Source organism: Nocardia sp. NPDC059154 (genome assembly GCF_042755705.1).
Classification (GTDB): domain Bacteria; phylum Actinomycetota; class Actinomycetes; order Mycobacteriales; family Mycobacteriaceae; genus Nocardia.
The window spans coordinates 1-49,326 of record NZ_JBHZCS010000073.1; the positions used below are offsets into that span (position 1 = coordinate 1).

Annotated in this window: 39 protein-coding genes; 17 read left to right on the forward strand and 22 right to left on the reverse strand. The window is 70.7% G+C overall.

Annotation, left to right across the window (positions count from 1 at the left end):
• The 3 genes from ACFXN1_RS41575 to ACFXN1_RS41585 all read right to left on the reverse strand — a co-directional run.
• A partial coding sequence (locus tag ACFXN1_RS41575; protein WP_379463883.1) for an SAM-dependent methyltransferase occupies window positions 1-268 on the reverse strand: 268 nt, incomplete at its 3' end.
• The gene (locus ACFXN1_RS41580) at window positions 265-900 is read right to left on the reverse strand and encodes a precorrin-8X methylmutase (RefSeq protein WP_379445316.1); all 636 of its coding nucleotides are present in this window, start codon (window positions 898-900) and stop codon (window positions 265-267) included. The genes ACFXN1_RS41575 and ACFXN1_RS41580, both read right to left, overlap by 4 nt.
• A 129-nt stretch (window positions 901-1,029) precedes the next feature.
• Window positions 1,030-1,467 carry an Lrp/AsnC family transcriptional regulator gene (locus ACFXN1_RS41585; RefSeq protein WP_379400064.1) on the reverse strand — a complete coding sequence of 146 codons (438 nt, stop codon included), beginning with the start codon at window positions 1,465-1,467 and terminating at the stop codon, window positions 1,030-1,032.
• Window positions 1,468-1,621: 154 nt separating this feature from the next.
• Here ACFXN1_RS41585 and ddaH point away from each other — a divergent pair, with 154 nt between their 5' ends.
• On the forward strand, window positions 1,622-2,494 hold the full coding sequence (gene ddaH / locus ACFXN1_RS41590) for a dimethylargininase (RefSeq protein ID WP_379445317.1): 873 nt from the start codon (window positions 1,622-1,624) through the stop codon (window positions 2,492-2,494).
• On the opposite strand, the gene ACFXN1_RS41595 is transcribed toward ddaH, so the two are convergent.
• From ACFXN1_RS41595 to ACFXN1_RS41605, 3 genes are all read right to left on the reverse strand, one after another.
• Window positions 2,463-3,014 carry a hypothetical protein gene (locus ACFXN1_RS41595; protein ID WP_379400061.1) on the reverse strand — a complete coding sequence of 184 codons (552 nt, stop codon included), beginning with the start codon at window positions 3,012-3,014 and terminating at the stop codon, window positions 2,463-2,465. The genes ddaH and ACFXN1_RS41595 overlap by 32 nt on opposite strands.
• Before the next feature lie 251 nt (window positions 3,015-3,265).
• Window positions 3,266-4,465 (reverse strand): precorrin-3B synthase, encoded by a 1,200-nt coding sequence (gene cobG / locus ACFXN1_RS41600; protein WP_379445319.1) that lies wholly within the window; start codon window positions 4,463-4,465, stop codon window positions 3,266-3,268.
• A 284-nt stretch (window positions 4,466-4,749) separates the two neighbouring features.
• Window positions 4,750-5,004 (reverse strand): hypothetical protein, encoded by a 255-nt coding sequence (locus tag ACFXN1_RS41605; protein ID WP_379400059.1) that lies wholly within the window; start codon window positions 5,002-5,004, stop codon window positions 4,750-4,752.
• Between the two features lie 299 nt (window positions 5,005-5,303).
• Between ACFXN1_RS41605 and cobN the strand changes: the two genes are divergently transcribed.
• Window positions 5,304-8,939, forward strand: a complete 3,636-nt coding sequence (gene cobN / locus ACFXN1_RS41610; protein WP_379445321.1) for a cobaltochelatase subunit CobN — start codon at window positions 5,304-5,306, stop codon at window positions 8,937-8,939.
• Window positions 8,940-9,282: 343 nt separating this feature from the next.
• Window positions 9,283-9,822, forward strand: a complete 540-nt coding sequence (locus tag ACFXN1_RS41615) for a hypothetical protein (RefSeq protein WP_379400057.1) — start codon at window positions 9,283-9,285, stop codon at window positions 9,820-9,822.
• A 79-nt stretch (window positions 9,823-9,901) separates the two neighbouring features.
• Here the strand turns inward: ACFXN1_RS41615 and ACFXN1_RS41620 are convergent, their stop codons facing one another.
• Complete coding sequence (locus tag ACFXN1_RS41620) at window positions 9,902-10,282, reverse strand: PPOX class F420-dependent oxidoreductase (RefSeq protein ID WP_379445323.1); 381 nt, start codon at window positions 10,280-10,282, stop codon at window positions 9,902-9,904.
• 122 nt (window positions 10,283-10,404) lie between these two features.
• Window positions 10,405-11,136 carry an alpha/beta fold hydrolase gene (locus ACFXN1_RS41625; RefSeq protein WP_379445324.1) on the reverse strand — a complete coding sequence of 244 codons (732 nt, stop codon included), beginning with the start codon at window positions 11,134-11,136 and terminating at the stop codon, window positions 10,405-10,407.
• A gap of 93 nt (window positions 11,137-11,229) precedes the next feature.
• On the opposite strand from ACFXN1_RS41625, the gene ACFXN1_RS41630 reads away from it, so the two are divergent.
• The gene (locus tag ACFXN1_RS41630) at window positions 11,230-11,823 is read left to right on the forward strand and encodes a TetR/AcrR family transcriptional regulator (protein ID WP_379445326.1); all 594 of its coding nucleotides are present in this window, start codon (window positions 11,230-11,232) and stop codon (window positions 11,821-11,823) included.
• Here the strand turns inward: ACFXN1_RS41630 and ACFXN1_RS41635 are convergent.
• Both ACFXN1_RS41635 and map read right to left on the reverse strand, forming a co-directional pair.
• A complete protein-coding gene (locus ACFXN1_RS41635) occupies window positions 11,820-12,506 on the reverse strand; it encodes a TetR/AcrR family transcriptional regulator (RefSeq protein ID WP_379445328.1) in 687 nt (228 codons plus the stop codon). The genes ACFXN1_RS41630 and ACFXN1_RS41635 overlap by 4 nt on opposite strands.
• A 519-nt stretch (window positions 12,507-13,025) precedes the next feature.
• Window positions 13,026-13,793: a type I methionyl aminopeptidase gene (gene map, locus ACFXN1_RS41640; RefSeq protein ID WP_379444827.1), complete on the reverse strand. Its 768-nt coding sequence runs from the start codon at window positions 13,791-13,793 to the stop codon at window positions 13,026-13,028.
• Between the two features lie 79 nt (window positions 13,794-13,872).
• On the opposite strand from map, the gene ACFXN1_RS41645 reads away from it, so the two are divergent.
• A complete protein-coding gene (locus tag ACFXN1_RS41645) occupies window positions 13,873-14,142 on the forward strand; it encodes a helix-turn-helix domain-containing protein (RefSeq protein WP_379444828.1) in 270 nt (89 codons plus the stop codon).
• A gap of 66 nt (window positions 14,143-14,208) precedes the next feature.
• Here ACFXN1_RS41645 and ACFXN1_RS41650 read toward each other — a convergent pair whose 3' ends face one another.
• From ACFXN1_RS41650 to ACFXN1_RS41665, 4 genes are all read right to left on the reverse strand, one after another.
• Window positions 14,209-15,111 (reverse strand): S1C family serine protease, encoded by a 903-nt coding sequence (locus ACFXN1_RS41650; RefSeq protein ID WP_379444843.1) that lies wholly within the window; start codon window positions 15,109-15,111, stop codon window positions 14,209-14,211.
• A gap of 218 nt (window positions 15,112-15,329) precedes the next feature.
• Window positions 15,330-15,926, reverse strand: a complete 597-nt coding sequence (locus tag ACFXN1_RS41655) for a dihydrofolate reductase family protein (RefSeq protein ID WP_379444829.1) — start codon at window positions 15,924-15,926, stop codon at window positions 15,330-15,332.
• Between the two features lie 600 nt (window positions 15,927-16,526).
• Window positions 16,527-17,924, reverse strand: a complete 1,398-nt coding sequence (locus ACFXN1_RS41660; protein WP_379444845.1) for a metallopeptidase TldD-related protein — start codon at window positions 17,922-17,924, stop codon at window positions 16,527-16,529.
• Between the two features lie 21 nt (window positions 17,925-17,945).
• Complete coding sequence (locus ACFXN1_RS41665) at window positions 17,946-19,472, reverse strand: TldD/PmbA family protein (RefSeq protein ID WP_379444831.1); 1,527 nt, start codon at window positions 19,470-19,472, stop codon at window positions 17,946-17,948.
• 187 nt (window positions 19,473-19,659) lie between these two features.
• On the opposite strand from ACFXN1_RS41665, the gene ACFXN1_RS41670 reads away from it, so the two are divergent.
• Window positions 19,660-20,484: a TetR/AcrR family transcriptional regulator gene (locus tag ACFXN1_RS41670; protein ID WP_379396494.1), complete on the forward strand. Its 825-nt coding sequence runs from the start codon at window positions 19,660-19,662 to the stop codon at window positions 20,482-20,484.
• Between the two features lie 17 nt (window positions 20,485-20,501).
• Here ACFXN1_RS41670 and ACFXN1_RS41675 read toward each other — a convergent pair whose 3' ends face one another.
• A complete protein-coding gene (locus ACFXN1_RS41675; protein WP_379444832.1) occupies window positions 20,502-21,272 on the reverse strand; it encodes a TSUP family transporter in 771 nt (256 codons plus the stop codon).
• Between the two features lie 100 nt (window positions 21,273-21,372).
• On the opposite strand from ACFXN1_RS41675, the gene ACFXN1_RS41680 reads away from it, so the two are divergent.
• From ACFXN1_RS41680 to ACFXN1_RS41690, 3 genes are all read left to right on the forward strand, one after another.
• Window positions 21,373-22,605 carry a sensor histidine kinase gene (locus tag ACFXN1_RS41680; protein ID WP_379444833.1) on the forward strand — a complete coding sequence of 411 codons (1,233 nt, stop codon included), beginning with the start codon at window positions 21,373-21,375 and terminating at the stop codon, window positions 22,603-22,605.
• An 89-nt stretch (window positions 22,606-22,694) separates the two neighbouring features.
• Entirely contained in the window at window positions 22,695-23,357 is a 663-nt protein-coding gene (locus ACFXN1_RS41685; protein WP_354832289.1) for a response regulator transcription factor, read from the forward strand.
• An 81-nt stretch (window positions 23,358-23,438) separates the two neighbouring features.
• Window positions 23,439-23,933, forward strand: a complete 495-nt coding sequence (locus ACFXN1_RS41690; RefSeq protein WP_354832291.1) for an FxsA family protein — start codon at window positions 23,439-23,441, stop codon at window positions 23,931-23,933.
• On the opposite strand, the gene ACFXN1_RS41695 is transcribed toward ACFXN1_RS41690, so the two are convergent.
• From ACFXN1_RS41695 to ACFXN1_RS41705, 3 genes are all read right to left on the reverse strand, one after another.
• Complete coding sequence (locus tag ACFXN1_RS41695) at window positions 23,885-24,142, reverse strand: hypothetical protein (protein WP_379444835.1); 258 nt, start codon at window positions 24,140-24,142, stop codon at window positions 23,885-23,887. The two genes, ACFXN1_RS41690 and ACFXN1_RS41695, sit on opposite strands and share 49 nt — an antisense overlap.
• A gap of 119 nt (window positions 24,143-24,261) precedes the next feature.
• The gene (locus ACFXN1_RS41700; protein WP_379444836.1) at window positions 24,262-24,582 is read right to left on the reverse strand and encodes a hypothetical protein; all 321 of its coding nucleotides are present in this window, start codon (window positions 24,580-24,582) and stop codon (window positions 24,262-24,264) included.
• Window positions 24,575-24,772, reverse strand: a complete 198-nt coding sequence (locus ACFXN1_RS41705) for a hypothetical protein (protein WP_379444837.1) — start codon at window positions 24,770-24,772, stop codon at window positions 24,575-24,577. Before ACFXN1_RS41705 ends, ACFXN1_RS41700 begins: the two co-directional genes overlap by 8 nt.
• A gap of 96 nt (window positions 24,773-24,868) precedes the next feature.
• On the opposite strand from ACFXN1_RS41705, the gene ACFXN1_RS41710 reads away from it, so the two are divergent.
• The 5 genes from ACFXN1_RS41710 to ACFXN1_RS41730 all read left to right on the forward strand — a co-directional run bounded on the left by ACFXN1_RS41710 (window position 24,869) and on the right by ACFXN1_RS41730 (window position 44,322).
• Window positions 24,869-26,464 carry an amidohydrolase gene (locus tag ACFXN1_RS41710; RefSeq protein ID WP_379444838.1) on the forward strand — a complete coding sequence of 532 codons (1,596 nt, stop codon included), beginning with the start codon at window positions 24,869-24,871 and terminating at the stop codon, window positions 26,462-26,464.
• On the forward strand, window positions 26,454-28,400 hold the full coding sequence (gene lnt, locus ACFXN1_RS41715) for an apolipoprotein N-acyltransferase (RefSeq protein WP_379444840.1): 1,947 nt from the start codon (window positions 26,454-26,456) through the stop codon (window positions 28,398-28,400). The genes ACFXN1_RS41710 and lnt overlap by 11 nt, the downstream gene beginning before the upstream one ends.
• 405 nt (window positions 28,401-28,805) lie before the next feature.
• On the forward strand, window positions 28,806-42,458 hold the full coding sequence (locus tag ACFXN1_RS41720) for an amino acid adenylation domain-containing protein (RefSeq protein WP_379463885.1): 13,653 nt from the start codon (window positions 28,806-28,808) through the stop codon (window positions 42,456-42,458).
• Window positions 42,455-43,447 (forward strand): ATP-binding cassette domain-containing protein, encoded by a 993-nt coding sequence (locus ACFXN1_RS41725; RefSeq protein ID WP_379437446.1) that lies wholly within the window; start codon window positions 42,455-42,457, stop codon window positions 43,445-43,447. Before ACFXN1_RS41720 ends, ACFXN1_RS41725 begins: the two co-directional genes overlap by 4 nt.
• A 92-nt stretch (window positions 43,448-43,539) precedes the next feature.
• Window positions 43,540-44,322, forward strand: coding sequence for an ABC transporter permease (locus ACFXN1_RS41730; protein WP_379381389.1), 783 nt, complete (start codon window positions 43,540-43,542; stop codon window positions 44,320-44,322).
• 163 nt (window positions 44,323-44,485) lie between these two features.
• Here the strand turns inward: ACFXN1_RS41730 and ACFXN1_RS41735 are convergent, their stop codons facing one another.
• Window positions 44,486-44,821: an RNA polymerase-binding protein RbpA gene (locus ACFXN1_RS41735; protein ID WP_379396508.1), complete on the reverse strand. Its 336-nt coding sequence runs from the start codon at window positions 44,819-44,821 to the stop codon at window positions 44,486-44,488.
• Between the two features lie 195 nt (window positions 44,822-45,016).
• Here ACFXN1_RS41735 and ACFXN1_RS41740 point away from each other — a divergent pair, with 195 nt between their 5' ends.
• Window positions 45,017-45,343, forward strand: a complete 327-nt coding sequence (locus ACFXN1_RS41740; protein WP_040857932.1) for a hypothetical protein — start codon at window positions 45,017-45,019, stop codon at window positions 45,341-45,343.
• On the opposite strand, the gene ACFXN1_RS41745 is transcribed toward ACFXN1_RS41740, so the two are convergent.
• Both ACFXN1_RS41745 and ACFXN1_RS41750 read right to left on the reverse strand, forming a co-directional pair.
• Complete coding sequence (locus ACFXN1_RS41745; RefSeq protein ID WP_379437445.1) at window positions 45,294-46,352, reverse strand: hypothetical protein; 1,059 nt, start codon at window positions 46,350-46,352, stop codon at window positions 45,294-45,296. The genes ACFXN1_RS41740 and ACFXN1_RS41745 overlap by 50 nt on opposite strands.
• A gap of 184 nt (window positions 46,353-46,536) precedes the next feature.
• The gene (locus ACFXN1_RS41750) at window positions 46,537-47,220 is read right to left on the reverse strand and encodes a M23 family metallopeptidase (protein ID WP_379437443.1); all 684 of its coding nucleotides are present in this window, start codon (window positions 47,218-47,220) and stop codon (window positions 46,537-46,539) included.
• Between the two features lie 183 nt (window positions 47,221-47,403).
• Here ACFXN1_RS41750 and ACFXN1_RS41755 point away from each other — a divergent pair, with 183 nt between their 5' ends.
• Both ACFXN1_RS41755 and ACFXN1_RS41760 read left to right on the forward strand, forming a co-directional pair.
• Window positions 47,404-47,730 carry an ArsR/SmtB family transcription factor gene (locus ACFXN1_RS41755; RefSeq protein WP_379396513.1) on the forward strand — a complete coding sequence of 109 codons (327 nt, stop codon included), beginning with the start codon at window positions 47,404-47,406 and terminating at the stop codon, window positions 47,728-47,730.
• Window positions 47,731-47,875: 145 nt separating this feature from the next.
• A complete protein-coding gene (locus tag ACFXN1_RS41760; protein WP_379463887.1) occupies window positions 47,876-48,808 on the forward strand; it encodes a DMT family transporter in 933 nt (310 codons plus the stop codon).
• Between the two features lie 61 nt (window positions 48,809-48,869).
• Here the strand turns inward: ACFXN1_RS41760 and ACFXN1_RS41765 are convergent.
• Window positions 48,870-49,326: glycosyltransferase family 9 protein (locus tag ACFXN1_RS41765; RefSeq protein WP_379463889.1), on the reverse strand; the 457-nt coding region annotated here is incomplete at its 5' end.

The following is a 49,326-nucleotide window of genomic DNA, read 5'->3' on the forward strand; positions in this document are numbered from 1 at the left end:
GCACCCCGGCCGCACGCTCGTAGAACTCGTCGATCGCGCCGTGATAGCCGCCCGGGTGGTCGGTGGTCTCGGTGGTCACCGGGTAGACCAGGTGCTCCTCGAGCTGACCCGCACGCATGTAGGGGGCCGCGATGGCGCGGGAGATGCTGCGGCCGTGGCGGGCGCTGTGGAAGGCGATGACATCGGCCTCTCCGATGATCCGCGCGGCCTTGACCGTCACCAGTTCCGGATCGCCGGGTCCGAGCCCGACACCCCAGAGCTTGCTCATTCTTGTTCGCTCGCAATCGCATTGAGGGCGGCGGCGGTGATGGCGCTGCCGCCGCGCCGGCCCCGCACGGTCAGGAATTCGACACCGCCGTATTCGGCCAGGGCCTGCTTGGATTCCGCGGCCCCGATGAACCCGACCGGAATGCCGAGCACGGCGGCGGGCCGGGGCGCGCCCGCGTCCAGCATGTCCAGCAGGTGGAACAGCGCGGTCGGCGCATTGCCGACGGCCACCACCGCGCCGTCGAGCCGGTCGTTCCAGAGTTCCAGCGCCGCAGCCGATCTGGTGTTGTCCATGCGGGCGGCCAGTTCCGGCACCCGGGGATCGTCGAGCAGGCACAGCACGTCGTTGCCGGCGGGCAGCCGCTTGCGGGTCACGCCCGAGGCGACCATCTTGGCGTCGCACAGGATCGGCGCGCCGCCCTGCAGCGCGGCCCGAGCCTTGGCCACCACATCGGTGCTGAACTCGACGTCACCGGCCAGATCCACCTGCCCGCAGGCGTGGATCATGCGCACCACCACCTGCGACACATCCGCCGGGAACCGGGCCAGATCGGCCTCGGCCCGGATGGTCGCGAACGAGCGCCGATAGATCTCGGCCCCGTCTTTGAGGTAGCTGGCACGCACGTCGGACATGGAGTCCACCCTAGATTTCGCCGTCGAGGCCGCGCTGAGCGGGTCGTGCGCCGACACCTGGCGACCGGGTTCGGGCCGCCTCACGGCGGGGTTCAGCTGGCACAGTGGACCGTTCACGGCCGGGCCGCATCAGGTGCGGGGTCGTTCGAGCAGCCGGGACATGACGATATTGCTGCGGGTGCGCCCGACCCGCGCGTTCTCGCGAATACGCTCGACGGTCGCCTCGATCTCGGCCATATCGGTGGCCATCACGTGCACCAGGGCATCGGCCTCACCGGCGATCGTCCACACCCCGACCACCTGCGGAATGGGTTCGAGGCTGCGGCGTAGTTCGGCGGGGGAGATGTTGTCGCGGTAGAAGACTTCGACATACGCCTCGGTGCGCCACCCCAGCGCGGCAGGGTTCACCACCGCGGTGAAGCCGGTGATCTGCCCGCCCGCCACCATCTTGTCGACCCGCCGCTTGACCGCGGGCGCGGACAGGCCGATCTCGGAGCCGATGTCCTGGAAGGACGCGCGCGCGTGCTTGAGCAGGTGCGCCAGGATCCGCCGGTCCAGCTCGTCCATGCTCGCCCCTTTCGCAATGATGCGCACGCATGGGTGGCACGCAACGAATCGCCACTGATCCGGAGATCAGCGCAACGATTCGCTATTTCGAGCACAACGGTACGCCACCTACCTTCAGATCAGCCCCGTCCGCGCCGCTTCCGAGGGAGTCTCGTTGACGTCCGTAGCCACGCTGCCCGCCCGTGATCCCGCCGCCCGCCGGCCCGTTTCCCGCCGCTATCTCATGTGCCGCCCGGAACACTTCGACGTCACCTACGCCATCAATCCGTGGATGGACACCGCCGACCCGGTGAACCGCGCCCTGGCCCTGTCCCAGTGGGACGGGCTGCGCGCCGCCTACGAGGCGCACGGGCATCGGGTCGAGGTCATCGAACCGGTTGCCGGACTGCCCGATATGGTGTTCGCCGCCAATGGCGGACTCGTCATCGGGGACCGGGCGCTCTCGGCCCGTTTCGCCAATCCCGAACGCGCACAGGAAGGTCCGGCCTTCCACGCGTGGATGGCGGCCCGCGGATTCGCCACGGTGGCCGCCGCCCGCGAAACCAATGAGGGCGAAGGCGATTTCGCCATCGCCGCCGACCGGATCCTCGCCGGGACCGGATTCCGCAGCGCTCCCGGCGCGCACGAGGAGGTGGCGGAGTTCTTCGGACTACCGGTCGTCTCGCTGGATCTGGTGGATCCGCGGTTCTATCACCTCGACACCGCGCTCATGGTGCTCGGCGACACCATCGCGTACTACCCGGGCGCCTTCAGCGGGCCCAGCGCCCGGCTGCTGGCCGGCCTGTACCCGGACGCCCTCATCGCCGACGAGGAGGACGCGAATGTGCTGGGCCTCAACGGCGTCTGCGACGGCTACCACGTCTTCCTCAGCGAGAAGGCCGTCGGCCTGGCCGAGCAGCTGCGGGCCCGCGGCTACCAGCCGGTCGGGATCGACCTGTCGGAGTTGCTCAAGTCCGGCGGCAGCGTGAAGTGCTGCACGCTCGAATTGCACCGGGTCAGAACGGCAGCCGGGTCCGGAACGGACTGACCGCCGGATCGTTGAGCGGGTGCGCCAGGATGAGGAAGCGCAGCAGCATGATCGCGCCGGTGATCTGCAACAGCGCCAGCGGGATCTCACCGATCACCGCCGTGCCCGCCGACACCCACACATCCCCGGCCTCGGCGGTCACGATGTCGAACCAGGCGTCCACGAGCAGCAGGATCCCGGTGCCGAAGGCCGGGAGCAGCAGCACCACCCGATGCTTCCAACCCAGGTAGGCGGTGGCCGCCATCATCAGCACCAGCGCGATGTCGAACCCGATCCAGGCCAGCGACCAGTTCCGCGCGTGATACTCCGCCGGTAGCGAGAACCCCAGGTACACGATCCACGGGATCAGCGCGAGACAGCCGCCGACCATGAGCGCCAACCGGACCCGCCGATGCATCCGCACCACCTCCGGCCGCGGCAGCAACCGCTCGGGCGGCAGCCGCAAACGCCCGATCAGCTCCCGCCGCTCATCGTCCGACATCGCCGCGATCTCTTCATCGCTGAGCTCAGGCACAGCCATGACCGCCTCCCGTCTCCGATGCTCGCCGCTGCCTTGGACCCACTGTGCACCAGCATGCGCGACAACCCGCGGCGGCATGCCCAGCGGGGACTTCGTGGTGGTGCGGCCTGGGCAGCGTGCCCGCAGGGCGGTGCGAATGGCCTGGCACGGCAGGTGTGCGTTGCCGGGGCGGCAGACGGGGTTGACCGGTGGCGCGGGCGGGACTGGCGGGGGACAGACGCGGGTTCGTACTCGGTAACGACGACCTCGGCCTATGGGGACGGGACGATGCGGTAGCCGTCGGTCGTGGCGATGATGTCGGTGACCGCGCCCTTGGGGCGGCCGCAGCGGCGGTCGCAGCCCGACCAGTGCTGGCGGCCGGCGGCCACGATGTCGTCGGCGTCGAGGCCTTCGCGCGCGAATTGTGGTGCGCCGGTGGGGACTACGCGGCCGGTGTCCACGGCGTCGGTGGCGTCGGCGCGGACGTCGGTGAGCGACTTGGCGCAGCCGGGGCGGCCGGCACAGGCGCTGACCAGCAGCCAGGGAGAGTTGGCGTCGAAGATCAGGCCCATGGGGGCGAGGACGCGGACCACCTGCTCGGCCGTCCATTCGTCGAGATCAGTGAGGACCAGGCTGCGCCACGGGGTGAGGAACACGGGACGCTCGACGGCGGCGATGAACTCGGCGGTGCGGGCGGGCAGCGAGCCGAGCCGGACGCCCGCGCCGAGCGCGACCCGGTCGTCGTCCTGATTCAGCCAGCCGATCGGAATGTCTTGGCGCACCGGCAGTTCGACGGGGTCGCCGGACGCGTCGAGGCCGGGCCGGGCGGTCAGCAGGTGATCGGTCAGTCGGGCGCCGCCGTCCGGGATCTCGTGCAACCGCCACTGGCCGTCGCGCAGCTCCAGGAAACCGTGCGCTGCGGCGAGCATGAGATCCACGGCGTCGGCGGGGGATACGCGGATACCGGAGTCCTTGCCTGCCAACAGGAGTGCGTAGGTGTTCTCGTCGAGCGCGTACACACCGATATCCCCGCCCAGTCCGCTGACATCACCGCGACCGTCGTCGAGGGTGAACAGCACCCGGCCGGGCAGGTCGGCCAGTCGCGGATGCGCCTGCAAACCTTCGTCGAGCGCCGGCACCAGGGGATGCACATCGGTCCACCCGCCGACCCGCCCGGACAGGGGAGAGGCGACGACGTTCCGCACCCGCTCGTGCGTCGCGCTGGGTAACAGGCCCGCGTCGGTCAGCCGCTCGGTGAGCGCGGCCGCATCCCGCACCTGCCGGAACTGCACATTGCCGCGGGAGGTGAGCTCGATATTGCCGTCGCTCAGATCGACGGCCGCGGCGGCCAGGGCCTGCACCTGGCCGGGGGAGAGGTGTCCGCCCGGCACCCGGATGCGAGCGAGGGGACCATCCGCCGCTTGGTGCAGGCGCAGCACGCCCGGGCAGGAATCGGGATCGGTTCGCGTCATGACGCCCCCAGCCTACGGAGGATGCCGAGGTCGGGCACCTACGGGCCGGGAACGGGACGGATCAGCTCCCGCAAGTATCCGCATCTAGAGATATTGCGATCTGAGCATATGTTGCGCGCAGGTCGGTCCGTGACGAACCAGGAGCATGGATCACGGAGCCGCAGTCGGTCTTTCCGGGAGGGGATGAACGCGGTGCGGAGTAATGAACGCGGTGCGGAGTGGGGGCCCGGGACAGAAAGATTCCGGGGCGTGGGCCCCGGAATCGTGGTGGAAGATCCGGCGGGTCAGCGCATGCGGTGGGGTTCGATGGCCCTGGGGGCGCCGCGGCGGCGGGCGAAGGCGGGGGTGGTTTCCCAGGTGTCGTTGAGGAGGCTCGGGACGTTGTGGTGGTCGACGTGGTCGCGGTGGACGGTGGTGGTCATGACCGTGGTGCCGAACAGGACGGTCGCGGCGCAGACGATTCCGGCGAGCATCGCCCACTCGGTGTGACCGGTGCCGGCGGCCGTGAGGGTCATGGCCAGCGTTGCGAAGGCAACCAATGCGCAAAAGTATCCCGACCAGGCAGCAAAGCGGTTCCGCCTGACCCATCCTGGAGTGGTTGGCATACGGGCAGCGTACGTGGCGCCCAGTTGGGCTCGAAGGAGCTCGGAGGAGCCTTTGCCGCACTGTGATCCGGGCGCGATATCGGCCTCGCGGAGTCGGCGCGATAGCATCGGCGAGCTCGTCGAACGGAAGAATCCGGTGCAATTCCGGTGCGGTCGCGCCACTGTGACAGTCAGACCTTCCCGGCGGGCGCCGAACCGTGCTGGGCGCGTCACCCTAGGAAGGCCTGAAACCTGTGATCCTGCTGCTGTCCACCTCCGATACCGACCTGCTGAGCGCGCGTGCGAGCGGCGCCGCGTATCGGCTCGCCAATCCCGCGCGCCTGCTGCCGGCGGACCTGCCCGCCCTGCTCGACGGCGCCGAGCTGGTGATCGTGCGCATCCTCGGCGGCAAACGGGCCTGGGAGCCGGGGCTGGAGACGGTGCGTGCCAGCGGGATTCCGCTGGTCGCCCTCGGCGGTGAGATCGCGCCGGACGCCGAGCTCATGGAGTGCTCTACGGTGCCGGGCGGCGTGGCCGCCGATGCCCACAACTACCTGGCGGCGGGCGGCCCGCGAAACCTGCTGCAGCTGCACAACTTCCTGTCCGACACGGTGCTGCTCACCGGGCACGGCTTCGAGCCGCCGGTGGAGATGCCGAGCTGGGGTGCGCTGGAACGGGATTCGCGCCCGGTCGCGGCGGACGCCCCGACGGTGGCGGTGGTCTACTACCGCGCCCAGCATTTGGCCGGGAACACCGGCTACATCGACGCGCTGTGCTCGGCCATCGAGGACAAGGGCGCGCGGGCGCTGCCGGTGTACTGCGCCTCGCTGCGCACCGCGGAGCCGGAACTGCTGGCCGAACTGCGCACGGCCGACGCGCTCGTGGTGACGGTGCTGGCGGCCGGCGGCACCAAGCCCGCGACCGCGTCGGCGGGCGGCGACGACGAGGCGTGGGATGTGGGCGCGCTCGCGGATCTGGATGTGCCGATCCTGCAGGGCCTGTGCCTGACCAGTGGCCGCGAGCAGTGGGAGGCCAATGACGACGGCCTGTCTCCGCTGGATGTGGCCACGCAGGTGGCGGTGCCGGAGTTCGACGGGCGGATCATCACGGTGCCGTTCTCGTTCAAGGAGTTCGACGCCGACGGCCTGTCGACGTATGTGCCCGATCCCGAGCGCGCGGCACGGGTGGCGGGCATCGCGGTGCGGTATGCGCGGCTGCGGCACATTCCGGCGGACCGGAGGAAGGTCGCCCTGGTGCTGTCGGCGTATCCGACCAAGCATGCCCGGATCGGCAATGCGGTCGGCCTGGACACGCCTGCGAGCGCCATCCGGCTGCTCACCGAAATGCGGCTCGCCGGTTACGATCTCGGCGCGGCGGGGGAGATCCCGGGCTTGGAAGAGGCCGATGGTGACGCGCTGATCCACGCGCTCATTGCCGCGGGCGGGCAGGATCCGGACTGGCTGAGCGCCGAACAGCTGGAGGGCAACCCGATTCGGATCGGCGCGGACCTGTACACGCGGTGGTTCGAGACGCTGCCGGAGGATCTGCGTGCGGCCGTCATCGAGGCGTGGGGACCGCCGCCGGGTGAGCTCTATGTCGACCGGTCCGCGGACCCGAAGGGCGAGATCGTCATCGCCGCACTGCGTTTCGGCAATGTGGTGCTCATCGTGCAGCCGCCGCGCGGGTTCGGGGAGAACCCGGTGGCCATCTATCACGACCCGGATCTGCCGCCGAGCCACCACTATCTGGCCGCCTACCGCTGGCTGGCCGCGCCGGAGGGCTTCGCCGCCGACGCCGTGGTGCACCTGGGCAAGCACGGCAATCTGGAGTGGCTGCCGGGCAAGACCCTCGGCATGTCGGCCTCGTGCGGCACCGATGCCGCCCTCGGCGACCTGCCGCTGATCTACCCGTTCCTGGTGAACGACCCGGGCGAGGGCACCCAGGCCAAGCGCCGCGCTCACGCCACCCTGGTCGACCACCTGATCCCGCCCATGGCGCGCGCCGAAACCTATGGCGACATCTCGCGTCTGGAGCAGCTGCTCGACGAGCACGCCAATATCTCCGCGCTCGACCCGGCCAAGCTGCCCGCCATCCGCCAGCAGATCTGGACGCTCATGCGCGCGGCCAAGATGGACCACGATCTGGGTCTGACCGAGCGGCCGGACGAGGAATCCTTCGACGACATGCTGCTGCACGTCGACGGCTGGCTGTGCGAGATCAAGGACGTGCAGATCCGCGACGGCCTGCACATTCTCGGCCAGGCCCCGGCGGGGGAGGCCGAGGTCGACCTGGTGCTGGCCATGCTGCGCGCCCGCCAGCTGTGGGGCGGCGAGGTCAATGTCCCGGGGCTGCGAGAAGCGCTGGGGCTCAGCGAATCCGGGGACGAGGCCCGCGAACGGGTGGACGCGTTCGAGAAGCTGGCGCGCGAACTGGTGCTGACCATGCAGGAGGTCGACTGGGATGTCGACTCCATCGACGCGGTCAGCGAGACCCTGCTGGCCGGCGAGCTCGCCGAGGCGGCCGGGATCACCGAGGTCCCGGCCCGCCTGGCCGAGGTGCGCACGGTGCTGGGCTTCGCGGCGACCGAGGTGGTGCCGCGGCTGCGGCAGACCGGCGTCGAGATCTCGCGAATCCTGCACGCGCTCAACGGCGGCTTCATTCCGGCCGGGCCGAGCGGATCGCCGCTGCGCGGTCTGATCAATGTGCTGCCGACCGGCCGGAACTTCTATTCGGTCGACCCCAAGGCGGTGCCGTCGCGGCTGGCGTGGGAAACCGGTCAGGCCATGGCGGATTCGCTGCTCGCACGGTACCTGGCCGACCATGGCGAGTACCCGCGCTCGGTGGGCCTGTCGGTGTGGGGCACCTCGGCCATGCGCACCTCGGGCGACGATATCGCCGAGGTGTTCGCGCTGCTGGGCGTGCGGCCGGTGTGGGACGAGGCCAGCCGCCGCGTCACCCGGCTCGAGGCCGTCTCGCTCGAGGAACTGGGCCGGCCGCGCATCGACGTGACCGTGCGCATCAGCGGCTTCTTCCGTGACGCCTTCCCGCATGTGCTGGCGCTGCTGGACGACGCGGTGCGATTGGTCGCCGAGCTCGACGAGCCCGCCGAATCCAACTACGTCCGCGCCCACGCCCAGGCCGACCTGGCCGAGCACGGGGACGAACGCCGGGCCACCACAAGGATTTTCGGCTCCAAGCCGGGCACCTACGGTGCAGGCCTGCTGCAGCTCATCGACTCCAAGAGCTGGCGCACCGATGACGATCTGGCGCAGGTGTACACGGCCTGGGGCGGTTTCGCCTACGGCCGCGACCTGGACGGCGCGCCCGCCGCGGACGACATGCGCACCGCGTACCGGCGAATCGCGGTGGCGGCCAAGAACACCGACACCCGCGAGCACGACATCGCCGACTCCGACGACTATTTCCAGTACCACGGCGGCATGGTCGCGGCGGTGCGCGCGCTGACCGGCAAGAATCCCGAGGCCTACATCGGCGACAGCACCCGCCCGGACGCGGTGCGCACCCGCACCCTGTCCGAGGAGACCACCCGGGTGTTCCGGGCACGCGTGGTGAATCCGCGCTGGCTCGAGGCCATGCGCCGGCACGGTTACAAGGGCGCGTTCGAAATGGCCGCCACCGTCGACTATCTGTTCGGCTACGACGCCACCACGAATGTGGTCGCCGACTGGATGTACGAAAAGCTCGCGGAATCCTATGTTTTCGACGAGACCAATCGGAAGTTCATGGAGCAGTCGAATCCCTGGGCGCTGCACGGTATTGCGGAGCGCTTGCTGGAGGCCGCGGAGCGGAAACTCTGGGAACAGCCCGAAAGTGACACCCTGGATCGGCTGCGGCAGATCTATCTGGAAACCGAAGGCGAACTGGAGTAATCGAATTCGACCGGTCTGTTCGATCGGTCGCGGCATGCCGGGGTGACGCGCAGGACAAGGGCGGACAACCCCGGCACCTCGGTCTTCCCTGCCCTCCAGCCTGAGGGGATCATGAGAATCGTCCCGGTGTCACGTTCGGGGCGGACCTCGTATTCGTCACCAGGCACCGGGTCACCCGGTGACGTTCGAAAGGCGTTGCCGGGTCAGATAATTCGATGTGGGAATTTTCCCGATTCGCCGCGCCCTCGCGCATGCGTAATCGAGTTGCAGTGTTCCGGCGTATCCGATGGATGCGTCTGCTCGGCCCTGCGGTGAATCGGCTCTTCGATCGCAGGGAACCATCATGAGAATTGCCAGAATCGCCGCTACCACTTTGCTTTCCGTCGCCGCCCTGTGCGTCGCCACGGTGACCGCGCACGGTGAACCCGCCGTCGCCGCCCCCGGAATCAGCGGCGCCGACCGAGGTGTCGATTACTCCATCGCGCTGGCCCAGGACCGCAGCGCGGTCACCACCACGCTCACCGCGGGCCACTTCGAACTCACCGACGGCACGGTGAACATCGTCGCGCCCACCGGGGAGACCATCGCCGCACTGCCGCTGGTCTATCGGACCGCCGACCGCACCCTCGACGTGCTACCCGAGGTGAACGCGGCCGGGACCGAATTGACGGTGCGGCCGTCGGATCCGGCCGATATCGCCGCCCCGAACGCGGATGTCGCGGCGCTGCAGAATGTGGCGAGCGCCGGGTCGATCGTGGCCGGGGCGCTCATCGGCTGCGTGGTCGGCGCGGTGATCGGGGTGTGGTTCTTCGTGGTCGGCGCCATTGTCGGCTGCGGTGTCGGCGGACTCCTCGGCGCGATCATCGCCGGGGATCAACCGTAGCTCGAACCCGGGGGCGGAAACGCGCACGGCCGCCGGACCGGTCGAGCCGGTCCGGCGGCCGTGCCGTGCACGAATACCGTTACGCCGGAACGATTTCGATGCCGATGGTGCCCGCGCTGCCCCGACGCACCTTGCTCAGGGTGATGCCCAGCCAGCCCTGAATACCGTAGCGGCGCTTGATGAGATCGCGCACCCGCTCGGTGCCGGCCGCGTCGAGCACGGTCGCGCTGGCCTTCACGATCTCGCCGCGGGTCTTGCCGCGCAGATCGCACGCCTGCACCGTGACCTCGGGATTGCGGCGGACGCGCTTGACCTTCCAGCTGTCGGTGACGGTCCAGACATAGAGGCGGCCATTGTCGAGCGCAGCCCACACCGGCGTGCCGACCGGCGTGCCGTCCTTCTTGTAGGTGACGAGATTGACGTAGTTCGCGGTGCCCACGGGCCCGAACGGGTTGTCCACCTCCGCAGCCTATCCGGAACCGGCAGGCGGCGCGGATCACGCGCCGCGTCATAGGCGGGGACCCCGGCCGGGTCCGTACCGTGGGCCGCGAACTGACCGGCCAGGGCTGACCCGTTCGGCGCCTAGTGCGCGGAGACGGCTTCGCGGGCGGCGTCGCGCGCTGCCGCGAAGTCTGCGACCAGGTCGGCGAACGTCGCGGCATGCGTGAGCGGCAGATAGTGGCCCGCGCGCGGCACGATCAGAAGCCGGCCGTTCGCGCAGACACGCACGAAACGCTGTTCGCCCAGGCGGAAGTGGTCGTGACCGCCATTGATCAGGCGTACCGGGCCCGGGTAGGTCGCCAGCGCGGCAACCGGATCGAAACCGGATACGGCGGCGAGCACATCCGGAATCACCTCGGTGGCGATGCCGCCGTGGGCGATCGCCGCGGCCACCCGGGGTGGCACCGCACGGTCGAAGACCTTCTCGCTGAGGGCCTGTCCGCCGTCGGGCCGGGACGACAGGACGCGATGCATGACCCGGAACGGGGTCGCCAGCGCGGGCCCCGGGACCAGGGTGGCGCCGGCGAGCATCACGCCCGCTACCTGGTCCGGATGGGCCGCCGCGGCCGCGATGGTGGTGAGACCGCCCAAGGAATGACCGACGACCAGCGCGGATCCGCCGAGTCGATCGAGACCCGCGCGCACGGCCTCGACGGCGCCCGGCAGCGTGAAGCGCTCACCGCGGCGGGTGCCGTGGCCGGGTAGATCGATCGCCAGGACCGGGCGCTGCGGGGTGAGATGCTCGCCCACCTCCACCCAGCAGGTGCTGCTCAGCCGAATGCCGTGGACCAGCAGGACCGGCGTTCTCGTCATGACTACCTCCCGAATCGAAATGCAACGCTGCGTTGCGTTTCCATGAAAGCAGTGCCGGAAACACAACGCAACGTTGTGTTGTATTTTGGGGTAGTGACGACACCGGGACGGCGATCGGCGGGCAGGCCGCGACAGGCCGAGGCGATCTTCGGGGCGACCCTGGACCTGCTGGCGGCCAAGGGCTATGACGGGCTGACCATGGAGGCGGTGGCCGAACGGTCGGGGGTGAACAAGACGACGCTGTATCGGTGGTGGCCGGCCAAGGACGCGCTGCTGGCCGCGGCGCTCATCGACTCCGATGTACTGGCGTTCCCGGTGCCGGACACCGGCAGCCTGCGGGGCGATCTGCTGGCGCTCGCGCAGGCGATCGCGGGGCTGCTGACCGCCGAGGCGACCGCACCCATCGCGATCGCCGTGCTGGCGGCCGCCCCCGCGCGCCCGCACCTGGCGGCGGTCGGGGCGTCGTTCTTCGCCGACCGGCTCGGCCGCGAGCAGCCGGTGTTCCAGCGCGCGATGGCCCGGGGTGAACTGGGCGCGACCTGCGATCCGGCGGCGATCATGGACCTGCTCGCCGGCGCGATCTGGTTCCGGCTGCTGCTGCGCGGCGAGCCCCTGACGCCCGAATATCTCAGCGGCGCAGTCGATCTGGTGATGGATGGCCTGCCCGCGGCCGGCCGGGCGGGCTAGGCGGGATTCGCCCCGACCATCCGCAGCGCGAGCGCCGCGTAGTCGGCGCCGATCTCCTCGGGGGAGCGGCGGTAGTCCTTCTGGTACCAGCGCGCGGTGTCCACGCACAGCGACATCAGCGCCAGCGTGACGGCATTGGTGTCGGAGACGTCGAAGACGCCGTCGGCGAGGCCCCGGCTCACGAGATCGCGGACCAGGCGGTGAATGGCGACCTGGAGGTCGACGACCTCGGAGCGGTGCTCGGGGGTCAGATCGGTCATGTGGTGCAGGACCACGCGCACCGAGGCGGCGTGCTCGGCATGCCAGACGGTCAGATCGCGCACCACGGCGCTGAGATGGTCGGCGGCGCTGCCGGAGCCGGCGGACGCGGCCACCGCGACCTGATGGGTCAGGCGCATGGACGACAGCGAGATGCGGTAGAGCACTTCCTCTTTGGAGCCGAAGTGCACATACAGGCCCGCGGGGCTCAGCCCGGCGCGGGCGGCGATGTCGCGGGTGGTGGTGGCGTGGAAACCGCGTTCGGCGAAGGCGTCGACGGCGGCCAGGAAGATCCGGCGCTGGCCCTCGGGGAAGCGGCGCTGGGTGAGCTCCAGATGCGCCACCGCGGCGGTGTCACGAGAGCCGTCGGCGGCGGTGTCGCGGATGCCGTCCCCGGTGATCGGCGCGATGTCGTCGTTACCCATCGAATGAGTATCTCCCAGAGAGTGTTTCACTCGATCACCGGCCGGGCGCGAGGGACACCCGGCCGGTGGGGAGCGCCGGGCCCGTAATGACGGGGCGGACCCGGTGCGGGCTCGGGTCAGCTCGCCGGTTTGGGGGCGGGCGGGGTGAAGGGGGCGTCGATGGTGGTGAAGTACTGCACCGCGGCGGCGAGGACCAGGTGTTCGGCCAACCGAGACCGGATTGTCAGCGCGGAGTGCCGTGGCTCCGGTCACATGTAGACTAAGCGGGCGCTTAGTTCGGCGAGACGGCAGCTTGATCACAACGACGTGGTCAAGCGCACAATGCGCAGCCCGCAGTCATGGAAGGGATCTGTGTCGATCAGTAGATGGACATCCGTGATGGGTGGCGCCCTTGCGGCCCCGAGACCGTGACGCTGGGATCCGCCGGGCATCCGCGTAGCCCGGACGTCGATCCCCGTCACGCGGCCGGGCGCGGAAACCCGACGTGCCGTCCGGGTTTCCGTGCCCAGGCCGGACCGGTCACGCCACGCGGGTGAGGACCTGCGGGCCCGCGTCGGTGATGGCGATCGTGTGCTCGGAGTGCGCGGTGCGCGAACCGTCGGCCGAGCGCAGGGTCCAGCCGTCCGGATCGGTGACGATGCGGTCGGTGCCGCGCGCGAACCAGGGCTCGATGGCGAGGGTGAGGCCGGGGCGCAGCCGGAAGCCGCGCCCGGCGCGGCCGTCGTTGGGTACGTGGGGGTCCTCGTGCATGGTGCGGCCCAGGCCGTGGCCGCCGAATTCGGTGTTGATCGGGTAGCCGCCGGCGCGGGCGACCTGTGCGATGGCCGCGGACAGGTCGCCGATGGTGTTGCCGGGCCGCGCCGCCGCGATGGCCGCGTCGAGCGCCTGCTCGGTGGCGCGGACCAGGCGCGCGTCCTCGGGATCGGGGGTGCCGACGATGGTGGTGACCGCGGAGTCGGCGACCCAGCCGTCGATGCTCACCGCCAGATCCATGCTCAGCACGTCGCCGTCGCGCAGCGTGTAGTCGAACGGAAGTCCGTGCAGCACCGCATCATTGACCGAGAGGCAGACGGTGTTGCGGAACGGGCCGCGCCCGAACGAGGGGGAGTAGTCCCAGTAGCAGGAGACCGCGCCGCGCTCGCGGATGCGGTCGCGCACCACGGCCTCCAGTTCCAGCAGATTCACCCCGATCTGCGCCTTCTCTCGCAGTTCGTTCAGCACTCCGGCCACGAACTGCCCGGTCACCCGCATGCGTTCGATCTCGGCCGGGCTCTTGAGCTCCACCATGACAACCTCCTCGTTTCGGTATTTTTATACCGACCATAGCGGGTTGCGGTATTTAAATACCAACCGTAGGGTGGCGGGCATGGTCCGACTGCCCCTCACCCCCGCCCAGCTGGAAGCCGGCCGGCGCCTGGGCGCCGCGCTGCGTGCCGCCCGCGGCGGCCGGGAGCTGCTGGAGGTGGCCGCAAGCGCGGGTATTTCGCCGGAGACGCTGCGGAAGATCGAATCGGGCAGGCTGCCCACCCCGGCGTTCGGGACCGTGGTGGCTCTGAGCCGCGCACTGGACATCCCGCTCGACGAGCTCGCCGAGATCTGGCAGCCGGGCCCCGCGGACCAGCGCTCGGCATCCTGACACAGGCCAGCGCCCGGCCTTCTGGCACCGGGCAGCGCCCGGGCATTCTGGCACCGGGCCGCCGATTCAGTCGGCGGTCAATTCCGCCGGCACCGCGATGACATCCACCATCGCGCCGTTGCGCAGCACCGTCACCGGCAGCGAGCGGCCGATGGCGTCGGCGAACAGCTGCCGCTGAATCCCCTGTGCGTCACGGATTTCGGTGCGCGCGATGCTGAGCATCAGATCCCCGCGCCGCAGCCCGGCGCGTTCGGCCGGGCCGCCGCGCACCACCTCGACGATGCGCAGCCCGGCGTCCTGCCCGGTGCGGGCGGCCACGGCGGTGGGCAGTGGTGCGGGCACCCCGACCACGCCCAGGTAGGCGCGCCGGACCCGGCCCTCGGTGAGCAGGGTGCTGATGATGCGGCGGGTGGTGGCATTGATCGGAATGGCCAGGCCCAGGCCGATGCCGGCGACCGCGGTATTGATCCCCACCACCCGGCCCGCCGAATCCGACAGCGCCCCACCGGAATTGCCGGGGTTGAGGGCGGCGTCGGTCTGGATCACGTCCTCGATCACGCGGGCGGCGCGGCGATTGCCCACCGGCACCGACCGGCCCAGCGCGCTCACCACGCCCGCCGTCACCGATCCGGCCAGCCCGAGCGGGCTGCCGACGGCGACCACCAGCTGGCCCACCACCAGGGTGTCGGCGTCGCCGAGCCGCACCGCGGTCGGCGCGCCGCCGCGAGCGCGCAGCACCGCCAGGTCCGAGAGCGGATCCACGCCCACCACATCGAATCTCGATTCCAGCCCGTCGGCGAACACCACGGTTCCCTCGCTCGCCTCGCCCACCACGTGCGCGTTGGTGAGCAGGAAGCCGTCGTCGGTGAAGACCACCGCCGAGCCCCCGCCGCGGCGGGTCTGCACGCTGGCGACGTGCGGTGTCACCGATTTGGCGACCGCGATCACCGTGCGCGAGTAGGCGTCCATCGCCGCGGCGTCGGGGGTTCCGAAGCCGGGCTGCGGGGTCGATGCCGCTGAGTTCGCGTTCTCGTCCATCGACGAGAGGGCAGCTTCGTCGTCCACGACGACCACCATCCCGATTACATGATTACGTTGCCTCAACCCAGGATGCGCGCGAAACCACCGTCACGACAACCGGTTCGCCGACAGCGCAACCACGCCCCGTGCAGGCCGAGGTCAGCGCCTCAGCGGAGGTGGTACTTCAGGTGGGTGACGCGGGTGCCGGCGACGATCTCGGGATCCTCCAACAGGACCGGCGCGTTCGAGAGTTCACCCAGCAGCGGGACGCCGCCGCCGAGCAGCACCGGCACGATATCGACCCAGATCTCGTCAAGCAGGCCCTGTTCCAGGCATTGGCGGGCCACATTGCCGCCGCTGACGCCCACCATCTTCGCGCCGGCGATGCCGCGCGCGACCTCCACGGCCTCCTTCACGCCGCCGGTGACGAAGGTGAAGGGCGCATCGGGATGGTCGGCGACCCACTCGTCGGGCACGGTGTGGGTGACCACCACGATGGGTTTGTCCGCCGGGTGCACGCCGCCCCAGCCGTCGGTCAGGGTGAACAGGCGCTTGCCGACGATGTAGACGCCGACCCCGTCGAGCCAGGCCCGCAGATACCCGGCATCTTCGGGGGTCAGGTTGAACGGGATCTCGGGGTGGGTGCTGGGGATCGGGACATCACCGCTCTGGTACCAGGCGAACAGGTGCTCGAATCCGGTTTCGCCCGGGCCCGCGATGTATCCGTCGAGGGACATGCTCGCGCCGGTGACTACCTTGCTCATTGCGGTACTCCTTCACGGGTGGAACGAAGCGGCGGGGGATTGCCGTCTCTGCGATGAAGTCGGAGCCGATATCGGCAAATCATCGTTCACGGCCCGAGAAGTTGTCGGGAAACCATGGCGCGGAACCGAACCGGTGCACACGCCGACCGCGCGCGGACTGATCCGCGCGCGATCGGGCCACCGCCAGGGTGTTCAGCCGTGGCGGGTGGCGTGCCGGGGCAGCAGCACGCACAGCGCCGCGCACCCGAGCATGGCGGTGGACGCGGGAACACCGGCAGCGGCAGCAGCGGCGCGGTCGCATGACGCCGGGACTCGGCCAGCGCCAGCCCCGCCAATGCGACCATACCCGCGGCCAGGCACAGCCAGCCCCACACCGGCCAGCCATTGGCCTCTCCCTGGCGCGGAGTAGCACGGCGACCGACGGTCTCGGCGCACCGTGCCTCGCGGTGGCGCGCGATGATCCGCGCGCTCACACGCAGGCAATCGCCACCGGAGTCGTCATGATCGAGGTGCGAGGCGGCTGGAGGGCGCCCGGCGCGCCGCGGATCGGGATGGGCGGCAATCGGATTCAGGTGTTCGGTGCGCGGCTGCCGGGATGGACTAGGTCGCCTGGCTCACCGAGGACATGTGGAAGTCGGGAATCCGCAAGGGCGGCATGGCCGTCCGGGTGAACCAGTCCTTCCACTCGCGCGGCAGGGTGATCTCGGTGCGGCCCGCCTCGCTGACCCGGCGCAGCAGATCCAGGGGGCTCTCGTTGAAGCGGAAGTTGTTGACCGCCGCGGTGACCTCACCGTTCTCGACCAGGTAGACGCCGTCGCGGGTGAGACCGGTGAGCAGCAGCGTGGCCGGATCGACCTCGCGGATGTACCACAGACAGGTCAGCAGCAGCCCGCGTTCGGTGCGTGCGATCATGTCCGGCAGGGTGGCCTCGCCGCCGCCGGTCATGAGCAGGTTCTCACCCGGCACCGTGACCGGCGCGTCGAATTCGGCGGCCGTGGCACGCGGGTAGACCAGCGACTCGATCGCACCCTCGCGGACCCAGTCGGTGCGCTGCGCGGTCAGGCCGTTGTCGAACACCGACAGCGACTCCGACGACGATGGTGTCGCCACGAACGGCCGGTACTCGAGCCCGGCCGCGCCCGGATCCGAGTACAGGGTGAGCGGAATCCCGGTCAGCCGCTCCCCGATTCGGGTGCCGCCCGCCCGCGAGAACGCGGTGTGCCCCTCGTGCGCGCCCCGGCCCTCCATGGTCCAGGCCATGTAGATCATCAGATCGGCGACGGCCGAGGGCGGCAGCAGCGTCTCGTAGCGGCCCGCGGGCAGGTCGACGCGGCGCTTGCTCCAGTCCAGGCGGCGCGCCAGTTCGGCCAGCAGGCCGCGGGTGTCGACATCGGCGAAATCGGTGGTGCCGGTGCCGACCCAGGCGCTGGCCAGCTCCGCGCCCGCGCCCCGCTTGCCATTGATCTCCACCGAGCCGGTGGGCTGCACCCAGCGCCGGCGCAGACCGGTGGAGGTGCCCAGCCAGGTGGAGTGCATCTGGTGGTGGGCGAAACCGTAGAGGCGGTCGGCGCCGTCGAAGCCGGCGGCGAGATCGGTTGCCAGCGTGGTGAAGACGCCGATGTCGGTGGTAGCCGGGTCGCCGTCCCAGTCGAGCAGCTTGTCGAGGGTGTCGGCGTCGACGGCGTCCGGGTGCAGCAGCGGCATGGCGTCGCGCGCGGGTTCGGCGGTGCGGGCGGCGGTTTCGCTGGCGCGCACCACGGCTTCGATATCGGCGGGATCCACGCTGGTGGAGCTGACGCTGCCGACGCGGGCGGTGTTGGGGCCGTCACGGAACACCGACACGACCGCCCAGTCCCGCGAGACCGAGGAACCGTTGGTGGTCATGGAATTTCCGGCCCAGCGCAGCGACGCCTCGTGGGCGTCGGTGACGATCACCATGGCCTCGTCCGCGCGGGAGGCCCGCAGCGCGTGGTCGACGACCTCGGGGGCGGGGAGCACACTCACCGTGTCGGTCCTTTCCTACTGTCCGGCTTCGGCGCGGGTATTGAGAATATTGATGCCGCGCACCAGGACCGAGGGGCAGCCGTGCGAGACCGCCGCCACCTGACCGGGTTGCGCCTTACCGCAGTTGAACGCCCCGCCCAGCGTCCAGGTCGAGGGCCCGCCGACCGCCTCCATCGAACCCCAGAAGTCGGTGGTGGTGGCCTGGTAGGCGACATCGCGCAGCTGCCCGGCCAGTTCGCCGTTGCGGATGCGGAAGAAGCGCTGACCGGTGAACTGGAAGTTGTAGCGCTGCATATCGATCGACCACGACTTGTCGCCGACGATGTAGATGCCGTTCTCCACGCGGGAGATGAGCTCGGCGGTGCTGGTGTCGCGGTCGGGATCGGGTTGCAGCGACACATTGGCCATGCGCTGGATCGGCACGTGGTGTGCGGAATCGGCGTAGGAGCAGCCGTTGGAGCGCTCGAGACCCAGGCGGGGCGCGAACACGCGATCGAGCTGGTAGCCGACGAGCACGCCGTCGCGCACCAGGTCCCAGCGATGCCCGGCCACGCCCTCGTCGTCCCAGCCGACCGTGGCGAGGCCGTGCTGCTGGGTGCGGTCGCCGGTCACGTGCATGATCGGGGTGCCGTACTGCAGGGTGCCCAGCAGATCAGGAGTGGCGAAAGAGGTACCCGCGTAGGCGGATTCGTAGCCGATGGCGCGGTCGTACTCGGTGGCGTGGCCGATGGACTCGTGAATGGTCAGCCACAGGTTGGTCGGGTCGATGACCAGATCGGCCGGCCCGGCCTGCACGGTCGGGGCCTTCACCTTCTCGGCCAGCCACTCCGGCATCCGCGCGAGTTCGCCCGCCCAGTCCCAGGTTCCGTCCGCGCCGGTCACGTACTCCCAGCCGCGCCCGGCCGGGGCGGCGAGGGTCCGCATGGTCTCGAACACCCCCGCCGACGGATCGACGGTGATGGCCTCGAACTGCGGGTGCAGCCGGACCCGCTGCTGGGTGATGCGGGAGCCGAAGCTGTCGGCGTAGAAGGTCTGCTCCTTGACCTGCAGCACCGATGCCGTCACGTGATCCACGCCGTCGGCGGCCTGCAGCCGGCCCGAATAGTCCAGCAGCAGCGCCACTTTCTCCGGCGTCGGCACCTCGAAGGGGTCCACCTCGTAGGCGGAGACGTACTCCGCGCCGTCGTAGCGCGGCTCCGGGGCCAGCTCGACGCGCTCGCGATTGAGCGCGCGCAGGGTCTGCGCCACGGTGACCGCGCGGCGCGCCACCTCGGCGGCGGTGCCGGTGGTGAGGTCGGCGTGCGAGGCGAAACCCCAGGTGCCGTCGACGATCACGCGCACGGCGAACCCGAGATCGGTGCTGTCGGACACCGATTCGACGCGTCCGTCGCGCAATCGGATGGACTGCTGCACGAGTCGATGCACGCGCAGGTCGGCGTACTCGGCCCCGGCCGCGCGGGCGGCGCCGAGCGCGGCGTCGGCCAGCGCGGACAGCGGCAGCGCGCGGAACTGCTCGTCCACGACCTTGGTAGCGATGCTCACCCGCACCACGCTAGAGGCCGACACGCCGGGCGTTCAAGAAACGACTCACCTCGAACCGAATTCACTCCACGCAAAAGTGCATACGCTGCAACGATGCACGAAGTGTGAAGCAGCACAGCCTGAAACGGCGCGCACGACAGCTGGACATGCCACGTTTTGCTGACCGGATGCCGTACTGTCTGCCCGCGTGCCGCCATCCGCACTCCGCGATCGCAAACGGGAACGCACCCGCCGAGCCCTGCTCGAAGCCGCCGTCGAACAGTTCGAGAGCCGAGGTTATGAGGCGACCACCGTCGCCGATATCGCGGCCGCCGCCGAAGTCGGCACCCGGACATTCTTCAACTACTTCGCCAGCAAAGAGGAACTATTGTTCCCCGAGCCGGACGAACGTGTGCAGGCCGCCGTGCGCGCCATCGCCACCCGCCGTGCCGGGGAACGCCCCGTCGAGGTGCTGCTGCGCGCCCTGCGCGCCGCCGGTGACAATCCCGGCGACCACCTCGGCGACACCCTCGCCGCCCGCATCGCCGTGCTGCGCGCGCAGGTTTCGCGCACCGTGCCCGCCGTCTCGGGTCGCGCCGCCTACGCCCAGCTCGCCTCCCAGCAGGAGATCGCGCGCCAGCTGCGCGCCGCCTTCCCCGACGAACTCGACGACGTCGGCGCGGCCGCGCTGGTGGGCGCGGTGGTCGGGGCTGTCTCGGGCGCGCTCACCGTGCTGTTCCAGCGGCCCGGCCTCGAGGACGGCGAAGCGCTGCAACGCAAGATCCAGGAGACCACCTCGAAGGTGCTGGCGCCGTGGCTGACCCAGCCCGAGACCGCCGCGCCGCGCGAATTGCCCGGGGAGCAGACCGCATTGCTGTCCGACGGGCCACTACGCCAGGAGCCCGACGCCTTCCGGCCGATGCCCACCGTGCACCGGCTCGGCCCGGAGTCCTTGCAGCGCTCTGCCTTCGACGGCGGCAGCCCGCGCTCGCTGCCGGGCGGTCACCGGCCCGCCGAGGACGCCCGCGTCTGACCGCCGCGGGTCCGGGGTCAGCCGCCGAACTGCTGCCAGCCCAGGCGGATCACCATGGCGACGACCACCACCAGCAGGACGGCGCGGACGAAACCCGCGCCCTTCGCCAGCGCCATGCGTGAACCGACCACGGACCCGGCCACATTCGCCACCGCCATGGACAGGCCCAGTGCCCACAGCACGTGGCCGGTGCTCGCCAGGAAGATCAGCGAGCCCAGGTTGGAGCCGCAGTTGATGACCTTCGCCATGGCGGCGGCGCGCACGAACTCGGTGCCGAGCAGGGTGGCGAAGGTGATGATCAGGAAGGTCCCGGTGCCGGGGCCGAGAACGCCGTCGTAGAGCCCGATCAGGCCCGCGGCCAGGGCGACCACCAGGATCGTCTTGCGGCGGGTCGGCGGATGGGTGGCCATGGTGACGCCGACCGAGGGGCGCAGGGTCACGAAGATCGCCACACCCACCAGCACGACCATCACGATCGGGACGAAGTATTTCTTGTCGATCAGCGCCACCGCCGCGGAACCGCAGGCGGCCGCGAACGCGGCGATGACCGCGCCCGGGATCAGCACCTTCCAGCGCATCGGGACCCGGCGGGCGAAGGTGAGGACCGCGGCGCTGGTGCCGGAGAACGCGGCGATCTTGTTGGTGCCCAGGGCCGTCTGCGGGGCCAGGCCGGGCAGCACCACGAACAGGGTGGGCAGCACGATCAGGCCCCCACCGCCGACCACCGCATCGACCCATCCGGCCGCCGTCGCCGCGGTCAGCAAGACCGCCCAGTCCGCAAGACTCACAGGGCGACCCAACCAGAAACCCCGGAGCAAGATCAAACGGTTGAGTGCCCGGGGCACGCCGACCCGAGGCCACCCGCGGGCACGACCGTAGGGTGGACGGGTGCGCCGGTTCAGTTTGTGGCTGCGCGGCAAGCCGCTGATCACCGATTCCGTGGTGGCGCTGCTGCTGCTCACCATCGATGTGCTCGCCCTGAGCAACAGTCAGTACAAGCCGACCTACCTGGTCTTCAGTGTGCTGCTGCCGCTGCCGATCGTGTTCCGCCGCACCCACACTCGTGCCGCGGCGCTCGCGGTGGTGCTGCTGTCCATCGCGGCGTCACTGGTGCACGGGGCGGTCGGCGACACCTCCGTGCATCCGGCGCTGCTCGGGCTGGGCATCATGCTCTACACCCTGGTCGCGTATGTCGGACGCCGCCAAGGTCTGCTCTACCTGGGCATCCTGCTGCTCGACAGCCTCATCTCGGCGGCCGCCATCGGCAAACCGTCGGGCACCGACATCGCCTTCACCGCCCTCTATTACGCACTGTGCTGGACGCTGGCCGAATTCGTCGGTGCCCGCCACGCCTACGACGCCGAGGTCGCCGCCCGCCTCGCCGTCGCCGACTACGACCGCGAACGCCGCGCCCACGACGCCGTCGCCGCCGAGCGCACCCGGATCGCCCGCGAACTGCACGACGTGGTCGCGCACGCGGTCAGCGTCATCATCGTGCAGGCCGACGGCGCCCGCTACGCCCTGCGCCACGACCCGGACACCGCCGAACAGGCACTCACCACCATCGCCGGCACCGGCCGCGACGCCCTGCGCGAACTGCGCCGCACCGTCGAACTGCTGCGCACCGAGCATGCGCCCGAACAACTTCCGCAACACGGCACCGCCGGCATCGCCAAGGTCGTCGACATGATGCGCAGCGCGGGCCTGGACGTCTCCCTCGAACTCAGCGGCGAACTCGACACCGTCACTCCCGAGGTCAGCCTCGGCATCCACCGCATCGTCCAGGAATCGCTCACCAACACCCTCCGCCACGCCGGCCCCGACCCGCACGCCGGCGTCCGCGTCACCCGCCGCGACGCCGACGTCCTGCTCGACATCACCGACTCCGGCGGCGCCCCCGTCGAGCCCGCGACCACCCCCGGCGGCTGCGGATCCCCCAGCGCCCCAACCACACTCACCCGCCTCCCGTCCCCGGCCCGCATCCCCGGCAGCGGCCTCGGCCTCGTCGGCATGCGCGAACGCATCGCCGTCCTCGGCGGCACCCTCACCGCGGGCCGAAATCCCCACGGCGGCTGGACCGTCCGCGCCACCATCCCCCTGGACCGTGACGCCCCCGACTGACCGGCTCCCACCTGCGACAACCGGAGCGTCCCGCGATCGGCCGCGGCCCGCGCACACCACCGCACCGGGCGGCCGGATAGGTTGTGGGGGTGCCGATCACCGTTCTCGTTGTCGATGACCAGGAGCTCATGCGGGCCGGACTGCGGATGGTGCTCGGTGCGCACCCCGACCTCGAGGTGGTGGGGGAGGCCGACAACGGGGCCACCGCCATCGCGCGGGCGGGGGAGCTGCGGCCCGATGTGGTGCTGATGGATGTGCGGATGCCGGTGACCGACGGGGTGACCGCGACGGCGCGGATCATCGAATCCGGGTGCGGGAGCCGGGTTCTGGTGATGACCACCTTCGATCTCGACGAGCACGCGCTGGGCGCGCTGCGCGCCGGGGCCAGCGGATTCCTGCTCAAGGACACGCCGCCGGAGGATCTGATCTCCGCGATTCGCAGTGTCGCCGCGGGGGATGCGGTGGTCTCGCCCAAGGTGACCAAGCGACTGCTGGACCGCCTCATCGCCGAGGACCCGGCCGCCGGGCGCGATCCCCGCGTCCTCGACGTGCTCACCGCCCGCGAACGCGAGGTCCTCGAACACATCGCCGCCGGACGCTCCAACGCCGAGATCGCCGGCGCGCTGTTCCTGTCCGAGGCCACGGTGAAGACCCACGTCGGCCGGGTGCTCACCAAACTCGGCCTGCGCGACCGGGTTCAGGCCGTGGTACTGGCCTACGAGACCGGGCTGGTGCGGCCGGGCAGCGCCTAGCGGGTGTGACCGGCGACGCATCCGGGAGAAAAACCGCGCCGTCGCGCGTTGCACGGGTAGATCGATCGAAAGGATCGCCCGATGCCTGCCCTGTTGTTCCTCGCCTGGTTTGTCGCCGAGATCGCCACCCTCGTCGTGGTCGGCCACTTCATCGGCGTGTTCCCGACCATCCTGCTGCTGCTGGCGGGCTCGGCCGTGGGTCTGGTGCTGGTGCGCTCGCAGGGCCGGCGCGTGTTCCAGAGCTTCCGCCGCGCGGCCCGCGGTGAACTCGAACCCAGCACCGCCGTCGCCGACGGCGCCCTGGTCGCGGTCGGCGCGGTCCTCATGTTCGTGCCCGGCCTGCTCACCACCGCGCTGGGTCTGCTGGCCCTGCTGCCCTTCACCCGCTTCCTGTTCCGCCCGGTCGTGGCCGCCTTCGCCGCCCGCCGTCTGAGCCGCGTCGCCACCGCGGTCGGCCCCTACGGCTACCGCAATGTCGTCATCGACCCCGACGGCGAAGTCATCGACGCCACCGTCGTGACCGAGTACTACGACGACGGCCAGGGCAACGGGTACAAGATGATCGACCCCCGCTGACCCACAGCGCTGCCCCTCACCCCGGTGTGTCCCGGCCTCAGAGCCGGGTCACGCACCGGGGTGATGACGTTCTCGACCGGCCAGGTGGCCACCTTGTGTGGATAGGGCGCCCGCAGGCTGAGCACGATGTGGGTGAAACCCATGCCGATCAGATCCAGCACCGTGCCGCGGGTACCCGCCGGGTCGTCGTAGTCGACGATGTACTGCACCGACCGGGTGGGCTGCGCCGGATCCCGACGAGGATCGGACCGTCTGCGGGCCCGGCCACGGGCAGCAGGTGATCCCGCAGCCAGGCGTGCTCGATCTCCGGCAGTTCGTCGCCGAACGGCTAGAGATCGAACCGAGCTCGCAGCGCCATTCGCACATTCTCGAGGGTCGCAGAGTCGAGCATCCCGATCTTTTCGAGGAACAAGGACGCGCTGAACGTGCCGAGCCGGAAAACAGCTACCGCCTGATCGGTGCCTGCGATCGGAACGGTCAGAAGCGCACGGGGATTGGGAGCCTCGCGCGTGGGTATCACCATCGCCACCGCGATGAGGCCGCCCCGGACGACATGTGGCACCGAGTCGAGGACGACGACCGTATGCACGATGTCGCGGACGCCCCTCAATTTCCAGATCTCACCCTGGATGCCGGGGACGTCACTCACCGGCGGCCCACGCCTCGAGTGACGCCGCTTCGGACGCCTCGGCGAATGCGTCGGTATCGGGCGTGAGCGCCGCCAGTTCCTCGGCCACGAGCATGCGGCGAGCCGCGCGATAGAGGAAATCGGAGACGTTCGGCTGTTCCTTGATCAGCTCGGTGACGCGATCATCGGGAAGCGAGACGGAGATCTTCATGCGACCACGGTAGCACTAGGGTATTACCAGAGTGGCGGTCTTTGGTGCGCAGTGCGGTTGTGAGTGTGGCAGCCGCGTCGGGCAGACTGGAGACCCGTGAGTACCCAGTTGCTTGTCGGCGGTCGTATCTACAGTTCGAGCAATCCTGACGCGACGGCCATGGCCGTCAGTGACGGGACCGTGGTGTGGGTGGGGCTGGACAAGCCGGGGCGGGCATTGCATCCGGACGCCGAGATCATCGAGCTGGACGGGGCGTTCGTGGCGCCCGGGTTCGTGGATCCGCACGTGCACGTGACCGGGCTGGGGCTGACGCTGACGGGACTCGATCTGGCACAGGCCCGTTCGTTGGAGGAATGCCTGCAGCTGGTGCGGGAGTTCGCCGCCGTGCACCCGGACGGGGTGATCCTCGGCGAGGGCTGGGACGAGACCACCTGGGCCGGCGGACGGCCGCCCACACGCGAGGAGATCGACGCCGCCGCGCCGGGACGCCAGGTGTATCTGGCTCGCGTGGACGCGCATTCGGCGGTGGCCTCCACCGCACTGCTGGACGCGGTACCCGGAATCACCGAGGCGACCGGGTTCACCCGCGGTGAGCCGCTGCGCGCGGACGCCCACCATCGCGTGCGCGGGGCCGCGCTGGGCGCACTGAACCGGGCACAGCGGGATGCCGCCCGGCAGGTCGCGCTGGACGCGGCGGCCGCCAATGGCGTTGTGGCCGTGCACGAATGCGCGGGAACCGAGATCTCCGGCGCCGACGACGTGCGGGAACTCCTCGAGTTCGGGCACGGTGTCGAGGTGCGCGCCTACTGGGGACAGGCCGTGCGCACCGCCGACGAAGCCCGCACCCTGGTCAAGGAACTCGGCGTGCACGCCCTCGGCGGCGACCTGTTCGTGGACGGGGCGCTCGGCTCGCACACCGCGTGGCTGCGCGAACCCTATGCCGACCGCGACACCACCGGCACCTCCTACCTCGACACCGAGGCCATCGCCGCGCACGTGCTCGCGTGCACCGAGGCCGGCCTCCAGACCGGCTTCCACGTCATCGGCGACGCCGCCATGGACGCGGTCGTCGCCGGATTCGAGCGGGTCGTGGGCGAACTCGGCGGCCCGGCCGTCGCCTCCCGCGGGCACCGCCTGGAACACGCCGAGATGATGACCGCCGACCAGATCGGGAAACTCGCCGCCTGGGGCGTGATCGCCAGTGTCCAACCGGGATTCGACGCCGCCTGGGGCGGCCCGGACGGCATGTACGCCACCCGCCTCGGCGCCGGACGCGCCGCCACCCTCAACCCGTTCGCCGCCATGGCCGCCGCGGGTATCTCCCTCGCCATCGGCTCCGACGCGCCGGTCACCGCCCTGAACCCGTGGGAGGCCATCCGCGCCGCGGTCAACCACCGCACTCCGGGCCATCAGATCTCGCCACGGGCCGCCTTCGCCGCGGCCACTCGCGGCGCCTGGCGCGCGGGCGGCGTCCGCGACGGTGTCGCCGGCACCCTCGTCCCGGGCGCCCCTGCCTCCTATGCCATCTGGGACGCCCGCGAGCTCGTCGTCGCGGCCGCCGCGGATACCGTGCAGCGCTGGTCCACCGACCCCCGCTCCCGCGTCCCCGGCCTCCCGCCCCTCACCCCGGCCGCCACCCTGCCGCGCTGCCTGCGCACCGTGCACCGCGGAGTCGCCATTCATGAAGCCTGAGCCCGACTCCGAGAACCGCACCGCCGCACAGGGTTCCACCGGAGCGGCCATGCCGGATCCCGGACCTCCCGAGACCAACGATCCCGGCGCCGAAGCACGGACCGGATCGGGATCATCGGCCGGCGATATGGACACTGCCTCTGGGACCGCCGACGAGGGCCCCGATCCCGTGGCGACCGCAGGGGCCGAGTATGACGAGGATCGCGCCGTCGGCGCGGCATCGAAAGCCGATGAGGGCGGCAGCATTTCGACGGTCGCGCGGGCCGGGGTCGGGTCTGCGCCGGAGTCCCGGCCAGGGGTGGCGGCCCGAGCCATCGCGGTAGCGACGGCACGCCCGCGGCTGACGCGGTTGCCGGCCGCGGCGGTGGCCGGGCTGCTGCTGTACGCGAGCTTCCCGCCCCGGACGCTGTGGTACCTGGCTCCGGTCGGGATCGCCGTGCTGACCCTCGCCGTGCGCGGAACCTGCCGGGCACGTGGAGGATTCGGATTCGGGTTCGTGGCCGGGCTGGCGTTCTTCCTGCCGCTGCTGCCGTGGACCGGGATCTATGTCGGTCCCGTGCCGTGGCTCGCCCTGTCGACCGTGTGCGCCCTGTATGTCGGTTTGTTCGGGCTGCTGACGCGGTGGGTGGCGACGCTGCCCGGATGGCCGCTGTGGGTGGCGACGGTGTGGTCACTGACCGAGTGGGCGCGGGCCAGCTTCCCCTTCGGCGGGTTCCCTTGGGGGAAACTGGCTTTCGGTCAGGCCGACGGGTGGTATCTGCCCTTCGCGATGGTGGGTGGCGCGCCGCTGGTGAGCTTCGCGGTGGCGCTCACCGGCACCGGGCTGGCGTGGTTCGCGGTGAGTTTGCTGCGCTTTTTCGCATCGGCTGCGGAGGATAGCGGTGAGCCGGTCGCGGCCACCTCGGATTCTCCCAGATCGGGGGCTATCCGTCCCACATCCTGGAACCGGATTGTTGCTGCGGCAATGCTTGTGGCTATAGTTCCCCTCACCGGAGTGATCCTCCGGACCGCGCTGCCCGGCCCGGAGGACGGCAACCGGCCGATCACGGTCGCCGCCATCCAGGGCAGCGTGCCGCGCCTGGGCCTGGACTTCAATGCCCAGCGCCGCGCGGTTCTCGACAATCACGTCAAGCGCACCGAGGAACTGGCCCGCGACATCGCGGCCGGCCGGGCCTCGCAACCGGACGTGGTGATCTGGCCGGAGAACTCCTCCGATATCGATCCGCTGCGCAATGCCGATGCGGCCCAGGAGATCTCGCAGGTGTCCAAGGATGTGAAGGCCCCCATCCTGGTCGGCGCGGTGCTCGTCAACGACGACCGCACCACCACCAACTCGGTCATCGTCTGGAACGGCGACGCCGGACCGGGGGAGCGGCACGACAAGAAGATCATCCAGCCCTTCGGCGAATACCTCCCGTACCGCAACTTCTTCCGGCACTTCTCCGAATACGCGGACCGCGCAGGCTATTTCGTCCCCGGTACGGGCGACGGCGTCGTGCACGCCCAGCCGTTCACCGGTGGCGCACCGGTCGCCATCGGCGTGGCCACCTGCTACGAGGTGGTCTTCGACCGCGCCTTCGAGGAGTCCGTGCGCGCGGGCGCGCAGCTGCTCGCGGTCCCGTCCAACAACGCCACCTTCGGCCGCAGCGAGATGACCTATCAGCAGCTCGCCATGTCGCGGGTGCGCGCGGTGGAACACGGGCGCGCGGTGGTGGTCTCGGTAACCACCGGTGTCAGCGCCATGATCACCGCCGACGGCGTGATCCGGCAGCAGACACCGCAATTCGAACCTGCGGCGCTGGTAGCGACGTTGCCGTTGCGGAACAATACGACATTTGCCACTCGTTTCGGGCCCGCGCCCGAGGCGATCGTGTGTATCCTGGCCGCTGCTGCCACTGCGGCAGCGCTGATCCGGCGTCGGGCACTGCGCGCGTGACTCCGATCGACCGGATCTGATCCCGGAGGCTTTTCCGGCGTATTACCCGCGGGCACGTGTGAGAGGGCCGTCCCGCGTCGGCGAGACATTTTCGCCAGTTCGTTGCCATGGCTTGTTGGAGTCTCCGGTCTGTCTGTGGTCGTGCGGTTTCCTTAGGCGAGTTAAGCGATCCTAGCGAGGTTTGCTATGGGGTAACTGAACTTAATCTTCGCGCCGTCAACGCCCGTTCGTTGCGGACAACTCGAGATCACCACCGATCCGCTCGGCGGGATGCTCCGAATCATAGGACGTGGATCACGTCCTACGGCTCGCGCATGCGCGCGATCGCCGGGCCATCGGGGCGGACCGTGATCGATTTTCGGGGCTCGGGGAGTTGCGTCTACAGCGGCAGAACGGAGTTTTTTGATGAGTTCATTGGCCACCGACCGTGTCGACCAATGTTCTTCGGGTGAATTCTCGGCTCAACCTTTCACGCTCTCTCCCGCGCAGTCGGCTCTCTGGTACGCCCAGCGCATCCGGCCCGATATCCCCCTCACCATCGCGCAATACGTCGAGATTCACGGCGACCTTGACGTCGGCCGCCTGCTGTACGCCATCGAGCGCTACGGCGCCGAGAGCCAAGTCGGCCACGTGCGCCTGCTCGAGATCGACGGGGTGCCGCACCAGCTGGTGGACTACCACCGGCGGCCCGGCTGGGCCCGCTACGACCTGCGGGCCGAGACCGACCCGCGCACCGCGGCCCTCGCCTGGATGAACGAGCACGCCAGCTCGCCCATCGACATCGAACGCGATCCGCTCACCACCAATGTGGTGCTACGGGTCGGCGACTCGGACTGGATCTGGTACAGCCGCGGCCACCACATCGTCATCGACGGCTACGGCGCCATGAACGCCACCACCCGCGCCGCAGAGATCTATACGGCCCTCGAAGCCCACGACGAGCCGGCGGACTCCCGGGCCACCCCGCTGGCCAGCATCTACTCCGACGAGAACCGCTACCGGGAGACCAGCCGCTTCGTCACCGACAGCGACTACTGGCGCCAGCAGCTCGACGGCGCCGGCGAGCCGATCACCCTGTCCAGCAACGGAATGCTGCCCGCGGTGTCCGACGCCGGCCGCCGCAGCGCGACCGGGGTGCTCGCCGATGACGCCCAGGCCGCCGTCGAGGCCGCCGCGACCGCGTTCGGCTCCAACAGCTCCGCGCTGTTCGTGGCCGCCCTGGCCGGTTACGTGCGGGCCGTCACCGGCACCCAGGACGTGGTGCTGAGCCTGCCGGTGTCCGCGCGCACCACCGTGGCGCTGCGCCGCTCCAGCGGTGTGGTCTCGAACGTGGTGCCCATCCGCGTGCAGTTCACCGACACCCACACCGTCGCCGACACCGTGCGCGCGGTCGAGCTGCAGATCACCGGCGCCCTGCGCCACCAGCGCTATCGCAGCGACGACATCCGCCGGGACTGTGGCTATTCGCGCGACGCCCGCGGCTTCTTCGGCCCCATGGTCAACCTCATGCTCTTCCACAGCGAGCTGAAGTTCGGCAGCCTGATGGGTGCCATCAACGTGCTGTCCACCGGCCCGGTCGAGGACCTGTCGATCAACCTGTACAACGGTCTCGGCGATCGCATCCACATCGACTTCGAGGCCAACCCGCGCCTCTACAGCGATGCCGAACTCGCCGCGCACCACGCCCGGCTGCTGGATTACCTGGCCCGCTTCGTGTCCGCCGACCCGGAGACACCCGTCGCCGACATGGCGGTACTCACCGATCCGGAACGCGAACGCGTGCTGCACGAATGGAATTCGACCCAGGTGGCCCGCCAGGAGGGCACCCTGGCCGGGCTGTTCGCCGACCGGGCCGCCGCCTCCGCCGATCAGGTCGCGCTCGAGTTCGAGGGCGAGACCCTCACCTACGCCGCCTTCGACGAGCGCACCAACCGGCTGGCCCGCGAACTCATCGCGCGCGGCGCGGGACCCGACACCCTGGTCGGCCTGGCCGTCCGGCGCAGCCTCGACCTGCTGGTCGGCATGTACGCCATCGTCAAGGCGGGCGCCGCCTACCTGCCCATCGACCCGGACCACCCGGCCGACCGCATCGGGGCCATCCTCGACCAGGCCCGGCCGCTGTGCGTGCTCACCGCGTCGCGCGACAGGCTCGACCTGCCCGGCACCGCACCGCGATTCGACATCGACACCGCGGATGTGTGGCGGCACCCGGGCCGCCCGGTCACCGATACCGATCGGACCGCGCCGCTGCGTTCCGACCACCTCGCGTACGTCATCTTCACCTCCGGTTCCACCGGCACGCCCAAGGGCGTCGGCGTCACCCACGCCGCCATCGTGAACCGGCTGCGCTGGATGCAGGATGCCTACCCGCTCGACTCCTCCGACGTGGTGCTGCAGAAGACCCCCGCCACCTTCGACGTCTCGGTGTGGGAGTTCTTCTGGCCCTTGCAGATCGGGGCCCGCCTGGTCATCGCCGCCCCCGACGGGCACCGCGATCCCGCGTATCTGGCCCGCATCATCGCCGAGAAGGGCGTCACCACAGCGCATTTCGTGCCGTCCATGCTGTCGGTGTTCCTCACCGACACCGATGTGCGGGGCTGCACCGGACTGTCGCGGGTCTTCTGCTCGGGTGAGGCGCTGCCCGCCGCCACCGTCGCCGATTTCCACGCCGCCCTCGGCAGCGGCCCCGACGCGCCGCAGCTACACAACCTGTACGGCCCCACCGAGGCCGCCGTCGACGTCACCGCCTGGCACTGCACTCCGGGCAGCACCGACGTCCCGATCGGCTCGCCCATCTGGAACACCCGCACCTATGTGCTCGACGCCCGGCTCCAACCGGTCGCCCCGGGCGTCGTGGGCGAGCTGTACCTGGCCGGCGTGCAGCTGGCCCGGGGCTATGTGGGCCGTGGCGCCCTCACGGCCGACCGTTTCGTGGCCAACCCGTTCACCCCCGGCGCCCGCATGTACCGCACCGGTGACCTGGTGCGCTGGCGTGGCACCGGCACCGCCGGCGTCCTGGAATACCTGGGGCGCAGCGACTTCCAGATCAAGGTGCGCGGCCTGCGCATCGAACTCGGCGAGATCGAGGCCGTCCTGCTGGCCGACGCCCGCGTCGCGCGCGCCGTGTGCGTGGCCCGCCGCGGCCGTAGCGGGGACGAGCTCATCGCCTACGTCGTGGCCGCCCCCGGCGTCGGCGACCTCGACGCGTCCGACCTCACCGCCACGTTGCGCCGGACCCTGCCCAGCTACATGGTGCCGTCGTACCTCATGGTGCTGGACGAACTACCGCTCAGCGCCAACGGCAAGGTGGACCGCAAGGCGCTGCCCGCACCCGATGCGGGCGCCCGCCGCCCGGCCCGGCCCGTCGCCGCCCCGCGCACCGCCATGGAACACCAGCTCACCGGCATCTTCGCCGAGGTGCTCGGCACCGACGAATTCGACGTCGAGGACAGCTTCTTCGACCTGGGCGGCAACTCGCTGACCGCCGCCCGGGCGGTCGCGCGCGTGAACGCGGCCCTCGGCGCGTCGCTCACCATCCGCGATCTGTTCGAGACGTCCACCGTCACCGCGCTGGCCACCCGGCTCTCGGCCGAGGAGCCGGAGAACACCTCCCCGAAACTGGTGGCCGGGCAACGGCCGCAACAGCTTCCGCTGTCGCTGGCCCAGCAGCGGCTGTGGATCCTCAACCGGTTCGCCGAGCACGCGGCGGCCTACAACATGGCCTTCGCGGTGAAACTGACCGGGCCCCTGGATATTCCGGCGCTGCGGGCCGGCCTGGTGGATGTGCTGGAACGGCACGAGAGCCTGCGCACCACCTTCCCCGACACCCCCGACGGGCCCTGCCAGCTGGTGCACCCGGCCTCGGAGATCCCGCTCACCCTCGATCCCATCGACGCCACCGGCGAGGACGCGGTCGCGCTGGCGAGCGAATTCGCCGGGTACGGCTTCGATCTGCGCAGCCAGGCCCCGGTCCGGGTGGCGCTGTACGCCATCGGGCCCGACACCCACCTGTTCCTGGTGGTGCTGCACCACATCAGCGGCGACGGCTGGTCCACCGCCCCGCTGAGCCGCGACATCATCACCGCGGTCGCGGCCCGCGCCCGGGGCGCGGCGCCGCGATGGACGCCGCTGCCGGTGCAGTACGCGGATTTTGCACTGTGGCAACGGGAACTGCTCGGCGACGAGGCCGACCCGGCCAGCGCCCTCGCCCGGCAGCTCGCCTTCTGGCGCGCCGCGCTCGCCGACCTGCCCGACCAGCTGGACCTGCCGCTGGACCGCCCCCGCCCGCGGCACCGCAGCACCGCCGGCGGCACCGTCGAGTTCGACATCTCCGCGCAGACGCGCCGGGCCCTCGCCAGCGTTGCCGCCGCACGCGGGGTCAGCACCTTCATGGTCCTGCACGCCGCGCTGGCCGCGGTGCTCGCACGCCTGTGCAACACCACCGACATCGTGATCGGCACGCCGATCGCCGGGCGCAGCGATCCGGCGCTCGACGATCTGGTCGGCATGTTCGTCAACACCCTCGTGCTGCGCACCCGGGTGGACCCGGCCGCCGGCTTCGACCGCATGCTCGCCGAGGTCCGCGAAACCGACCTCAATGCCTTCGCCAATGCCGACGTACCGTTCGAGCGGCTCGTCGAGGTGGTCAATCCCGAGCGCTCCGCCGCCCGCCACCCGCTGTTCCAGGTGATGCTGTCCTACGACAGCAACCCCGAGTTGGATGTCGACCTGCCCGGCGTGGAGACCGAGGTGGTGCCCCTGGCCACCGACATCGCCAAGTTCGATCTGCAGCTGACCGTCCAGGAACCCGCCGGCATCCCCGCCGAGGACGCCGGATTCACCGCCGAATTCGGTTATGCCGCCGACGTTTTCGACCGGGTCACGGTGGAGGCCATCGCGCGGCGCTTCGGCGCGCTCCTGGCCGCCGCGGTCGCCGACCCGTCCACCCCGGTCGGCGACCTGCCGCTGCTGGACGTCCGGGAGATCGCGAAGCTGGTGCCCATCGTCGGTTCCCCCGCCGTGCCCAGCATCACCCTGGCCCGGCTGCTCAGCGACACCGCCGAGCGGGTGCCGGACGCGGTCGCGGTCCGCTACCTCGGCGTCGACACCACCTACCGGGAGCTCGACGAACGCTCGAACCGCCTGGCGCGGGTGCTGATCGAGCACGGCGCGGGCCCGGAGGTGGTGGTGGCGATCGCGCTGCCGCGCAGCCTGGAGAGCATCCTCGCGGTGTGGGCGGTGGCCAAGACCGGTGCCGCGTACGTGCCCGTCGACCCCGACTATCCGGCCGACCGCATCGCCCACATGCTCGCCGACTCCGGCGCCATGCTCGGCCTCACCAATGCCGAACGGCGCGAGAACATGCCGACCACCTGGCCCGGCAATCGGGGCCGCCACCGCAAGAGCTACGTCGACTGGCTGCTGCTCGGCTCCGAGCAGCTCACGCAGGAGTGCGCGCAGTTCCCCGACACCCCGGTCACCGACGCGGACCGGCACCACCCGCTGCGCATCGGCGGCCCGGCCTACCTGATCTACACCTCCGGTTCCACCGGCAAGCCCAAGGCCGTGGTGGTCACCAATGCGGGCATCGCCTCGCTGGCGCACGAGCAGATGCACCTGTTCAAGGTCACCGATTCGGCTCGCACCCTGCACTTCTCGTCGCCCAGCTTCGATGCGTCGGTGCTGGAGCTGCTGCTCGGTTTCGCGGCCGGGGCCACCATCGTGGTGGTGCCCGCGGGCGTCTTCGGCGGCGCCGAGCTGGCGGGCATCCTGCGCGAGGAGCACGTGACGCACGCCTTCGTCACGCCCGCCGCCCTGGCCACCGTGCCCGCCGCCGACCTACCGGAGCTGGAGGCCGTCATCGTCGGCGGCGAGGCCTGCCCCGAGGACCTCGTCGAGGTCTGGACCGCACCGGATTCCCGGCCCGGCCGCCCGCCGCGGCGCATGCACAACATGTACGGCCCCTCCGAGGCCACCGTCGCCGCCACCGCCACCGGGCCCATGCTCGCGGGGCAACCGGTGCCGATCGGCGGGCCCGTGCGCGGTATGCGGCTGTTCGTGCTCGACGGCCGCCTGCACCCGGTGCCGCCGGGCGTGGCGGGCGAGCTGTACCTGTCCGGTCCGGGCCTGGCCCGCGGCTACCTGGGCCGGCACGGCCTGACCGCGCAGCAATTCCCGGCCAACCCGCACGGGCGGCGCGGCGAACGCATGTACCGCACCGGCGATCTCGTGGTCGCCGACCGGGCGGGACAGCTGCGCTTCCTGGGCCGGGCCGACGACCAGATCAAGATCCGCGGCTTCCGCATCGAACTGCGCGAGATCGACCACGTGCTGGCCGCGCATCCCGGAGTCACCTTCGCGCTCACCGTCGTTCACCACGACGAGCGCGGAATCCCGCGTCTGGTGGCCTATCTCACCGCCGACACCGACATCGACCCGGCCGCGGTGCTCGAGACCGCGCGCGGACGGCTGCCGGGTTACATGGTGCCCGCCGCGCTCACCGTGCTCGATGCCGTACCGGTCTCCCCGACCGGCAAGCTGGACCGCAAGGCGCTACCCGCACCGGAGTTCGTGGCCGCCGCGCCCACCCGCGCCCCGGAAACCGAACTGGAGCAACAGGTCGCGCTGGTCTTCGGCAGTGTGCTGGGCGGCCTCACGCCGGGCGCGGACGACAACTTCTTCGAGATCGGCGGCAACTCGCTGCTGGCCACCCGCCTGACCTCGGCCCTGCACAGCGAGTTCGGGGTGGAGCTGCCGGTGCGCGACATCTTCGAGCTGCCGACGGTGGCCGGGGTGGCCGCACGGCTGGCGGAAGCGCCCCGGGCCGAGCGTGTAGCGCTGGCTGTGCATACGCCGCGCCCGGAGCGCGTGCCACTGTCGTTGCCGCAGCAGCGACTGTGGTTCCTCAACAGATATTCCCCCGAATCCAGCGCTTACAACATCGCATTCGTGCTGCGGATCGATGGCGATCCGGACATCGACGCGTTGCGGGCGGCGCTGGCCGACGTGGCGGAGCGGCACGAGGTGCTGCGCACCGTCTTCCCGGAGGACGCCCAGGGCGCCTACCAGGTCGTGCTGGACACCGCACGGTGCCTGCCGGTGCTGGACGTGGTCGAGACCGACGAGGTCGGCGCGCGCCACGCCCTGCGCTCGCTGGCGCGCCGCGGCTTCGACCTGACCCGCGAGATCCCGCTGCGAATGACCTTGCTGCGCACCGGAACCCGCCGGCACCTGCTCGGCATCGCGCTGCACCACATCGCCGCCGACGGCTGGTCGCTGGGCCCGCTGACCCGGGACCTGGCCATCGCCTACACCGCCCGCCACGGCGGCGCGGCGCCCACCTGGACGCCGCTGCCGGTGCAGTACGCCGACTTCAGCCTGTGGCAGCGCGAGATTCTCGGCACGGAGGACGACGCCGAGAGCGCCGCCGCCACCCAGCTGGACTACTGGCGTACCGCGCTGGCCGAGCTGCCCGGGGAACTACCGCTGCCCTACGACCGGCCCCGCCCGGCCGAACCCACCCAGCGGGCCGGATCGGTGCGGTTCGAGGTGCCCGAAGCCGTGCAGCGCAGGCTCGCCGAGGTCGCCCGGGCACACGGCGTCAGCCTGTTCATGGTGCTGCGCTCCACGCTGGCCGTGCTGCTGCGCGTGGTCACCGGCGGCCGCGACGTGATCGTCGGCACGCCGGTGGCGGGGCGCACCGACACCCGTCTCGACGATCTGGTCGGCATGTTCGTCAACACGCTGATCCTGCGCTCGGATGTGGACCCCGACCGCAGCTTCGCCGAACTGCTGCAGGCCGACCGCGACACCGAACTGGCCGCCATGGCGCACGCCGAGGTGCCCTACGAGCGGGTCGTGGAGGAACTGCAGTCCGCGGACGCGGGGCAGCGCCGCTACGGCGCGAGCCCGCTGCTGCAGGTCGCGCTGACGGTGCAGGACACCCCGGTGCCCGCGCTGCGGCTGCCCGGATTGTCGCTGCAGGCCGAGGAACTCGATATCGCGCTGGCCAAGTTCGATCTGGAGCTGCGGGTGCTGCCCGGCGCGGGCGAGGACCAGCGGGCCTTCGAATTCGTCTACGCCGCCGAGCTTTTCGACCAGTCGACGGTCGGTGTCCTGGCCGAGCGCCTGGTCAAGGTATTCGGCGCCGTCACCACCGACGCGCACATGCGCGTGCGTGACATCGACGCGCGCACCGAACTCGAGCACGACATGCTCACCCCGGCCTGGGGCCCCGCGCCGGAGCCGCAGTGCAGCCTGGCCGCCTACTTCACGGCCACCGCGCACCTCCATGCCGACCGGGTGTTCCTGCGACTCGACGACACCGAGCTCACCTACCTGGAATCCGACGTGTATTCGAACCGCTTGGCGCGGGCCCTGATCCACCGCGGCCTGGGTCCGGGTGACCGGGTCGCGCTGGGCCTGACCCGGTCGGTGGAGTCGGTGCTGACCGCGCTGGCCGTCACCAAGTGCGGTGCGGCGTTCGTGCCGGTGGACCCCAACTATCCGGCGGACCGGGTGCAGCACATGCTCGCCGACGCCGGCTGCCGGGTGGGCGTCAGCATGACCGAGCACGCCGACCGGCTGCACGCCGCCGGCGGCGCCGACAGCGTGGAGTGGCTGCTGCTCGACGACGCCGTACTGCTCGACGAACTCGAGATCCTCGACGACGGGCCGATCACCGATGCCGAGCGCACCGGCACCCTGTGGACCACGGATCTGGCGTACCTCATCTACACCTCCGGCTCGACCGGAAAACCCAAGGGCGTGGCCGTCACCCACGGCGGCCTGTCCAATTTCGCCGACGAGGTCCGTGAGCGCGGGCGGGTCGACCGGGACTCGCGGATCATGCACTTCTCGTCCCCGAGCTTCGACGCCTCCGTCTACGACCTGCTGTTCGCGATCTGCGCGGGCGCGACCATGGTCATCGTCCCGCCCGACGTGTACGGCGGCGACGAACTGGCCGAGCTCATGGAACGCGAACAGGTCAGCCACACCTTCATGACCCCGGCCGCGCTGGCGACCATCGACCGGGACCGCTGGCCGCTGCCGCACCTGCGCGCGATCATGGTCGGCGGCGAGGCCGTGGGACCGGAACTGGTGGCGCGCTGGGCCCCCGGCCGCCTGATGTTCAACGTGTACGGCCCGACGGAGACCACCATCGTGGTCACCATCTCCTCGCCGCTGCGGGTCGGCGAGCCCATCACCATCGGCAACCTGGTCCGTGGCGCCCGCGCCGTGGTCCTGGACGAGCGCCTGCGCCCGGTCCCGGTCGGCGTGCCCGGCGAGCTGTACATCGGCGGACAGGGTTGTGCGCGCGGCTATTTCGAGCGGTTCGATCTCACCGCCGCCCGGTTCGTCGCGGACCCGTACGGCCCGGAGGGCTCGCGCCTCTACCGCACCGGCGATGTGGTGCGCTGGACCGGCGACGGTGACATCGTCTACCTGGGCCGCAGCGACCACCAGGTGAAGCTGCGCGGTTTCCGTATCGAGCTGGGCGAGATCGACGGCGTGCTCACCGCCCACCGCGCAATCCGCTTCTCCCACACCGAGGTTCGCGAGATCGCGGGCGCACGCCGCATCGTGTCGTTCGTGCTGCCCATGGACCACGCCGCCGCGCCCGATCTCGAGGAGCTGCGCGCGCACTGCGCCGAGCACCTGCCGGCGCACATGGTGCCCAGCGCCCTCGCCCTGCTCGACCACATTCCGCTCACCCCGGTCGGCAAGCTCGACCGCGACGCGCTGCCGCAACCCACGGCCGTCGTCGCCGGGGTCTCGCGGGTACCGGAGACCGACACCGAGCGCCTGGTCGCCGAGGTGATGGGGGAGCTGGTCGGCGCCGAGGCCCTGGGCGCGGACGACAGCTTCTTCGAGGTCGGCGGAAACTCGCTGCTGGCCACCCAATTGGTGGCCCGGCTGGCCACCGTCACCGGGGTGCGGCTGGAGGTGCGGTCGGTCTTCGCCGCGCCCACCGTGGCCGGACTCGCCGCGGCCCTGGACGCCGGATCTTCCTCGGCGGATCTGCGACCGGAACCGCGCCGGCGCACCCGGCCCGCGCGGATCCCGCTCTCCGCGGCCCAGCGGCGGCTGTGGTTCCTGGAGAAGTTCAACGCCGGCGAGCACGGAGAAGCGCTGGGCGCCTACAACGTTCCGGTCGCCCTGCGCCTGCACGGTGAGCTGGACATCCCGGCACTGCGCGCGGCCCTGCACGCCGTACAGGACCGGCACGAGACCCTGCGCACCGTCTTCCCGGAGATCGACGGCGAACCCTGCCAGCGGATCCTGGAGCCGGGTGAGGGGGCGGTCGGCCTGCCGGTACGGACGGTCGGCGCGGACGAGGTGCCCGGCGAGATCCGCCGCGTCACCGCCGGCGGTTTCGACCTGGCCACCAGCGTGCCGGTGCGCGCGGCCCTGCTGCGCCTGGCCGGCAGCAAGACCGAGCACGTGCTGGTGCTGGTCGTGCACCACATCGCCATGGACGGCTGGTCGCTGCAGCCGCTGGCCGCCGATGTGGCCGCCGCCTACCGGGCGCACACCGGCAAGCAGACCCCGGAATGGCCCGAACTGCCCATCCAGTACGCCGATTACACGCTGTGGCAGCAGGATGTGCTGGGCCGCGAGGACGATCCGGACTCGGTGATCAGCCGCCAGCTCGACTACTGGCGGCGCGCCCTCGACGGCATCCCGGAACGGCTCTCCGTTCCCGCCGACCGGCCGCGGCCGCCGGTGCCGACCTACCGGGGCGGCACGGTGGAGTGCAAGCTCGACGCCTTCACCCACCGCGAATTGCAGGCGCTGGCCGCCGAACACGGCGTCACCATGTTCATGGTGCTGCACGCGGCACTCGTCGCACTGCTGCATCGGCTGACGCACGACGACGACATCACGGTCGGCACACCCATTGCGGGACGCGGACATCCGGCGCTGGACCGCCTGGTCGGCATGTTCGTCGGCACCCTGGTGCTGCGCACCCGCATCGACGGCGGCGCCGCGTTCGGCGACCTGCTGCGCGCGGTCCGCGACACCGATCTGGAGGCCTTCGCCCACGCCGACGTGCCGTTCGAGCGCCTGGTCGAGGTGCTGAATCCGGTGCGCTCCCAGGCACATCACCCGATGTTCCAGGTCATGCTGTCGGTACAGAACCAGCCCGCGCGGGTGCTGGAGCTGCCGGCCATGCGCATCGAGGCCGACGACGCCGACCCGGGCATCGCCAAGTTCGACCTGCAGTTCACCCTCACCGAATCCTGGACGCCACGCCGCGAACCCGACGGCATCACGGTGTCGGTGAACTATGCCTCCGACCTGTTCGAGGCGGCGACGGCGCAGCGGCTGGCACAGCGGTTCGTGCGGCTGCTGGCCGCGGCCGCCACGCATCCGGCCACCGCCGTCGGCGATCTGGACGTGCTGGACTCGGCCGAATGGTCGGCGCTGGCGCCGGTCCGCGGCACCGAACCCGGCCTGCCCATCACCTTCCCCGAGGTGTTCGAGGCCGCGGTCAACCTCAACCGGTCGGGCATCGCGGTCCGCTCGGGTGGCACCCAGATCTCCTACGACGCTCTGGACCGCTGGACCAACCGGCTGGCCCGGGTGCTCATCGGCTACGGCGTGGGCCCGGAAACCCTGGTCGCCATGGGGATTCCGCGTTCGGCCGAATCGGTGGCGGTGATGCTGGCCATCGCCAAGGCCGGTGGCGCGTTCGTGCCCGTCGACCCGAACTATCCGGAGCAGCGCATCAGCCACATGCTGCTGGATTCCGGTGCGGCCGTGGGCATCACGCTGTCCGGCTATCGGGAGCGCATGCCCGACGGGGCCAACTGGACGATGCTGGACGCGCCGTCGTTCCGGCGGCGGGTGCTCGCCACCTCCGACGCGCCGATCCGCGACGCCGAACGCATCGTGCCGCTGCGCATGCACAACCCGGCCTACGTCATCTACACCTCCGGCTCCACCGGCATCCCCAAGGGCGTGGTCGTCACCCACGGCGGCCTGTCCAACTTCGCCGCCGAGACCGCGCAGCGCTTCGACGTCGGCCCCGATTGCCGGGTCCTGCACTTCGCCACACCGAGTTTCGACGCGGCCATGCTGGACCTGCTGCTCGCTCTCGGCGGGGCCGCCACCCTGGTGATCAGCCCGCAGGGTGTGGTCGGCGGGCAGGAACTGGGGCAGGTGTTCATCGAGGAGGGCATCACCCACGCCTTCATCACCACCTCGGCGCTGGGCACCGTCGATCCGGCCGGCGTGACCGCACTGCGGCACGTGCTGGTCGGCGGTGAGGCGCTGCCCCCGGACTTGGTCAGCCGGTGGGCCCCGGGCCGCAGGCTCTACAACGTGTACGGGCCGACGGAGACCACCATCGTCACGGTGATCTCGCACCCCATGACACCCGGCGGGCAGATCAGCATCGGCGGGCCCATCCGCGGGGTCGGCGCGACCGTGCTCGACGCGCGCCTGCACCCGGCCCCGGCCGGGGTCACCGGTGAACTGCACCTGGCCGGCGCGGCGCTGGCGCGCGGCTACCTGCGCCGCCCCGGCCTGACCGCACAGCGCTTCGTGGCCAACCCGTTCGGCAAGCCCGGTGAGCGCATGTACCGCACCGGCGACCTGGTCCGCTGGCTCGAAAGCGCGGGCGGCGCACAGGATCTGGAGTACGTCGGCCGCACCGACCACCAGGTCAAGATCCGCGGCTTCCGCATCGAACTCGGCGAGATCGACGCGGCGCTGGCCAAGCACCCGGAGGTGGAGTTCGCCACCACCATCGGGCACCGCACCCCGGCCGGCTCCACCGCGCTGGTGTCGTATGTGAAGCCGCGCACCGGAACCGCGCCCACCACCGCCGAGCTGACCGCGCACGTGGCCGAATTGGTGCCCAACTACATGGTCCCGCAGTCGATCATGCTGCTGGACCGGGTGCCGCTGTCCCCGGTCGGCAAGCTCGACCGGAAGGCGTTGCCGGAACCGGTGTTCGCGGCCCGCGAGGGCTACCGGGCCCCCGCCACCCCGCTGGAGGAGGCACTGTGTGCCGCCTTCGCCGACGTGCTGGGCGTCGAACAGGTCGGCGCCGACGACGGGTTCTTCGAACTCGGCGGCAACTCGCTGCTGGCCACCAAGGTGGTGGCCCAGCTGCGGGCGGGCGGCATCGACCTGCCGGTACAGGCCATGTTCGGCGAATCCACCCCGGCCGCCATCGCCGGGCGGCTCGCCGCCGCCGAGGGCGACGCGGGCGCCGCGCTGACCGCGGCCCTGGGCGCGGTGCTGCCGCTGCGTCCGGCCGCCGATTCCGGTGTGCCGCCGCTGTTCTGCGTGCATCCGGCCATCGGCCTGTCCTGGTGCTTCGCCGGGCTGCTGTCGCATCTGCCGCAGGAGCGGCCCGTGTACGGCCTGCAGGCCCCGCACGTGGCCGGCGAGGACAGTCACCACACCATCGCCGAGGCCGCGAAACACTATGTGGCGCACATGAAGTCGGTGCAGCCCACCGGCCCCTACCAGGTGCTGGGCTGGTCGCTGGGCGGGCTCATCGCCCACGAGATTGCCGTGCAGCTGCAGGAGGCCGGTGACGAGGTCACGTTGCTGGCCATGATGGACAGCTACCAGCTGTCGGACCGGTGGCTCGAGGAGGCGGTGCCGTCGGTGGCGGCCGTGGTCGCCGAATTCGGTTCCGACCTGCTCGGCGGTGACGCCGACATCGATTCGCGCATGACGCTCACCGAGGCGGCCGAACTGCTCCGCGGGCGATCCGGGCCGTTCGCGGCGCTCACCGTCGAGCACCTGGAACGGCTCTACACCGGATACGAGAACGGCGCGGCGCAGGCGCACGGGTTCCGGCCCCGCGTCTTCGACGGTGATCTGCTGTTCTTCACCGCCGCCGACGACGAGATCAACCGGGCCGACCCGGACCGCTGTGCCGCGGCCTGGCAGCCCTACGTCACCGGCACGGTGCACGACCAGTTGGTGCGCTGCACGCACGCCGGCATGACAACGCCCGAATCCCTCGCCGTCATCGGGCCGGTGTTGCGGGATCAGCTGGCAGCCATCCGAGCCCGGCGGGAGGGTATGCGATGAGTCTGGCCGTGGAAGTCCAAGGGCTGGTGAAGTATTACGGCAAGGTGCGGGTGCTGGACGGTATCGATCTCGAGATCCCGTCCGGCACGGTGATGGGGCTGCTCGGGCCCAACGGCGCGGGCAAGACCACCACGGTCCGCATCGTCACCACCCTGCTCCGCCCGAGCGCGGGCTCGGTGCACGTCGCGGGAGTGGACGTGCTGAAGCATCCGGCCCGCGTTCGCACCCGGATCGGCCTGTCGGGCCAGTACGCGGCCATCGACGCCAACCTGTCCGGATTCGAGAACCTGCGCATGGTGGCCCGGCTGTACGGCATGAACCACAAGCGGGCCGCCGAACGCGCCACCGAACTGCTCACCGCCCTCGGCCTCGACCACGCGGCCGGGCGGCGGGCGGGCACCTACTCCGGCGGTATGGCCCGCCGGCTGGACCTGGCGGGGGCGTTGGTGTGCCGGCCCCCGGTGGTCGTGCTGGACGAGCCGACCACCGGCCTGGATCCGCGCGGGCGCCTCGACATGTGGCGGGTCATCGGCGAACTCGTCGACGACGGCACCACCGTGCTGCTCACCACCCAGTACCTGGAGGAGGCCGACCTCCTCGCCGACCGCATCACCGTCATCGACCGCGGGCGGGTCATCGCCCGCGGGTCGGCCGACGAACTGAAGACCTCCATCGGCGGCGACAAGCTCACCGTCACCCTCGCGCCCGGCCAGGATCCCGCCCCCGCACAGCAGGTGCTGGGTGAGGTGGGCATCGGCGAAGCCGAATTCGACGAGGGCGCCGACACGGTCACCGTGGTGGTCGGCGACGGCAGCCGCACCATGGTGGAGGCGCTGCGCCGCCTCGACGACGCCGGGGTGCACGTGGTCGACGCCGTCGTGGACCGGCCCACCCTCGACGACGTATTCCTTTCCCTCACCGGCAAACCCGGCGAACGCAAGCCGGATGTCCCCGCCCCCGAGTCTGTCCAAGAGGAGATCCTGTCGTGACGACCCTCCCCGCCGAACCGGAAGCTCCCGCGCCACCCGAGGAGGAACAGGGCCGTCCCCGCATCGAGGGACCCCTCATGCTGCTACCCCGGGTGGTGCGCGACTCGGCGATCGTGGCCTACCGCAACCTGCTGACCATCCTGCGGGTGCCCACCCTGCTGGTGACGGCCACCATCCAGCCGCTGATGTTCGTGTTCCTGTTCGCCTACATCTTCGGTGCGTCCCTGGGCGGCAGTCAGTACCGGGAGTTCCTGCTCGCCGGAATCTTCACGCAGACAGTCGCTTTCAATGCCGCGTTCACCACCGTCGGCCTGGCCAACGACCTGCACAAGGGCATCATCGACCGGATGCGCACGCTGCCCATGTCGCGGCTGGCGGTGCTGATGGGCCGCACCCTGTCGGACCTGGTGGTCAACATTCTGGCGCTGGCGGTCATGGTGGTCTGCGGGTACGTCGTCGGCTGGCGGATCAACGGGTCGATCATCGACGCGGTGCTGGCGTTCGGGGTGATCCTGCTGTTCGCGTTCGCCATGTCATGGGTCGGGGCGATCACCGGGCTCATGTCGCCCAGCGTCGAGGTGGCCCAGAGTGCCGGTCTCATCTGGCTGTTCCCGCTGACCTTCATCTCCTCGGCATTCATCTCCGGGGAGACGCTGCCCGGCCCGCTGCGCACCGTCGCCGCCTGGAATCCGATCACCGCGGTGTCGGCGGCCGGGCGCAAGCTCTTCGACAACGGCTCCCCGCCGTCGTTCAAACCGGCCACCGGCTGGCCCGCCGACCACTGCGTCGAATACTCCGTCTACTGTTCGCTGGCCATCCTGGCCATCTCGGTGCCGATCGCCCTGCTGCAGTACCGGAAGGTGGCCAGCCACTGAGCCGGCGCGGGCAGCGCGCCGACCGCTCCCTCTTCGACGCCACCCACGGCAGTGCCTGCCGCCAATCTCCTTGCCGCCTACTACGGCTCACCGGGCTGACCCCAGGCACGGGAAGGGCCCCGCACCGGTGTGGTGCGGGGCCCTTCCCGTTTTGTCGCTGTGCTCAGCCGCGGCGGCGGGTCTTGAGCAGGTCCATGCGCTCCTGCAGGAGCTCTTCGAGCTCCTCCTTGCTGCGACGCTCCAGCAGCATGTCCCAGTGGGTGCGGGGCGGCTTGACCTTCTTGGGCTCCTGAGTGGTGCCCTCGAGCAGGATGCCCTCCTGGCCGTTGCGGCACAGCCAGGTCGGCGGGATTTCGGCGTCGTCGGCGAAGGGAACGTCGAATTCCTCGCCGTTGTCGGTGCGGTACCGCGCCATCCGACGCGGCGCCAGGTCGTGGTCGCGGTCGGTCTCGTAGCTCACCGCTCCGAGCCGAGACCCCCGGAGTACGCGATCTGCCATGAGTGCGGTCCCTTCTCGCCTGTCGGCAATGTTCTACATCAGTGTTTCTGCAGCTGCGCTACCTACTGTCAACGCAGCCGCGCACGTGTCGGTTCCCGTGGGAGAACCCTGCCATCCTACTCGTCCGGCGCGCCCACTCCGTCGCGGCGTGCCCTTCCGCCCGGTCGCGGCCGCAAACCGCTAATGTGACGGACCATGTCTCGACGCGTGCTGTCCTGCTGCCAATGGTGCGGGCGGGAGATCGCCGAATCGGAGATCGGACGCCGCCGGCGGTACTGCCGGCAATCGTGTCGCCAGCGGGCGTACGAACATCGAAACAGCGTGAAGGGCACCGGCATTCCCGAGGATTCGGTGGTGCTCAGTGCCCAGGAGGTCTCGGACCTGTCCGATCGCTGGTTCGCCGCCCGCTGCGCCGCCGAGGACGTGGCCACGGCGGTCGCGGAGGGCGCCGAGATGATCGAACTCGCCGATCTCACCGCGACATTGGTGGCGTTGACGCGCGAGGCGGAACGGCTGCGCTGACCGCGGCGTGGCGGCCGGCGGGCAGGGCGCGCACGCTCAGGGCGTAGACGAGGCCGATGCCGAGCGCGGTGACGGCGGCGACAAGGCCGAGGGCGGTGAGGGTTTCACCGTCGGGCCGGGTCACCGGCTGCCCGCGCAGCGCCTGCCACATCAGCAGCGCCACCAGAGCGGTGTAACCGAGCGCCAGCACCCCGATCAGCCGGGTGCGGGTGCGCTCGGTGCGCAGCCATGTCACCGCAGGGGCGAGGCGGGCCAGCACGATGGCCGCGACGATGAGCAGTTGAATGCCGTGCAGACCCGCGAAATGCGCGATCCGCATGTCGCCGCCCGCGGTGCTCCAGTGCGTGATCGGCATGCCCTCGACACCGTCGCGGACGGCGGGCTGCCCGCTGACGAAGGTGTGTCCCGCGCCCAGCCGGACCGGGTGCCCGTAGGCGTCGGTGGTCTGCTGCTCGCCGCTGAAGCCCATGGTGTAGCCCAGCGCCATGCCGAACACCGCGATGCCCAGGCCCGCGCGGATGGCCAGCGAGGTGGGCCGGTCGGTGACGCGCTGCCACGAAAGGGTCACCGCGATCACCAGATTCGCGAGGAACAGTCCGGGCACGCCGGTCATGAACACCCACTGGCCGATGGTGTTGACCGCGTCGTGCTGGGTGTTGAAGTGGCTGAAGGTGCCGCGCGCGGCCTGCACCACCACGAAGCCGACGTCGACGATGGCGGTGGTGGCGAAGACGGCGCCCATCCACCAGGTCAGCCGCTGCCCGCGGTGCGGGAACGACACCAGCCAGGCCAGGGTGCCGCAGTAGAGGACCATGGCGACAGCGAACTTGAGCGGTTTGAGCCACACCGATTCGCCCAGCAGCATGCGGTCGTCGAAGGCCATGGCGCCCAGGGAGAACACGGCCAGGGCCGCCATGGCCGCGGTGGTGACGACCAGGGGGCGGTGCAGCCGGCGAGCGGGGACGGCGGGGGTGAACGGCGCGAGCGGCGGACGATCGAGCGTGGTCATGACGGTGACGCTAGGTCCGTGCGGCCGCCCGCCACGTCCCCCGGCGGTGGGGTCGGCACGTAGTACCCGGGTATGAGAACAGCCCCGGCGGTATGAGCCGGGGCTGTTCTGCGAGGGCTGCGAACGCCGTTGTCGCGCAACCGATCCGTGCACCTTTCAGCGGGCGCCCGGATGAGCGGTGGGGTCAGTCGACGGGGATGCCGACGTCCATGCCGCGCCCGGCCAGGTAGGGCAGCGGATCGACGGGCGCGCCGCCGCCGGTGTGCACCTCGTAGTGCAGGTGCGGTCCGGTGGAGTAGCCGCGGCTGCCGACGGTGGCGAGTACGTCGCCGGCGCGCAACTGCTGGCCCACCTGGACCAGGATGTCCTGCATGTGGCCGTAGACGCCGATGGTGCCGTCGTCCTGCAGCACCCGCACCCAGAGACCGAACCCGGAGGCGGGCCCCGCGTCGATGACGGTGCCGTCGGTGACGGCGTGGATCGGCGCGCCGAAGCCCTCGCCGAAGTCGATACCGGCGTGCATGGCGCCCCAGCGGATGCCGAAGCCGGAGGTGAGCGGACCGGCGACCGGGCGCACGGTCCTGGGGCGGGCCTGCTCGGCGTGCAGGCCGTCGAGGAAGTCGAGCACCGGCTGCGGCACCACCTGCGGCTTCTGCGCCTCGCGCGGGGTGAAGGCGGTGAAGGTGCCGTCGATCTGGGCGGCATTTGCCACGGAGTCGCCCGGGAGCACGTGTGTGGCGTGCGGGTCGGTGGCGGCCGGCGCGGTCAGGGTGGCGCCGACGACCGCGGTGACGGCTGCGGCGCGGGTCGCGGCCGAGCGGTACCGGCAGGTTCCATGCAGGCGAGATAACGGAACGGTTACGGGCATTGATCGACCGTACGAGAACCCGGGTGTCGTTAAGAAGCCGGGTTGCGACCGTCACAGTGCGCCAAAAGTCCAGTTCGAGTATTACGAGACGATAACGACACGCGGGTAATGCGTGGATGACGTCGGCCTCCGGGGTTTGCCGGCGAATTGACCCCGGGAGGGCGGTGCGGGCACTCTGCTTAAGTGGTCGCTAATGGAGTGCGGGTGTTGAGCGCGCTCGCCGACGGTACTCGCCGAGCGGTGTTCGAAGCCCTTCCGCAGGGCCCGAAATCGGTGGGTGAACTCGCCGAGGCCCTGGGCGTCACCAGTTCGGCAATCTCCCAGCATCTGAAGGTGCTGCGTGAGGCGCGCCTGGTGATGATGCGGCCGCAGGGCAACCGCCGTCTCTACTCCCTGGACCCGCGCGGGCTGGCCGATGCGCGTGACTATCTCGAACAGTTCTGGCCCAGCGCCCTGGCCGCCTACTCCGCGGCCTTGTCCAGCGCGCAGACCGAACCCCCCTCCTCGTAGCGGGCAGGCTGGACGCGGCCGGAACAGGCCGGGGTCGCACGAGTAGACGCGAGGCTGCGGGAGCGGACCGGAGTCGGGAGCAGTCAGCAGGGCGCGTACGGCTGGATCGCCGAGGCCCCGGGCGGGCGGGCGTTACGGTGGCGGGGTGGGTACGTCCGTCGTTGTCGAAAGTCCGCGCCGGACAGTGCTACCCGGCTGGTCGGTGCCGCTGATCTTCATCGCGGGCGGCGTCTCGCAGTATCTCGGCGCGGCGATCGGCGTCCATCTGTTCGGCACGGTCGAACCCGCGACCGTGGCCTTGCTGCGTGCGGCGGCCGCGGGTGTCGCCCTGCTGGCGTGGCGGCGGCCCTGGCACGGGCGCTGGACGCGCCGCTCGATCGGGGTGGCCGCCGGGTTCGGCGTGGTGACCCTGGGCATGAATATCGCCTTCTACGAGGCGATCGCGCGGATCCCGCTCGGCACGGCGGTCGCCATCGAATTCCTGGGACCGGTCGCGGTGGCCACTCTCGGGTCGCGCCGGCCCCGCGATCTCCTCACGGTCGCCCTGGTGGTCGCCGGTGTCTTCCTGCTGGCGGGCGTCTCCTCGGATGCCCGGCCGGCCGGCGGCGTCGCGTTCGCCTTGCTGGCGGCCGCGCTGTGGGCGGGCTACATCCTGCTGGGCAAGCGGGTCGCCGACGCGGGTTCGGGCCTGGACGCCCTGGCCGTCGGCATGGCCGCCGCCGCACTCCTGCTGGCCCCGATCCTGGTGACGCGCCAATGTGTGCTCGCCCCATCCGCTTTCGCGGACCCGGAGACCTGGCTGCTGGGCGTCGGTGTCGGCGTGCTGTCCAGTGCCGTCCCCTACGCCCTCGACCAGGTGGTCCTGCGCACGGTCGGCCGCGCCCGTTTCGCCTTGCTGCTGGCGCTGCTCCCGGCCACCGCGGCGGTCATCGGCGCGGTCGCGCTGGCCCAGCGGCCCGCTGTCCCCGAACTCGCGGGCATCGCGCTGGTGATGGCGGCGCTGACTCTCAGTGCGACACAACGCAATAGCCGTCCGCGGTTGCGCGCGAGCGTGCGGCCGCCCAAATCGCGGGAATGACCGCAGGCGCGATCTCAGCGGGTTCGCCGGGCGAAGCCCCGCAGAGTTCCGAAGGCGGGATTCACCCCACCCGCCGGAAGGTCTGCTGGGTGCGGCGGTCCAATCCGGTGCCGGGCCAGGGGCGTTTGCGCAGTTGCTTGTCGACGGCGTTGACGACCTCGGGCGCCCCGATTTTCAGCAGCCCCGGGTCGATGTCGCCGGCGTCCGGGTCGCCGGTCTGCCCGGCCCAGAGCACGGCGTGGCGGCCGAGCAGGTGCGGGGGCGGGCCGCTGCGGCTGGGCGGGTTGGGGCCGAAGAGCAGCACGGTGCGGGTGCCGAAGGCGGTGGCCAGGTGGGCGACGCCGGTGTCGCCGCACACCACGAGGGCGGCTTCGGCGACGGTGGCGGCCAGTTCGATGAGGTTCTGCTGGCCCGCGAGGACTCGCGCCGATGAGAGTCCTGCGCGGGTGGCGACGCCGAGCGCGGTCTCGCGTTCGGATTCGTCACCGGTCACTACGACATCGCGATCCTGTACCAGC

What these genes read in the sequence shown, in the direction of transcription:
- ACFXN1_RS41705 (WP_379444837.1), bottom strand. Translation starts at nt 24,772, where the DNA reads ATGAAGATCTCCGTCTCGCTTCCCGATGATCGCGTCACCGAGCTGATC.
- ACFXN1_RS41580 (WP_379445316.1), bottom strand. Translation starts at nt 900, where the DNA reads ATGTCCGACGTGCGTGCCAGCTACCTCAAAGACGGGGCCGAGATCTAT.
- ACFXN1_RS41650 (WP_379444843.1), bottom strand. Translation starts at nt 15,111, where the DNA reads ATGGACGCCTACTCGCGCACGGTGATCGCGGTCGCCAAATCGGTGACA.
- ACFXN1_RS41635 (WP_379445328.1), bottom strand. Translation starts at nt 12,506, where the DNA reads ATGGGTAACGACGACATCGCGCCGATCACCGGGGACGGCATCCGCGAC.
- map (WP_379444827.1), bottom strand. Translation starts at nt 13,793, where the DNA reads ATGGTGGAGCTCAAGAGCCCGGCCGAGATCGAACGCATGCGGGTGACC.
- ACFXN1_RS41645 (WP_379444828.1), top strand. Translation starts at nt 13,873, where the DNA reads ATGGTCCGACTGCCCCTCACCCCCGCCCAGCTGGAAGCCGGCCGGCGC.
- ACFXN1_RS41745 (WP_379437445.1), bottom strand. Translation starts at nt 46,352, where the DNA reads ATGACCACGCTCGATCGTCCGCCGCTCGCGCCGTTCACCCCCGCCGTC.
- ACFXN1_RS41690 (WP_354832291.1), top strand. Translation starts at nt 23,439, where the DNA reads ATGCCTGCCCTGTTGTTCCTCGCCTGGTTTGTCGCCGAGATCGCCACC.
- ACFXN1_RS41740 (WP_040857932.1), top strand. Translation starts at nt 45,017, where the DNA reads ATGTCTCGACGCGTGCTGTCCTGCTGCCAATGGTGCGGGCGGGAGATC.
- ACFXN1_RS41585 (WP_379400064.1), bottom strand. Translation starts at nt 1,467, where the DNA reads ATGGACGAGCTGGACCGGCGGATCCTGGCGCACCTGCTCAAGCACGCG.
- ACFXN1_RS41595 (WP_379400061.1), bottom strand. Translation starts at nt 3,014, where the DNA reads ATGGCTGTGCCTGAGCTCAGCGATGAAGAGATCGCGGCGATGTCGGAC.
- lnt (WP_379444840.1), top strand. Translation starts at nt 26,454, where the DNA reads ATGAAGCCTGAGCCCGACTCCGAGAACCGCACCGCCGCACAGGGTTCC.
- ACFXN1_RS41615 (WP_379400057.1), top strand. Translation starts at nt 9,283, where the DNA reads ATGAGAATTGCCAGAATCGCCGCTACCACTTTGCTTTCCGTCGCCGCC.
- ACFXN1_RS41750 (WP_379437443.1), bottom strand. Translation starts at nt 47,220, where the DNA reads ATGCCCGTAACCGTTCCGTTATCTCGCCTGCATGGAACCTGCCGGTAC.
- ACFXN1_RS41720 (WP_379463885.1), top strand. Translation starts at nt 28,806, where the DNA reads ATGAGTTCATTGGCCACCGACCGTGTCGACCAATGTTCTTCGGGTGAA.
- ACFXN1_RS41625 (WP_379445324.1), bottom strand. Translation starts at nt 11,136, where the DNA reads ATGACGAGAACGCCGGTCCTGCTGGTCCACGGCATTCGGCTGAGCAGC.
- cobG (WP_379445319.1), bottom strand. Translation starts at nt 4,465, where the DNA reads ATGACGCGAACCGATCCCGATTCCTGCCCGGGCGTGCTGCGCCTGCAC.
- ACFXN1_RS41735 (WP_379396508.1), bottom strand. Translation starts at nt 44,821, where the DNA reads ATGGCAGATCGCGTACTCCGGGGGTCTCGGCTCGGAGCGGTGAGCTAC.
- ACFXN1_RS41725 (WP_379437446.1), top strand. Translation starts at nt 42,455, where the DNA reads ATGAGTCTGGCCGTGGAAGTCCAAGGGCTGGTGAAGTATTACGGCAAG.
- ACFXN1_RS41655 (WP_379444829.1), bottom strand. Translation starts at nt 15,926, where the DNA reads ATGAGCAAGGTAGTCACCGGCGCGAGCATGTCCCTCGACGGATACATC.